The sequence below is a fragment of the Mesorhizobium sp. L103C131B0 genome, from assembly GCF_000502275.1.
GTDB lineage: Bacteria > Pseudomonadota > Alphaproteobacteria > Rhizobiales > Rhizobiaceae > Mesorhizobium.
Genome location: NZ_AYXC01000016.1, coordinates 110,361 through 167,081, shown reverse-complemented (window position 1 = coordinate 167,081; position 56,721 = coordinate 110,361). Strand labels below are relative to the sequence as shown.

57 protein-coding genes and 2 pseudogenes (2 of these 59 running past the window's edge) are annotated in these 56,721 nt (G+C 59.8%); 36 read left to right on the top strand and 23 right to left on the bottom strand.

All coding sequences use genetic code 11. The features are described from left to right. The 6 genes from X730_RS142085 to X730_RS142110 all read left to right on the top strand — a co-directional run. On the top strand, window positions 1-22 hold the 3' portion of the coding sequence (locus tag X730_RS142085) for a DUF4345 family protein (RefSeq protein ID WP_023712021.1). Its footprint begins 374 nt before the window's first position; 22 of the gene's 396 nt are visible here — the last part of the coding sequence; the start codon falls outside the window, past its left edge; the stop codon is at window positions 20-22. Between the two features lie 246 nt (window positions 23-268). Continuing rightward, window positions 269-829, top strand: coding sequence for a F0F1 ATP synthase subunit delta (locus X730_RS142090; RefSeq protein WP_023732973.1), 561 nt, complete (start codon window positions 269-271; stop codon window positions 827-829). Beyond that, window positions 829-2,358: a F0F1 ATP synthase subunit alpha gene (gene atpA, locus X730_RS142095; RefSeq protein WP_023684101.1), complete on the top strand. Its 1,530-nt coding sequence runs from the start codon at window positions 829-831 to the stop codon at window positions 2,356-2,358. Before X730_RS142090 ends, atpA begins: the two co-directional genes overlap by 1 nt. 34 nt (window positions 2,359-2,392) lie before the next feature. Continuing rightward, complete coding sequence (locus X730_RS142100) at window positions 2,393-3,277, top strand: F0F1 ATP synthase subunit gamma (RefSeq protein WP_023668672.1); 885 nt, start codon at window positions 2,393-2,395, stop codon at window positions 3,275-3,277. 70 nt (window positions 3,278-3,347) lie between these two features. Continuing rightward, window positions 3,348-4,919 (top strand): F0F1 ATP synthase subunit beta, encoded by a 1,572-nt coding sequence (atpD, locus tag X730_RS142105; RefSeq protein WP_023698224.1) that lies wholly within the window; start codon window positions 3,348-3,350, stop codon window positions 4,917-4,919. A 109-nt stretch (window positions 4,920-5,028) separates the two neighbouring features. Beyond that, complete coding sequence (locus X730_RS142110) at window positions 5,029-5,436, top strand: F0F1 ATP synthase subunit epsilon (protein ID WP_023668674.1); 408 nt, start codon at window positions 5,029-5,031, stop codon at window positions 5,434-5,436. A gap of 100 nt (window positions 5,437-5,536) precedes the next feature. Here X730_RS142110 and X730_RS142115 read toward each other — a convergent pair whose 3' ends face one another. Then, complete coding sequence (locus X730_RS142115; RefSeq protein WP_023827090.1) at window positions 5,537-7,039, bottom strand: mannitol dehydrogenase family protein; 1,503 nt, start codon at window positions 7,037-7,039, stop codon at window positions 5,537-5,539. Window positions 7,040-7,214: 175 nt separating this feature from the next. Between X730_RS142115 and uxaC the strand changes: the two genes are divergently transcribed. The 10 genes and pseudogenes from uxaC (at window position 7,215) to X730_RS1000000168750 (ending at window position 17,163) form a co-directional block, all read left to right on the top strand. After that, on the top strand, window positions 7,215-8,624 hold the full coding sequence (gene uxaC, locus X730_RS142120) for a glucuronate isomerase (protein ID WP_023698223.1): 1,410 nt from the start codon (window positions 7,215-7,217) through the stop codon (window positions 8,622-8,624). A gap of 38 nt (window positions 8,625-8,662) precedes the next feature. Then, window positions 8,663-9,640 carry a TRAP transporter substrate-binding protein gene (locus X730_RS142125; protein WP_023684104.1) on the top strand — a complete coding sequence of 326 codons (978 nt, stop codon included), beginning with the start codon at window positions 8,663-8,665 and terminating at the stop codon, window positions 9,638-9,640. A 166-nt stretch (window positions 9,641-9,806) separates the two neighbouring features. Continuing rightward, complete coding sequence (locus X730_RS142130; RefSeq protein ID WP_245260093.1) at window positions 9,807-10,274, top strand: TRAP transporter small permease; 468 nt, start codon at window positions 9,807-9,809, stop codon at window positions 10,272-10,274. Then, window positions 10,275-11,555 carry a TRAP transporter large permease gene (locus X730_RS142135; RefSeq protein WP_023684106.1) on the top strand — a complete coding sequence of 427 codons (1,281 nt, stop codon included), beginning with the start codon at window positions 10,275-10,277 and terminating at the stop codon, window positions 11,553-11,555. It begins immediately after the preceding gene. Window positions 11,556-11,593: 38 nt separating this feature from the next. Beyond that, a complete protein-coding gene (locus X730_RS142140; protein ID WP_023700229.1) occupies window positions 11,594-12,370 on the top strand; it encodes a FadR/GntR family transcriptional regulator in 777 nt (258 codons plus the stop codon). 23 nt (window positions 12,371-12,393) lie between these two features. Next, window positions 12,394-13,251: a 5-dehydro-4-deoxy-D-glucuronate isomerase gene (gene kduI, locus X730_RS142145; RefSeq protein WP_023827089.1), complete on the top strand. Its 858-nt coding sequence runs from the start codon at window positions 12,394-12,396 to the stop codon at window positions 13,249-13,251. Beyond that, a complete protein-coding gene (gene kduD / locus X730_RS142150; protein WP_023742216.1) occupies window positions 13,248-14,015 on the top strand; it encodes a 2-dehydro-3-deoxy-D-gluconate 5-dehydrogenase KduD in 768 nt (255 codons plus the stop codon). The genes kduI and kduD overlap by 4 nt, the downstream gene beginning before the upstream one ends. A gap of 10 nt (window positions 14,016-14,025) precedes the next feature. Continuing rightward, window positions 14,026-14,364, top strand: a complete 339-nt coding sequence (locus X730_RS142155) for a cupin domain-containing protein (RefSeq protein WP_023827088.1) — start codon at window positions 14,026-14,028, stop codon at window positions 14,362-14,364. 262 nt (window positions 14,365-14,626) lie between these two features. Beyond that, window positions 14,627-16,440: pseudogene (gene recQ / locus X730_RS01000000164710) on the top strand (DNA helicase RecQ). Window positions 16,441-16,836: 396 nt separating this feature from the next. Continuing rightward, window positions 16,837-17,163 carry a hypothetical protein gene (locus tag X730_RS1000000168750; RefSeq protein ID WP_023827087.1) on the top strand — a complete coding sequence of 109 codons (327 nt, stop codon included), beginning with the start codon at window positions 16,837-16,839 and terminating at the stop codon, window positions 17,161-17,163. 575 nt (window positions 17,164-17,738) lie between these two features. On the opposite strand, the gene X730_RS142160 is transcribed toward X730_RS1000000168750, so the two are convergent. After that, window positions 17,739-18,677, bottom strand: coding sequence for an AraC family transcriptional regulator (locus tag X730_RS142160; protein ID WP_023827086.1), 939 nt, complete (start codon window positions 18,675-18,677; stop codon window positions 17,739-17,741). A gap of 126 nt (window positions 18,678-18,803) precedes the next feature. Between X730_RS142160 and X730_RS142165 the strand changes: the two genes are divergently transcribed. Next, window positions 18,804-19,697 (top strand): SDR family oxidoreductase, encoded by an 894-nt coding sequence (locus X730_RS142165; RefSeq protein WP_023715923.1) that lies wholly within the window; start codon window positions 18,804-18,806, stop codon window positions 19,695-19,697. Window positions 19,698-19,973: 276 nt separating this feature from the next. Here X730_RS142165 and X730_RS142170 read toward each other — a convergent pair whose 3' ends face one another. Further along, a complete protein-coding gene (locus tag X730_RS142170; RefSeq protein ID WP_023827085.1) occupies window positions 19,974-21,020 on the bottom strand; it encodes a class I SAM-dependent methyltransferase in 1,047 nt (348 codons plus the stop codon). 267 nt (window positions 21,021-21,287) lie between these two features. On the opposite strand from X730_RS142170, the gene X730_RS142175 reads away from it, so the two are divergent. From X730_RS142175 to X730_RS142195, 7 genes are all read left to right on the top strand, one after another. Next, on the top strand, window positions 21,288-23,267 hold the full coding sequence (locus tag X730_RS142175) for an EAL domain-containing protein (RefSeq protein ID WP_023827084.1): 1,980 nt from the start codon (window positions 21,288-21,290) through the stop codon (window positions 23,265-23,267). Window positions 23,268-23,551: 284 nt separating this feature from the next. Beyond that, entirely contained in the window at window positions 23,552-24,727 is a 1,176-nt protein-coding gene (locus X730_RS142180; RefSeq protein WP_348633129.1) for an integrase arm-type DNA-binding domain-containing protein, read from the top strand. Next, window positions 24,727-25,185 (top strand): hypothetical protein, encoded by a 459-nt coding sequence (locus X730_RS142185; RefSeq protein WP_023827082.1) that lies wholly within the window; start codon window positions 24,727-24,729, stop codon window positions 25,183-25,185. The genes X730_RS142180 and X730_RS142185 overlap by 1 nt, the downstream gene beginning before the upstream one ends. A gap of 121 nt (window positions 25,186-25,306) precedes the next feature. Continuing rightward, window positions 25,307-25,483: a helix-turn-helix domain-containing protein gene (locus X730_RS1000000166560; RefSeq protein ID WP_023827081.1), complete on the top strand. Its 177-nt coding sequence runs from the start codon at window positions 25,307-25,309 to the stop codon at window positions 25,481-25,483. A 9-nt stretch (window positions 25,484-25,492) separates the two neighbouring features. Next, window positions 25,493-25,705, top strand: coding sequence for a hypothetical protein (locus X730_RS142190; protein WP_023827080.1), 213 nt, complete (start codon window positions 25,493-25,495; stop codon window positions 25,703-25,705). Beyond that, window positions 25,705-26,229, top strand: a complete 525-nt coding sequence (locus tag X730_RS06975; RefSeq protein ID WP_023827079.1) for an HNH endonuclease — start codon at window positions 25,705-25,707, stop codon at window positions 26,227-26,229. Before X730_RS142190 ends, X730_RS06975 begins: the two co-directional genes overlap by 1 nt. Next, window positions 26,226-26,690 carry a hypothetical protein gene (locus X730_RS142195; protein WP_023827078.1) on the top strand — a complete coding sequence of 155 codons (465 nt, stop codon included), beginning with the start codon at window positions 26,226-26,228 and terminating at the stop codon, window positions 26,688-26,690. Before X730_RS06975 ends, X730_RS142195 begins: the two co-directional genes overlap by 4 nt. Window positions 26,691-27,030: 340 nt before the next feature. Here the strand turns inward: X730_RS142195 and X730_RS142200 are convergent, their stop codons facing one another. Further along, a complete protein-coding gene (locus X730_RS142200) occupies window positions 27,031-28,152 on the bottom strand; it encodes a hypothetical protein (RefSeq protein ID WP_155922492.1) in 1,122 nt (373 codons plus the stop codon). A gap of 1,000 nt (window positions 28,153-29,152) precedes the next feature. Between X730_RS142200 and X730_RS142205 the strand changes: the two genes are divergently transcribed. Continuing rightward, window positions 29,153-30,373 carry a hypothetical protein gene (locus X730_RS142205; RefSeq protein ID WP_155922491.1) on the top strand — a complete coding sequence of 407 codons (1,221 nt, stop codon included), beginning with the start codon at window positions 29,153-29,155 and terminating at the stop codon, window positions 30,371-30,373. Between the two features lie 127 nt (window positions 30,374-30,500). After that, window positions 30,501-33,863: a hypothetical protein gene (locus X730_RS142210; RefSeq protein WP_023827074.1), complete on the top strand. Its 3,363-nt coding sequence runs from the start codon at window positions 30,501-30,503 to the stop codon at window positions 33,861-33,863. Here X730_RS142210 and X730_RS142215 read toward each other — a convergent pair. Next, a complete protein-coding gene (locus X730_RS142215; RefSeq protein WP_023827073.1) occupies window positions 33,860-34,252 on the bottom strand; it encodes a hypothetical protein in 393 nt (130 codons plus the stop codon). The genes X730_RS142210 and X730_RS142215 overlap by 4 nt on opposite strands. 90 nt (window positions 34,253-34,342) lie before the next feature. Here X730_RS142215 and X730_RS1000000165430 point away from each other — a divergent pair, with 90 nt between their 5' ends. From X730_RS1000000165430 to X730_RS142230, 4 genes are all read left to right on the top strand, one after another. Then, the gene (locus tag X730_RS1000000165430; RefSeq protein ID WP_155922490.1) at window positions 34,343-35,023 is read left to right on the top strand and encodes a hypothetical protein; all 681 of its coding nucleotides are present in this window, start codon (window positions 34,343-34,345) and stop codon (window positions 35,021-35,023) included. Window positions 35,024-35,364: 341 nt separating this feature from the next. Further along, window positions 35,365-36,444, top strand: coding sequence for a hypothetical protein (locus tag X730_RS142220; RefSeq protein ID WP_245261405.1), 1,080 nt, complete (start codon window positions 35,365-35,367; stop codon window positions 36,442-36,444). A 74-nt stretch (window positions 36,445-36,518) separates the two neighbouring features. Further along, the gene (locus tag X730_RS142225; RefSeq protein WP_245261404.1) at window positions 36,519-36,857 is read left to right on the top strand and encodes a hypothetical protein; all 339 of its coding nucleotides are present in this window, start codon (window positions 36,519-36,521) and stop codon (window positions 36,855-36,857) included. Further along, complete coding sequence (locus X730_RS142230; RefSeq protein WP_023827069.1) at window positions 36,854-37,480, top strand: hypothetical protein; 627 nt, start codon at window positions 36,854-36,856, stop codon at window positions 37,478-37,480. The genes X730_RS142225 and X730_RS142230 overlap by 4 nt, the downstream gene beginning before the upstream one ends. 399 nt (window positions 37,481-37,879) lie before the next feature. Here X730_RS142230 and X730_RS142235 read toward each other — a convergent pair whose 3' ends face one another. From X730_RS142235 to X730_RS142250, 6 genes are all read right to left on the bottom strand, one after another. Then, on the bottom strand, window positions 37,880-38,083 hold the full coding sequence (locus X730_RS142235; RefSeq protein ID WP_023827068.1) for a hypothetical protein: 204 nt from the start codon (window positions 38,081-38,083) through the stop codon (window positions 37,880-37,882). 176 nt (window positions 38,084-38,259) lie between these two features. Continuing rightward, window positions 38,260-38,517 carry a hypothetical protein gene (locus X730_RS142240; protein ID WP_023827067.1) on the bottom strand — a complete coding sequence of 86 codons (258 nt, stop codon included), beginning with the start codon at window positions 38,515-38,517 and terminating at the stop codon, window positions 38,260-38,262. Between the two features lie 98 nt (window positions 38,518-38,615). Then, window positions 38,616-39,110: a hypothetical protein gene (locus tag X730_RS0134285; RefSeq protein ID WP_031197175.1), complete on the bottom strand. Its 495-nt coding sequence runs from the start codon at window positions 39,108-39,110 to the stop codon at window positions 38,616-38,618. Between the two features lie 181 nt (window positions 39,111-39,291). Further along, on the bottom strand, window positions 39,292-40,014 hold the full coding sequence (locus X730_RS01000000164705) for a thermonuclease family protein (protein WP_245261403.1): 723 nt from the start codon (window positions 40,012-40,014) through the stop codon (window positions 39,292-39,294). Window positions 40,015-40,606: 592 nt separating this feature from the next. Continuing rightward, window positions 40,607-41,830: a PAN domain-containing protein gene (locus X730_RS142245; RefSeq protein ID WP_031197172.1), complete on the bottom strand. Its 1,224-nt coding sequence runs from the start codon at window positions 41,828-41,830 to the stop codon at window positions 40,607-40,609. Next, window positions 41,814-43,475, bottom strand: coding sequence for a hypothetical protein (locus tag X730_RS142250; RefSeq protein ID WP_155922489.1), 1,662 nt, complete (start codon window positions 43,473-43,475; stop codon window positions 41,814-41,816). Before X730_RS142250 ends, X730_RS142245 begins: the two co-directional genes overlap by 17 nt. Before the next feature lie 413 nt (window positions 43,476-43,888). On the opposite strand from X730_RS142250, the gene X730_RS142255 reads away from it, so the two are divergent. After that, entirely contained in the window at window positions 43,889-44,731 is an 843-nt protein-coding gene (locus X730_RS142255) for a hypothetical protein (RefSeq protein ID WP_023827062.1), read from the top strand. Here the strand turns inward: X730_RS142255 and X730_RS142260 are convergent. Then, a complete protein-coding gene (locus X730_RS142260; protein WP_023827061.1) occupies window positions 44,723-45,070 on the bottom strand; it encodes a hypothetical protein in 348 nt (115 codons plus the stop codon). The genes X730_RS142255 and X730_RS142260 overlap by 9 nt on opposite strands. A gap of 350 nt (window positions 45,071-45,420) precedes the next feature. Between X730_RS142260 and X730_RS142270 the strand changes: the two genes are divergently transcribed. Continuing rightward, window positions 45,421-46,371, top strand: coding sequence for a hypothetical protein (locus X730_RS142270; RefSeq protein WP_155922488.1), 951 nt, complete (start codon window positions 45,421-45,423; stop codon window positions 46,369-46,371). A gap of 793 nt (window positions 46,372-47,164) precedes the next feature. Here the strand turns inward: X730_RS142270 and X730_RS142275 are convergent. Continuing rightward, complete coding sequence (locus X730_RS142275; RefSeq protein ID WP_023827058.1) at window positions 47,165-47,707, bottom strand: phosphatase PAP2 family protein; 543 nt, start codon at window positions 47,705-47,707, stop codon at window positions 47,165-47,167. Between the two features lie 2 nt (window positions 47,708-47,709). Here X730_RS142275 and X730_RS142280 point away from each other — a divergent pair, with 2 nt between their 5' ends. Then, window positions 47,710-48,231 carry a DUF2127 domain-containing protein gene (locus X730_RS142280; RefSeq protein ID WP_023827057.1) on the top strand — a complete coding sequence of 174 codons (522 nt, stop codon included), beginning with the start codon at window positions 47,710-47,712 and terminating at the stop codon, window positions 48,229-48,231. Between the two features lie 8 nt (window positions 48,232-48,239). On the opposite strand, the gene X730_RS142285 is transcribed toward X730_RS142280, so the two are convergent. After that, on the bottom strand, window positions 48,240-48,887 hold the full coding sequence (locus X730_RS142285) for a phosphatase PAP2 family protein (RefSeq protein WP_245261407.1): 648 nt from the start codon (window positions 48,885-48,887) through the stop codon (window positions 48,240-48,242). Between the two features lie 310 nt (window positions 48,888-49,197). Continuing rightward, window positions 49,198-49,401: a hypothetical protein gene (locus X730_RS142290; RefSeq protein ID WP_023827055.1), complete on the bottom strand. Its 204-nt coding sequence runs from the start codon at window positions 49,399-49,401 to the stop codon at window positions 49,198-49,200. Window positions 49,402-51,284: 1,883 nt separating this feature from the next. On the opposite strand from X730_RS142290, the gene X730_RS07085 reads away from it, so the two are divergent. Next, window positions 51,285-51,482 carry a hypothetical protein gene (locus X730_RS07085; RefSeq protein WP_023716349.1) on the top strand — a complete coding sequence of 66 codons (198 nt, stop codon included), beginning with the start codon at window positions 51,285-51,287 and terminating at the stop codon, window positions 51,480-51,482. A gap of 35 nt (window positions 51,483-51,517) precedes the next feature. On the opposite strand, the gene X730_RS142300 is transcribed toward X730_RS07085, so the two are convergent. After that, the gene (locus tag X730_RS142300; RefSeq protein ID WP_245261402.1) at window positions 51,518-51,745 is read right to left on the bottom strand and encodes a hypothetical protein; all 228 of its coding nucleotides are present in this window, start codon (window positions 51,743-51,745) and stop codon (window positions 51,518-51,520) included. Between the two features lie 80 nt (window positions 51,746-51,825). Here X730_RS142300 and X730_RS142305 point away from each other — a divergent pair, with 80 nt between their 5' ends. Next, on the top strand, window positions 51,826-52,701 hold the full coding sequence (locus X730_RS142305) for an ATP-dependent DNA ligase (protein WP_023827050.1): 876 nt from the start codon (window positions 51,826-51,828) through the stop codon (window positions 52,699-52,701). A gap of 453 nt (window positions 52,702-53,154) precedes the next feature. On the opposite strand, the gene X730_RS1000000166540 is transcribed toward X730_RS142305, so the two are convergent. Then, window positions 53,155-53,448 (bottom strand): helix-turn-helix transcriptional regulator, encoded by a 294-nt coding sequence (locus X730_RS1000000166540; RefSeq protein ID WP_081731621.1) that lies wholly within the window; start codon window positions 53,446-53,448, stop codon window positions 53,155-53,157. Between the two features lie 396 nt (window positions 53,449-53,844). Then, the gene (locus X730_RS142310; protein ID WP_023673385.1) at window positions 53,845-54,048 is read right to left on the bottom strand and encodes a CsbD family protein; all 204 of its coding nucleotides are present in this window, start codon (window positions 54,046-54,048) and stop codon (window positions 53,845-53,847) included. Window positions 54,049-54,141: 93 nt separating this feature from the next. On the opposite strand from X730_RS142310, the gene X730_RS1000000167660 reads away from it, so the two are divergent. Continuing rightward, on the top strand, window positions 54,142-54,345 hold the full coding sequence (locus tag X730_RS1000000167660; protein ID WP_155922487.1) for a hypothetical protein: 204 nt from the start codon (window positions 54,142-54,144) through the stop codon (window positions 54,343-54,345). A gap of 662 nt (window positions 54,346-55,007) precedes the next feature. Here the strand turns inward: X730_RS1000000167660 and X730_RS01000000164695 are convergent. From X730_RS01000000164695 to X730_RS142325, 5 genes and pseudogenes are all read right to left on the bottom strand, one after another. Continuing rightward, window positions 55,008-55,328 (bottom strand): MucR family transcriptional regulator, encoded by a 321-nt coding sequence (locus X730_RS01000000164695; protein WP_280815946.1) that lies wholly within the window; start codon window positions 55,326-55,328, stop codon window positions 55,008-55,010. 46 nt (window positions 55,329-55,374) lie between these two features. Further along, a pseudogene (locus X730_RS1000000167655) lies at window positions 55,375-55,521 on the bottom strand (MucR family transcriptional regulator); the annotation flags it as partial. A 313-nt stretch (window positions 55,522-55,834) separates the two neighbouring features. After that, window positions 55,835-56,056, bottom strand: coding sequence for an SOS response-associated peptidase family protein (locus tag X730_RS1000000169125; protein WP_023827048.1), 222 nt, complete (start codon window positions 56,054-56,056; stop codon window positions 55,835-55,837). Then, complete coding sequence (locus X730_RS142320) at window positions 56,040-56,603, bottom strand: SOS response-associated peptidase (protein WP_023827047.1); 564 nt, start codon at window positions 56,601-56,603, stop codon at window positions 56,040-56,042. The genes X730_RS1000000169125 and X730_RS142320 overlap by 17 nt, the downstream gene beginning before the upstream one ends. Window positions 56,604-56,611: 8 nt before the next feature. Next, window positions 56,612-56,721 carry the final stretch of a hypothetical protein gene (locus X730_RS142325; RefSeq protein WP_023827046.1) on the bottom strand. It continues 142 nt past the right edge of the window, so the window shows 110 of its 252 coding nt (coding positions 143-252); its start codon lies beyond the right edge, outside the window — the gene reads right to left on this strand; the stop codon is at window positions 56,612-56,614.

Genomic DNA, 56,721 nt, shown 5'->3' with positions numbered 1-56,721 from the left:
CGTCTTCGGCTTTCTGCCCTGAATCGGCAGCCAATCCAAAGGCTTCGGTTGAACTCTACGGCCGGATGCGACAATAGTGCCCGAAAAGCATGCGGAACGACGCATTGCGGTCTTAAAATGCCTGTGCTAGACGGCAATCGACTTTCGGCCGGGGATAGCGGAAGCCGCGCCTCCGTGCTTGGAAAAACTTAGTAAGGTCAAAGATTTAGCCAGAGTTTTTGCTCGCGCCAACAATCTGCGGCCCCTCAGACAAGAGAAAAGACGGTCCGTGGCTCAATCGTCATCGCCAATCTCGGGTGTCGCAGAACGCTACGCGGGTTCGCTGTTCGAACTTGCGCGGCAGTCGAATTCGGTGGCCAAGGTCGAGGCCGACCTCAACAGTTTCGCCAAGATGCTGGATGACAGCGCCGACCTGACGCGCCTCATCAACAGCCCGGTGTTCTCCAGCGAGGACCAGGCCAAGGCAATCGCGTCGATCGCCGACAAAGCCGGCATCACTGGCCTGACCGGCAATTTCCTGCGCGTCGTCGCCCGCAACCGCCGGCTCTTCGCGGTGCCCGGCATGATCAAGGCATTTCGCCGGATCTCTGCCGAACAGCGCGGTGAGACATCAGCCGAGGTCACTTCGGCGCATGAACTGACGGCTGCCCAGCAGACGGAACTCAAGGCCGCGCTGAAAAGCGTCGCCGGCAAGGACGTGGCCATCACTGTTACCGTCGATCCGTCGCTGCTCGGCGGGCTGGTGGTCAAGATGGGCTCGCGCCAGATCGATACGTCGCTCAAAACCAAACTCAATTCGCTCAAGCTTGCACTGAAAGAGGTCGGCTGATGGACATCCGCGCCGCGGAAATTTCCGCAATTCTCAAAGACCAGATCAAGAATTTCGGCAAGGAGGCCGAGGTCTCCGAAGTCGGCCAGGTGCTGTCCGTGGGTGACGGTATCGCTCGCGTCTACGGCCTCGACAATGTCCAGGCCGGCGAAATGGTCGAGTTCCCCGGCGGCATCCGCGGCATGGCGCTCAACCTCGAAGCCGACAATGTCGGCGTCGTCATCTTCGGCGCCGACCGCGACATCAAGGAAGGCGACATCGTCAAGCGCACCGGCGCCATCGTCGATACGCCTGTCGGCATGGGCCTGCTCGGCCGCGTCGTCGACGCGCTCGGCAATCCGATCGACGGCAAGGGCCCGATCAAGGCGACCGAACGCAAGCGCGTCGACGTCAAGGCGCCAGGCATCATCCCGCGCAAGTCGGTCAACGAGCCGATGTCGACCGGCCTCAAGGCCATCGATGCGCTGATCCCCGTTGGCCGCGGCCAGCGCGAGCTGGTCATCGGCGATCGCCAGACCGGCAAGACCGCGATCATCCTCGACACGATGCTCAACCAGAAGGCCGTGCACGACAACGGGCCGGAAAAGGAAAAGCTCTACTGCGTCTACGTCGCCATCGGGCAGAAGCGCTCGACGGTCGCGCAGTTCGTGAAGGTTCTCGAAGAGCGCGGCGCCCTTGAATATTCGATCATCGTCGCCGCCACAGCTTCCGATCCGGCGCCGATGCAGTTCCTGGCGCCGTTCACCGGCGCCACCATGGGCGAATATTTCCGCGACAACGGCATGCATGCGCTGATCAGCTATGACGATCTGTCGAAGCAGGCCGTCGCCTATCGCCAGATGTCGCTCTTGCTGCGCCGCCCGCCGGGTCGCGAAGCCTATCCGGGCGACGTGTTCTACCTGCATTCGCGCCTGCTCGAGCGCGCCGCCAAGCTCAACGACGATCTGGGTGGCGGTTCGCTGACCGCGCTGCCGATCATCGAGACGCAGGCCAACGACGTGTCGGCCTACATCCCGACCAACGTGATCTCGATCACCGACGGCCAGATCTTCCTCGAAACCAACCTGTTCTTCCAAGGCATCCGTCCGGCGGTCAACGTCGGCCTGTCGGTGTCGCGCGTCGGTTCGTCGGCGCAGATCAAGGCGATGAAGCAGGTCGCCGGCTCGATCAAGGGAGAGCTGGCGCAGTACCGCGAAATGGCTGCGTTCGCGCAGTTCGGCTCCGATCTCGACGCCGCCACGCAGCGCCTGCTCAACCGCGGCTCGCGCCTGACCGAACTGTTGAAGCAGCCGCAGTTCTCGCCGCTCAAGGTCGAGGAGCAGGTCACGGTGATCTTCGCCGGCGTCAACGGCTATCTCGACAAGCTGGCGCTGAACCAGGTCGGCAAGTTCGAGCATGGTCTGCTCAGCCATATGCGCTCGGCCGGCAAGGACGTGCTGGACGGCATCCGCAAGGAAAAGGCGCTGTCGGACGATCTGCGCGCCAAGCTGAAGGCCGAGATCGACGCCTTCGCCAAGACCTTCGCTTGAGAAGAAGCCGGACGCTCGGGATCAGGTTTGAAGCATGCCTTCATTAAAAGACCTTCGTAACCGTATCGCCTCGGTCAAGGCGACGCAGAAGATCACCAAGGCGATGCAGATGGTCGCCGCGGCGAAGCTGCGCCGCGCGCAGGAAGCGGCGGAAGCGGCGCGTCCCTATTCCGAGCGGATGGGTGCGGTGCTGGCCAATATCACGCAGGCGATCGGCGGCGGCGGCGATGCCCCGGCACTGATGACCGGCACCGGCAAGGACGATGTGCATCTGCTCGTCGTCTGCACCGCCGAGCGCGGCCTTTGCGGCGGCTTCAACTCGCAGATTGCACGTCTGGCCCGCGACCATATCCGCCGGCTGCTGGCCGACGGCAAGCAGGTCAAGATCATCTGCGTCGGCAAGAAGGGTTTCGACATTCTGCGCCGAGACTATGCCTCGCTCATTATCGACCGCGTCGACCTGCGCGATGTCAAGAAGCTCGGCTTCGTCAATGCCGATGCGATCGCCCGTAAGATCATCCATCTGTTCGGCGAAGGCGGCTTCGATATCTGCACGCTGTTTTATTCGCAGTTCAAGTCGGTGATCAGCCAGATTCCGACCGCGCAGCAGATCATTCCTGCCGGCGTGGCTTCCGCTCCCGCCGAAGCGACCGCCGGTGGCAATGCCGTCTACGAATACGAGCCGGAGCCGGGCGAGATCCTCACCGACCTCATTCCGCGCAACATCTCGGTCCAGGTCTTCCGCGCGCTGCTCGAAAACGCAGCCGGCGAGATGGGCGCCAAAATGAGCGCCATGGACAATGCAACGCGCAATGCCGGCGACATGATCAACAAACTGTCGATCACCTATAACCGCCAGCGGCAGGCGCAGATCACCAAGGAACTGATCGAAATCATTTCGGGCGCCGAAGCGCTCTAGGCGCGACCGCCAGGAGGTCATCGACCTTCTGATGGAGCGTGAGAAACAAAGGACGAGAAGGGTAAAGACGATGGCGAAAGCAGCGACCCCCGCGAAGACGGCCCCCAAGGCGGCCGCAAAGGCTCCGGCAGCAGCGGCGAAGGCCGCTCCGGCCAAGAAGGCGGCCGCGCCCGCCAAGGCCGCGGCCCCGGCAGTGAAGACGACGAGCGTTGCCGTCAAGAAGACCGGCGCCATCGGCAAGGTTCGCCAGGTCATCGGCGCCGTCGTCGACGTGCAGTTCGGCGATCATCTGCCGGCCATTTTGAACGCCATCGAAACCTCCAATGTCGGCAACCGCCTGGTGCTCGAAGTTGCCCAGCATCTGGGCGAAAACACCGTGCGCTGTATCGCCATGGATTCCACCGAAGGCCTGGTTCGCGGCCAGGACGTCTATGACACCGGCGCGCCGATCACCGTTCCGGTCGGCCCGGGCATGCTCGGCCGCATCATCAACGTCATCGGCGAGCCGGTCGACGAAGAAGGCCCGGTCGACGGCATCGAGATGCGCGCCATCCACCAGCCGGCGCCTACCTATGTCGAACAGTCGACGGAAGCGCAGATCCTGATCACCGGCATCAAGGTGCTCGACCTTCTGGCGCCCTACGCCCGCGGAGGCAAGATCGGCCTGTTCGGCGGCGCCGGCGTCGGCAAGACGGTTCTGATCCAGGAGCTGATCAACAACGTCGCCAAGGCGCATGGCGGCTTCTCGGTCTTCGCCGGCGTCGGCGAGCGCACCCGCGAGGGCAACGATCTTTATCACGAGTTCATCGAGTCCGGCGTCAACAAGAAGGGCGGCGGCGAAGGCTCCAAGGCGGCACTGGTCTATGGCCAGATGAACGAGCCGCCGGGCGCGCGTGCCCGCGTCGGCCTGACCGGCCTGACGGTCGCCGAATATTTCCGCGACCAGGGCCAGGACGTGCTGTTCTTCGTCGACAACATCTTCCGCTTCACGCAGGCCGGTTCTGAAGTGTCGGCGCTGCTCGGCCGTATTCCTTCGGCCGTGGGTTACCAACCAACGCTGGCCACCGACATGGGTGCGCTGCAGGAACGCATCACCACAACGACCAAGGGTTCGATCACTTCGGTGCAGGCGATCTACGTGCCGGCCGACGATTTGACCGACCCGGCGCCTGCGACCTCGTTCGCCCACCTGGACGCGACGACCGTGCTCAACCGCGCGATCTCGGAAAAGGGCATCTACCCCGCCGTCGATCCGCTCGACTCGACCTCGCGCATGCTCGATCCGCTGGTCGTCGGCGAGGAGCACTATGCCGTCGCCCGCCAGGTGCAGTCGATCCTCCAGCGCTATAAGTCGCTGCAGGACATTATCGCCATCCTTGGCATGGATGAGCTGTCGGAAGAGGACAAGCAGACGGTGGCCCGCGCCCGCAAGATCGAGCGCTTCCTGTCGCAGCCGTTCTTCGTCGCCGAAGTGTTCACGGGTGCGCCGGGCAAGCTGGTCGACCTCGCCGACACAATCAAGGGCTTCAAGGGCCTCTGCAACGGCGACTACGATCACCTGCCGGAAGCCGCCTTCTACATGGTCGGCGGCATCGACGAAGCGGTCGAGAAGGCTCAGCGCCTGGCGGCTGAAGCAGCGTAATCAAGGCAATAGGGAGTAGTCAGTAGTCAGTAGTGAATAGCGGCCGGGTGATCAGGACAGCTGTCCTCTCCCTACTCCCTACTCACTATTCCCTACTCACTAAATTGACATGGCTGAAGCTTTCAAGTTCGAACTGGTCTCGCCGGAGCGCCTCCTGGTTTCCGAGCAGGTCGAGTCCGTCGTCATTCCAGGCGCCGAAGGTGAAATGACAGTCATGGCGCACCATGCGCCAGTCATGACCACGATCAAGCCGGGCGTCGTCACGCTGAAGACCGCCGGCGGCAAGGAAGAACGCTATGTGGTGTTCGGCGGCTTTGCCGACATCGTCCCTGCCGGCTGCACGCTGCTCGCCGAATCGGCGGTCGCCGTCGGCGATATCGACCGCGCCGATCTCGCCCGCCGCATCCAGGAAGCCAAGGAAGACGCCGCCGACGCCAAGGACGACCAGAGCCGCAGCAAGGCGGAGCAGTTCCTTAGCCAGCTTACCACGCTCGAAGGCGCGCTGCTGCCGGCGTAAGCCGCAGAATGATTGGACGTGATCCGAGGGGTCATGGTCGGGCAAAGGTATGAAACAGGCCGGGCTTAAGCCCGGCTTTTTGTATCCAGGCGACGTCAGGTCACCTGGTCTTTCCCGGTACACCCAGTGCCGCGAGCGCGAGCGCCACCCCGCCTTGCAGGATATGCTCGCGATGGGCGGCAACCAGTTCGATCAGCGTCTGGCGCTCGGGGCTGCCGCTGGCGAAGCCGGCGAGGTCAAACACCGTCACCACCCGTTCCAGCGTCGGCTGCGCTCCGAGCGCCGCCAACGCGGCGTCGAGCGGATCGGTAAAGTGGGCTTCCGGCAGGTCCTTGCCGCGCGCCTCGCAGGCGGCGATCCAGGCGGCGATCACCAGCGTCAGATGCTCCGGGACCAGGCCGGCCTGGATGCACTCGATGGCGGTAGCGACAATGCGCTGCGGCAATTTCTGGCTGCCGTCATTGGCGATCTGCGCGGTGCGGTGGGCCAGCGCGGTGTTGGAGAAACGTTCGGCAAGTTCGGCCGTATAGGCTGACGTGTCGAGACCGGCATCCGCAGGCAATGTCGGGATGGCCTCGGCCCAGAGCCGGTCGACGAACGCGCGGATCGCGGGATTCGCGAAGGCGCGGTCGACGGTGACGTGGCCGCTGAGCAGGCCGATATAGGCGATGCCCGAATGGGCGCCGTTGAGCAGCCGAAGCTTCATGTCCTCGAACGGCCGGACATCCTCGACCATGGTGACGCCGAATTTCTCCCAGGCCGGGCGGCCGGCTGGAAACCTGTTTTCGATCACCCATTGCCGGAACGGTTCGGTCATCACCGGCCAGGCGTCCTCGAGGCCGAGTTCGACCGCGATGCGCGCCCGGTCGGCATCGGTGGTTGCCGGCACGATGCGGTCGACCATGCTCGATGGGAATGCAACGTCATCGGCTATATGACCGGCGAGGGCAGCGTCGCCTGAAGCAGCAGCGCCGGCATCGCGCAGTTTTGCAAACCCGACCAGCAGCCGGTGCAGCGTGGCGCCATTGGCCGGCAGGTTGTCGCAGCAAAGCACGGTGAAGGGCGGCGTGCCGGCGGCCCGGCGTCGCACCAGCGCTTCCGCCAGGAATCCATGCGCTGTCCTGGGAGATCCGGGATTGCCCAGATCGTGGACGATATCGGGATGGTTTTCGTCGAGGCTGCCGTCGGCGGCCCTGAGATAGGCCTTTTCGGTGATGGTCAGGGTGACGATGCGGGTGCGCGGGTCGGTCAGCGCGGCCAGCACCGCGCCGGGGTCTTCCGGCGCGACCAGCATCGACTGGATCGAGCCGATAATGTGCAGCGCTTCGCCATCGCTGCCGCGCACCGCCAGCGTGTAGAGCCCGTCCTGTGGCGTCAGCGCATCGCGCGTGTCGGGGCTGCGCAGCGAGACGCCGACAATGCCCCAGCCGGTCTCGCCGGCCGCCAGGCAGTCATCGACATAGGCGGCCTGATGGGCACGGTGGAAGGCTCCAACGCCGAGATGGACGATGCCTGGGGCGACACTGGCGCGATCATAGGGGGGGACCGCGACCGAGGCCGGCAAGGATTGCACTGTTGCGTTGGAAAGGCGTCTGCTGGTCATGGCGCGGCTTGTCGCTGGATGGTGTGCGGGGCGGGATCTGCTAGCGGCGTAACATCCGCTCTTCCGCCGCACAATGACCTGACGCCGGTTAAAAGTCATCATACAACAATCCAGTTTTTGTATGTTGACATTATTTCTTTCCAATCCTACCGATATCGCCCCTGGGAGGAACGACGTGGCGGGACTGACCGATCCGGATCTGCTTTTTGCCGCCGAAGGGCGCGCGCTGTCGATCGCGCGCGATCTCCATGCCGGCATCAAGGACCTGCCGATCATCAGCCCGCACGGCCACACCGATCCGCGTTGGTATGCGCTCAACGAGCCATTCCCCGATCCCGCGCAATTGCTGGTGGTGCCCGACCACTACATTTTCCGTATGCTGTTCAGCCAGGGCGTGCGGCTGGAAGATCTCGGCGTCCCGACCCTCGACGGCTCGCCGGTCGAGACCGATCCCAGGGCGATCTGGCGGCGCTTCGCCGAGCACTATTACCTCTTCCGCGGCACGCCGACGCGGTTGTGGCTCGACCATGTGCTCGAGCATCTGTTCGGCATCGAAGAGCCGCTCAACGCCAGCACCGCTAGCCGCCATTACGACACCATCGCGGCGCTTTTGCAGCGCGACGATTATCGCCCACGCGCGCTGTTCGAGCGCTTCAACATCGAGGTCATCGCGACGACCGAGGGCGCACTCGACGATCTCCAATGGCACAAGACGATCCGCGACAGCGGCTGGCAGGGCCGCGTCATCACTGCCTACAGGCCGGATGCTGTCGTCGATCCCGACTTCGAAGGATTTTCGGCCAATCTCGATCGTCTGGGCGAGATCGCCGGCTGCGACACCGGCACATGGGCCGGCTATCTCGACGCCCATCGCCAGCGCCGCGCCTTCTTCAAAAGCTTCGGCGCAACCTCGTCGGACCACGGCCATCCGACGGCCGAGACCGCCAATCTTTCCGATGCGGCGGCGGAAGAGCTGTTCAACCGCATCCGCCGCGGCTCGGACGACGAGCGCGAGCGCAAACTGTTTCGCGCCCAGATGCTGACCGAAATGGCCAAGATGAGCCGCGACGACGGGCTGGTCATGCAGATCCATCCCGGCTCCTGGCGCAACCACTCGCCTGGTGTTTTCCAAAAATTCGGCCGCGACAAAGGCTTCGATATTCCGACCCGCACCGACTATGCCGCGGCGCTCAAACCCTTGCTCGACTGCGTCGGGCTGGAGCGCGACCTCTCCATCATCCTGTTCACGCTCGACGAGACCAGCTACGCGCGCGAACTGGCGCCGCTGGCCGGCGTCTATCCGGCGTTGAAGCTCGGGCCGGCCTGGTGGTTCCACGACAGTCCGGAAGGCATGCGCCGGTTCCGCGAGATGACCACCGAGACCGCCGGCTTCTACAACACCGTCGGCTTCAACGATGACACCCGTGCCTTTCCGTCGATTCCCGCCCGTCACGATGTGGCGCGCCGGGTTGACTGCGCCTTTCTCGCCCGTCTCGTCGCCGAGCACCGGCTGCGTGAGGACGAGGCGCATGAGCTGGCGCGGGAGCTTGCCTACACGCTTGCCAAGAAGGCGTACCGGCTGTGAGCCGGGCGCGTGGAATTTTAAAAGGGAGGAAGACAGTCATGTTGCATTTTTCAAAACTGATGGCAGCCACATTCGCCTTCGGCTCGCTGATGATCGGCGTTGCCGGCGCCCAGACCGTACTGCGCTCGGCTGACACCCATCCGGACGGGTATCCGACCGTCGAGGCGGTCAAATATCTCGGCGAGCTCATCAAGGAGCGCACTGCCGGCCGCTATTCGGTCGAGGTCTATCATTCGGCGCAGCTCGGCGAGGAAAAGGACACGATCGAGCAGACGCAGACCGGTGTCATCGATCTGAACCGCGTCTCGATGGGTCCGTTCAACGGCATCGTGCCGGAAACCGCGGTGCCGTCGCTGCCCTACATGTTCCGTTCGGTCGAGCACATGCGCCATGTCATGGACGGGCCGATCGGCGACGAGATCCTCAAGGCCTTCGAGACGCATGATCTGGTCGGCCTTGCCTTCTACGATTCCGGCGCCCGTTCCTTCTACAACACCAAGAAGGACATCACCTCGATCGCCGATCTGAAAGGCATGAAGTTCCGCGTCATCCAGTCCGACGTGTTCGTCGACATGGTCAACGCGCTTGGCGCAAATGCCACGCCGATGGCCTATGGCGAGGTCTATTCGGCGCTCGAAACCGGCGTCATCGACGGCGCCGAGAACAACTGGCCCAGCTTCGAATCCGCCAAGCACTACGAAGTCGCCAAGCACTATACCGTCGACCAGCACCAGATCGTGCCGGAAGTGCTGGTGATGTCGAAATCGAGCTGGGACAGACTGACGCCGGAAGACCAGGCGATCGTCAAGCAGGCGGCCAAGGATAGCGTCGTCAAGATGCGCGAATTGTGGGACGCGCAGGAGAAGAAGTCGCGAGAGATCGTCGAGAAGGCCGGCGTCAAGGTCAGCGAGATCGACAAGCAGCCGCTGATCGATGCGATGAAGCCGGTCTACGACAAGTATCTGAAGACGCCGGAGCTCAAGGACCTCGCGACGCGCATCCAGGCGACCAAGTGATTTTCTGGCGGGGCGGCATGGCGCCGCCCCGCCAATCGCTTTTAGGGGACGGAAAGACCGGGAGGATCGGATGACTGCGGGAACGGCCAGGAGCGGAGCGCCACCGCGCTTCAGCGCGGTGCTTTCGAAGATTTGCGACGGTGCGCTCTATCTCGCGGGCATCGGGATGGTCGCCATGACCGCGCTTGTTGCCTACCAGGTGTTTTCCCGCTTCGTGCTCAACGCGTCACCGAGCTGGACCGAAGTCACCGCCATCATGCTGATGAACTGGTTCATCTTCCTGGGCGCTGCCGTCGGCGTGCGCGAGAATTACCATATGGGCTTCGACGTGCTGCTCTATATCCTGCCCAAGGGCAGCAAATGGGCGCTGCGCACCCTGTCCGACCTGATCGCGTTTGGCTTCGGCTTCGGCATGGTCTGGTACGGCTGCAAGCTGGTCGGGCTGACCTGGCACACTGTCATCCCGGCGCTCGAACTTCCCGGCGGTTTCGACTATCTGCCGCTGGTTGCCGGCGGCTTTCTGATCTGCCTGTTCTCGGCCGAACGCATCGCGCTGCGCTGGTCCGGCGCCGACATCGACAAGGATATCAATCTCGAAGAAGTGCCGGAAATGCCGGCCGTGCAGGAGGCCTAGATGGAACTCTGGATCCTGTTTGGCGTCTTCACGCTTTTGATGTTTGCCGGCACGCCGATCGCCTTTTGCCTGGGTGCGGCGTCCTTCGCCACCGTGCTTTATCTCGGCCTGCCGCCCCTGGTGGTGTTCCAGCAATTGAAGTCGGGCATGTCGGCGTTCTCGCTGATGGCGATCCCGTTCTTCATCTTTGCCGGCGACCTGATGGTGCGCGGCGGCATCGCGCAGCGCATCGTTTCCTTTGCCGGCTCGCTGGTCGGTCATGTCCGCGGTGGGCTCGGTCAGGTCAACATCATCGCCGCGACGTTGTTCGGCGGCATTTCCGGCTCGGCTGTGGCGGAAGCCGCTGCCGTCGGCGGGCTGATGATCCCGCAGATGAAAGCGCGCGGCTACGGCGCCGACTATGCCGTCAACGTCACCTCGATGGCGGCGCTGATCGCGCTGCTTCTGCCGCCGTCGCAGAACATGATCATCTATTCGATCGCCGGCGGCGGCAAGATTTCGATCGCCGACCTGTTCACCGCCGGTATCCTGCCTGGTCTGCTGTTCGCCGCTTCGCTGATGGTCACCGCCTATTTCGTCGCCCGCAGCCGCGGCTACCCGGTCGAGGCTTTTCCCGGCTTCTCGCGTGTCGGCCAGCTGGCGGTCATCGCCATCCCCGGACTTCTGCTCATCGGGATCATCTTCGGCGGCGTTCGCTCGGGCATTTTCACGGCGACGGAAAGCTCCTGCATCGCCATCATCTACGCTTTGCTGGTCACCGTCTTCGTCTACCGGTCGATGGCCTGGGGCGATTTCGTCCATGCCACAAAGGGCGCGGTGCGCACGACCTCAATGGTGCTGCTGATCATCGGCACGGCGGCCTCGTTCAGCTGGCTGATGGCCTATCTCAAAGTGCCGGTGCTGCTGATCGCAGGCATGAACGCCATCTCCACCGATCCGCTGGTGGTGCTGCTTCTGCTCAACGTCCTGATGCTGCTGCTCGGCACCTTCATGGACATGGGGCCGATGATCATCATCTGCACGCCGATCTTCCTGCCGCTGGTCACCCATTACGGCGTCGACCCCGTGCATTTCGGCGTCATCACCATCCTCAATCTCGGCATTGGGCTCAACACGCCACCGGTCGGCACGGTGCAGTTCGTCGCCTGTGCCGTCGGCAAGATTACGGTCTGGGAAGCGATGCGCTCGATCTGGCCGTTCTATGGCGCGGGCATCGTGGTCCTGGGGCTGGTGACCTATATTCCGGCGATTTCGCTCTGGTTGCCGAGCGTGTTCAAATAGGGCGTCTTCAAATAGACGTCTTCAAACAGGGGTGCGATATGGCATCGGATAGCGCTGTTGATCTCAGGGTCGAGAGAAAACCCAAACTGTCGGAGACCGTCGTCGCAGCGATCCGCAAGCAGCTGCAGGCGGGCGAGATCCTGCCCGGCCACAAATTGCCGACCGAAGGACAACTGACCGAGACCTTCGGCGTCAGCCGCACCGTCATCCGCGAAGCGCTGGCCAAGCTCGCCGCCGACGGGCTGGTCGAGGCGCGCCAGGGCGCAGGCGTGTTCGTCACCGAGCACATCTCAACGATGTTCGGCGCGCTCGCCGCCGACATGGGCAGCAAGGATTCCATCGCGCTCAATGTGCTCGAAGTGCGCCTGGCCGTCGAAATCGAATCGGCCGGGCTCGCCGCCATTCGCCGCAACGCCGCGCAGGAAGCAGCGATCCAGGAAGCGTTCTTCGAATTCGAACGGCTGCTTCTCAACAGCGAGCCGACCGGCCCGGCCGATCTCGCCTTCCACCGGGCAATCGCCAGCGCCACCAACAACCCGTTCTATGTCGAGATGCTCGATGTGCTCGGACGCCGCGCCATTCCTTGCGACGTGACCTCGCCCTGGTCGACCGAACTGGTGCAATCCGACAGCTATCAGCGAGGGCTGCAACGCGAGCATCTGGTGATCCTGAATGCGATCACCTCAGGCGACGCCGAAGCCGCGCGCGAGGCGATGCGCGCTCATCTCACCGCCAGCCAAGAGCGCTACCGCGAGCGGCTGCACGCCCGCCAGGTCTACTACGCCGACTCGGTCAAGGCGTCGGCAACCAAATAGCCATTCATTCAGCTGGAGCAGCAATGACTCAAAGTCGCCCGCATACCGATTTCACCTCGCGTTTCGCCATCGACCCGGTCGCCGCTGCTTCCATGGGCACCGACGAACTGCGTCACAATTTCCATATTGACGACCTGTTCCAGCAGGGACGCATCAGCCTGACCTACACCCATTATGACCGCATGATCGTTGGCGGCGCCGTGCCGGAAGGGACAGCGCTGCCGCTGGAGGCGATCAAGCCGACGGGGACCAAGAATTTTCTCGACCGCCGCGAGCTGATCATCGTCAACATCGGCGGCGCCGGCTCGGTGACGGCAAATGGCGAGACCCACCAGTTGCAGGCACGTGACATGCTCTATCTCGGCATGGGCAGGACCGACGTGTCGTTCGCGTCGGCCGACGCGGGCGCACCGGCCAAATTCTATCTGCTCAGCGCGCCTGCGCATCATACGTATCCCAACCGGCTGATCCGCATCGGCGACGCCAAGCGCCTCGATCTCGGCAGCAAGGAAACCTGCAACGAACGCTCCATCTTCCAGTTCATCCATGCCGATGGCGTCAAGACCTGCCAACTGGTGGTCGGTATGACCCAACTGGCGCCGGGCTCGGTGTGGAACACCATGCCTTGCCATGTGCATGACCGGCGCATGGAGGCCTATCTCTATTTCGACCTGCCGGAGACGGCGCGCGTCTTCCATTTCATGGGCGAGCCGGACGAAACCCGCCACATCGTCATGGGCAATGAAGAGGCGGTGCTTTCGCCGGGCTGGTCGATCCATTCGGGCGCCGGCACCTCCAATTACGCTTTCATCTGGGCGATGGCCGGCGACAATGTCGACTACACCGATGTCGACCCGGTGCCGCTGGGTGAATTGCGTTGAGCGGCCCTTCCTCCTTCAGCCTGGCCGGCAAGCGTATCCTGGTCACCGGCGCGAACACCGGCATCGGCCAGGGCATCGCCGGCTCGATCGCGCGCGCCGGCGGCACCGTCATCGGTGTCGGCCGCTCGGCGATGGACGACACGGAAAGACAAGTCGCGGAAGCCGGTGGCCAGTTCGAGGCGGTGCGATGCGATCTTGCCGACCATGCGGCCGCCAAGGCGATGCTCGACCAGGTCTGGGAAAAGACCGGCCCGATCGACGGGCTGGTCAACAATGCCGGCATCATCCGCCGCGCCGATGCGGTCGATTTCTCCGAGGCCGACTGGGACGACGTCATCGACGTCAATCTGAAGACGCTGTTCTTTCTCAGCCAGGGTTTTGCCAGGCGCGTGCTGACCGACCCGAGGCGGCGCGGCAAGATCGTCAACATCGCCTCGGTGCTGAGTTTCCAGGGCGGCATCCGCGTCGCGTCCTACACCGCGTCGAAACATGGCGCGCTCGGCATAACCCGGCTGCTGGCCTGCGAATGGGCGGCAAAAGGCATCAACGTCAACGCGATTGCGCCCGGCTATATCGAAACCAACAACACCGAGGGGTTGCGCGCCGATCCCGACCGCAGTGCTGCCATCCTGGCGCGCATTCCGGCGGGACGTTGGGGCGGGCCGGAAGACATAGGCGATGCCGCCGTGTTCCTGCTGGCGCCAGCGTCCGACTATATGCATGGCGCGGTGGTTCCCGTGGACGGCGGCTGGCTGGCGCGATGAGGAGATGGTCATGATTGAAGCCAAGATTTTCGCACAGCCCGGCGAGAGCGCCTGGACGCCGACGCCGGACGGCAACAGACGCCGCGTTCTCGTCTCCACCGATGAGCTGATGATGGTCGAGTTCGGCTTCGACAAGGGCGGCGTCGGCGCACTGCATTCGCACCCGCATGTCCAGGCCAGCTATGTCGCCGAAGGTCGCTTCGAGGTGATTATCGACGGCCGCACCGCGACCATCGAGACCGGCGGCAGCTTCATCGTGCCGTCCAATCTGGTGCACGGCGTCAAGGCGCTGGAGGCCGGGCGCCTGGTCGACAGCTTTACCCCGCACCGCGCCGATTTTCTGGCCTGAACCTTTTTCGGCAATTCCAGAAACAGGAAACCCGCGCCTCCTGGGGAGGCGCGGGCTGTTGCCTGTGCGCTCGTGGCGCAGCGGTACTCGAAACATCGCCGCAGGGTTGGACGGTGCCGCAACATGGTGAAGATTGGTTTAACGATGCCAACCAGGTCGATCGCCGGTGGGGTGTTGCTGCTGCTTGTTGTGGTCACGCAGGGGCTGCGCTAATCGTTCTGTCCACGCCGCTGCTTCGGGCGGCCGATCGAAAACATCAGTGATGCAGATATCGACGACGAGCGTACCGACGCACGATCCCAAACGGCGCGTCCTCAAGGACGTGTTCGGTTTCGACGATTTCCGTCCCGGACAGGCCGCGGTGATGGAGGCACTGCTTGGCGGCCGCCACGTGCTGGCGGTCATGCCGACGGGTGCGGGCAAATCGCTGTGCTATCAGGTTCCGGCGCTGGTCAAGGGCGGGCTGACCATTGTCGTTTCGCCGCTGGTGGCGCTGATGCAGGATCAGGTCGCGGCACTGCGCCTCGCCGGCGTCGCCGCCGATACGATCAATTCCTCGATCGACCGTGATGCCAATGTCGCGGCATGGCGCCGCGTCGCGTCGGGCCAGACGCGGCTGCTCTACCTCGCGCCGGAACGGCTGATGACCGAGCGGATGCTGGATGCGCTTGCCAGGCTCGATGTCAGCCTGATCGCCATCGACGAGGCGCATTGCATTTCGCAGTGGGGGCCGGCGTTCCGGCGCGAATATGAAGACCTGTCGCAGCTGCGTGGCATCTTTCCCGACGTACCGATCATTGCGGTGACGGCGACGGCGGACGAGACGACGCGGGCAGACATCGAGAGACGGCTGTTTGGCGGGCGTGTCGAAACGCAGGTGCTTGGCTTCGACCGGCCCAACATCAAGCTTGCCATCGAGCCCAAGCAGGACAGCAAGCGGCAGTTGCTCAACTTCATCGAGCGCCATCAGGGGCGCAGCGGCATCGTCTACTGCCTGTCGCGCAAGAAGACCGAAGAGATGGCGGCATTCCTCGAAAAGAACGGCGTGACCGCGCTCGCCTATCACGCCGGGATGAGCAAGGAGGCGCGTGATGCCAACCAGAACTCATGGTGGCGACCATCGCCTTCGGCATGGGGATCGACAAGCCTGATGTCGCCTATGTCTTCCACACCGACCTGCCGGGCAGCCTCGAAGCCTATTACCAGGAGATCGGCCGCGCCGGTCGCGACGGCCGGGCGGCGGAGGCGCATATGCTTTACGGCCTTGGCGACATCCGCATGCGCCGCATGTTCATCGACGACGAGGACGCCGCTGTCGAACACAAGCGGCGCTCGCATGGCCGGCTCGATACGCTGATCGGCTATTGCGAGACGGCCGAGTGCCGCCGCCAGGTGCTGCTCGGTTATTTCGGTGAAGAGGCGGTCCCTTGCGGCAATTGCGACAATTGCCTGGAACAGGCGCCGCGCGCCGACGGCACCGCCGAGGCGCGCCTCATCCTGGCGGCGGTGGCGCAGAGCGGCGAGCGCTTCGGCGCCGGCCATGTCATCGACATCCTGATCGGCCACGAGACTGAAAAGATCGCGGCAAGGGGGCATCACAGGCTGGCAGCCTTCGGCAATGGCGCCGCGCACAAGAAGGATTTTTGGCAATCTATGATTCGCCAGCTGGTCGCGAACGGTTTCCTGATGCCGGGCCCGGCCGGCCATGGCGGGTTGGCCATCGCGGACAAGGGCCACGCACTCGGCCGGGGCGAGGTGCCGTTCCAGTATCGGGTCGAGATGCGCACGCGCGCCGCGCGCCGCGCGGCTCGTGCCGGGCAGAGCCCCCAGAGCGAAAATGTAGATGCGTCGCTGCTCGCGACGCTGAAGACGCTGCGGCTGCGTCTGGCCAAGGAACGCCAGGTGCCGGCCTATGTGGTGTTTTCGGATCGTACACTGATCGACATGGCCGAGCGTCGTCCGCAAGACCTCGACGATTTTGCCGGGGTCAACGGCGTAGGTGCGGCCAAGCTCAAGGAGTTCGGCGCGATTTTTGTCAGCGCCATTGCCGCGCACCTTTCCGAGACGCCAGGCTGAAAGGGGTTTTGCTGGACCAAAGCCCGATCCGGCATCAGTACGCCTTCAACTTGCCCGCCCGCTTATCCTTTCATTTTGGCGCTACCCTGCCGTAGGGGAATGGCCTTCCAAATTGTATGGAACCGTGACGACAACACACATTCCTGAATCTATGCGGTCGATTCTTCGGATGTAGCCGTGACTATGGAAACCCGCTGTTGCGCGCGGATGGCGGTTTTCTCGGCCTTGGAGACGCTACGTCGGCAGCCGCTATCCCTGACCCGAATGGTATGATTCAGACCATCTTTGTTGTTGAAAACCCGCTTTCGACGGGAGTATAAAACTCGAGGTTACCATTGCTTTTCGTATAGAGGCTGTGGTGGAAACGTGGGTCCAATCCGCAAAGCATTGCCTTGCGTGGAAGTGGTCGAAGCCGGCGGCGAATGGTCCGTTCCTGTGGCCAAGGAAGACCAGGAAATTACCCGATCATTCGTGATTGAACCGTTTGCGCTGTCCTATGCTGAGGGCCAGCGGATACGCCTGCTTCTCGACAAGTTCGTTCGTCTGAAAGACCGGTGGGAACCTGACCACCAGTTCATTGAAAGCGCCCGCCGTAGCCAGCTCCGAGCGGAGAGCCAACTGGACTCCCTGCAATCGACCATCGCCGAAACGCGACGCGTCCTAGAGGCTTCACGGAAGCTCTTGGAAAAGATTGCCGAGCGGGAACACCATACCCAGCCATAGGGAATGGCCGGTGCAGGTTGGGCATGCTTGTGGGGCTTCACGGCACCGGCCACTGCGGGAAGATATGAGGCCCCCCGCGCCGCCTAAGATATAGGCATATTAGCAATCGCGCAATTAACCGTATTGCGCTACCCAGCCGTAGAGGCAAGGAAATCGGAGAAGTTGGTGCCGGTTAACCGCCAGCACGCGAGCAAGTCATTCTGAAAGCATGAAAAACGCGATTTTGCTCGTGCCAATTGAGCGTCTGAAATCTAGTTCCTGCTGCCGATTATCCCCAAGTTAACTGAAATACTTATATTCCCGAAGGGTTGCGAATCAGTCGATTGTCAAGCGCATGCCATGGAGCAAGCAAGGGATCGATCTGAGCAGAAGGGCCGCAGCGGTCGAAGCGCGCTGGGAAATCCGAGCGGCTTCGGCAATTGTCCGCTCTGGCTCGCCCGCTACAACTCGACTCGCGCAGTGTGGACGGAATCACCGGCCATGTGGACGAGAACCATCTGGCGATGTCGTTCACCGAGTTTCGTTCGCGCTTCAGCCTTTAAGGGCAAGGTGATCAAGGCGATCGGATCGCCGCCTCAGGCGGCTTCGCGTTCGGCCTGCGCAGTCAGGTCCGGCTCCCGGCGGCTGTACTGCCGCGGCGAACAGCCCATGACGCGCTTGAATGCCGTGCTGAAGGCGCTTTCGGATTCGTAGCCGAGCGCCAGCGCGATGACGGAAACCGGATCGCCGGAATGCATCAGCCTGTCGCCGGCCAGCATCATGCGCCAGCGCGTCAGATAATCCAGGGGTGAGGCCCCGACCGTCTGCTTGAATCTGAGCGCAAAAGTCGATCGCGACATGCCCGCGCGCTCCGCCAGTTGCTGCAATGTCCAGCCATGCGCCGGGTCCTCGTGCATGGCGCCGATCGCCGCGCCGATCTGCCTGTCGGTAAGTGCGAACAGCCAGCCGACATTGCCTTGCGCGGTCATATGCAGGCGCAAGGCCTCGATCAGGATCATGTGGGCGAGGTGCTCGACGATGAGAAAGCCGCCGGGACGCCGCTGGCGCAATTCCTGCATCATCCGCTCCACCGGCCAGCGAAGCGCCGAATGGTCGCTCTCGCCGCGGATGTGGACGATGGGCGGCAGCATCCGCAAGAGGATGCCGGCATGGTCGCCGGACAGCGTGAAGCGACTGCTGACCAGGAGGAAATCGCCGCCGCCATTATGGACGGTGATGCCGCCGGTCCGCGCCCGTGAAAAGATCGTTCGCGCATCGACCGTCGGCAGGCCGAGATCGCTGGCAAGGCGGAAAGGCCGGCCGCGCGGCAACAGGAAGCAGTCGCCCACATCCAGCCGCACCGCGTCAGGGACGCCCTCGACCGACAGCCAGCATCGGCCGGACACCACGGCGCCGCATTTGATGGCGGCCTGCTGGTCAGGAAACTGGATCGCCCAGTCGCCACCGGTTTCCAGCCCAGCCGACAGGTAATTGCGCGGCTTCAGTAGCGACAGCACGTCTGACAGCGGATCCATGAGCGTTCTCGGACGATTGCGAAGATATCTCGGATTTTACAGTATAGATCGTATGATCTCAAACTTCTATCTCCTTCGCAACGGGCTGCCTGTACGGCCCTCGACAAAAACCAAGGAGAAATCATCATGCGTGTGTTCGTTACCGGGGCTACCGGTTTTGTCGGTTCGGCTGTTGTGCGGGAATTGCTCGGGGCGGGCCATCAGGTGCTTGGCCTCGCGCGGTCGGAAGCAGGTGCGGAGTCGATCGTGGCCGCGGGTGCCGAGGCGCATCGCGGCGATATCGAGGATTTCGACAGCCTGCGCAGCGGCGCTGCCCAATCGGATGGCGTCATCCACACGGCCTTCAACCACGACTTTTCGAGATTCGCCGCCAGTTGCGCAGTTGACCAGCGCGCCATCGAAACGCTCGGCGCGGCGCTCGAGGGTTCCGAGCGACCGCTGCTTGTCACCTCCGGCCTCGCCGGTTTTGCGCAGGGAAGGCCGGCAACCGAAGACGACAAACCCGCGCCTCCATCGGCCGCCATGCCGCGCGCTTCGGAAGCAACGGCCGTGGCGCTCGCAGCGCGCGGGGTGCGCGCATCGACGGTGCGGCTGGCGCCGACCGTCCATGGCGAGGGCGATCACGGTTTCGTGCCGATGCTGATTGCCATTGCGCGTGAAAAGGGCGTCTCGGCCTATGTCGGCGACGGCGCAAATTGCTGGGCGGCGGTGCACCGGTTCGACGCCGCCACCCTGTACAGGCTGGCGGTGGAGAAGGGGGCGGGCGGCGTCAGCTATCATGCGGTTGCCGAACAGGGCGTGGCGAGCAAAGAGATCGCCGAGATCATCGGCCGCCGGCTCGGCCTGCCGGTCGTTTCCATAGGCCCCGAGGACGCGGCTGCGCATTTCGGCTTTCTCGGGCATTTCATCGGCAGGGACTTGTCGGCGTCAAGTGAGCAGACCCGCACTGCGCTGGGATGGCAGCCGACCGGGCCGGGGCTCATCGCCGATCTCGATCGTGCCCGCTATTTCGAGGCCTGATCAGGCCGGCCAGTCGCGTTGCATTGCACCACCGACAGCCTGGCGATCAGCGGCAGTGCCAGCAACACGGCCAGACGCAGCCCGCCGAGCGGGCAGCACCGTCGTGCTGCTGGAACCGCCGCCACATCTGTATGGCGGCAAGCAGAACGAACACGGCGTAGGCCGCCCGCAGCCCGGACGACCTGCTCTCCCGTCGCCGGAAAGCCGGCGAAGGCATGGCCTCGTCATGGCAGACCTACCTTGTTACGGGGATGCGCGCGCGATTCCCGCGCCTAGTTAGAGATCGCCCTTCCTCACCTTGCCGTAAACGATATTCCGGTTCGAGCCATAGTAGACTTTCGCGTCGAAAGGACTCCCGCCGAGGGCGGCATTGATGATGTCCCACATATCGTCGGCCGAACGTAGGATGAGCGGCCAATCCATGAAAGTCTCCATGTAACCATCCGTCGTTATCTCGTCGCTGAAATTGGCAAACAGGAATTCGCCACCGGGCTTGACGAGTTCCATGGCTCTTTGAAGCAAGCGGACGCCGATGGCACGCGGTAGGTAATCGTAAAGCCCCGATGCGTAGACGAGATCGAATGTGCCAAGGGCGTAGGCGCGGCGCAGGATGCCGCGTACGGAACCCTGGACTGCCTCGACTGCCGTGCCGGCAAAGTCGTGGTTCACCGTGGCTACGCTGACGGGGTCCTGATCCAGGCCGATCCAACGTTGCAGTTTATGCCTGGCCAACGCGTCGGAGCGTTCGGCTTCCCTGAGGTGGCCGCAGGCAATCGCCAGCACCTCAGCCTTTTCCACACTGCTGGCCGTCTCGTCCACGGTCCTGGCCAGAATATCCCGCCGCTCGCGCCCCGCCACCGAACTGGCAGCTTCACTGGTGTACGCATAAATTTGCCGACCAAGTAAGGTCGACGAGGCCACGATCTCGTCGGCGATCGGATGCTTGTAGTAAATATCCAGCAGGCCTGCATCGCCTGAATACCCGCGCGGTTTTTCGACCGACCACCGCGTGAACGGGTCCTGGAGCAAATATTCCGCGACCCGATGCTGCTGAGCCAAAGGAACGAGTTTCTGCCAAACCGCGGTAGTAACCTGCCGGCGGAGCTTGTGGAGTCGCCCCGCCAAACGATGGACGACGGGGGCGGCCGGTTTGTTTCGCGCAAAGGCTTGATGAGCAAGGTCCAGTATCAGGGCGAGCTGGGCCGTGCTGTCCCTCAACTCGTCGGAGTCAGCCGCCTCTTCGGAGGTCGCAACATGTTTCTTCATCAGCCTGGTGGTGACCAGGCTGTATTGGTCGAGCTGCAGTTTTGGCTTGATAGGCATGCCGTTTACTCTCCGGTTTACCGCCCCGGTCCCCGGCCAGCAGCATAGGTGCGCCGCCAACCAATGCTAACAATTTTAATAAAATTTTAGTAAAATTTTAATCAACGGAACAGCCATCAATCCTGCAAACTGGCTAAATCCGAACCGCCCGTTTACCCTCGGTTAGCGACATCTGACTTTTCTTGCGGACAGGGACGTCTTCATTCCCCGACCGCAGGCGACGTCGGCTGTTGCATTCGCTACTGCAGATCGCGGAGGAGCGTTGCGATGCAACTGAGCGAGGACGTTGCCCAGAAGGTGGCGGCAGCGATTGGACGTCCGCGGTGGCATTCCGCCGATCCGGAACTCCTGACACTGTTCCTGCAGAAGGATGCCGATGAGAATCGCAGCCTTGTGCGATGGGGTATTGCGGCTGCTGTATTCAGCTATGTGGCCTATGGCCTTTTCGATTGGTTTCTCTTTCCGGATGTCGCCGGCCGGCTTGTTTTGACGCGCGTTACGCTAGGGGTCACTTCCTTGGCGCTTGTCGAATTTGTCGCCCGACGGGGCTTTGCCCTTGCCACCTTGCACCTTGTAGCAGCGCTGGCGATTGTCTCCGGTGCCCTTGGGTGGCTCGTCTACGCTGTTGGAACAGAGCATCAGGATGCCCTCTCCCATTTCATGGTTTTTGGCACAGTGTTCATCCTGGGTGCGAATCTGTTCTTCAACTTCCGTTTTTGGCTTTCAGCCCTTGCCTCCGCGACGGTCGCCGCAAGCTTTGTGTACGCCGCGATGTTCTCCCTTCAGGCCGACATCGCCGGCCGCATCGTGCTGTCGGCCTATTTCGTGAACTGCCTCGTCTTGTCGCTTTATCTTTCCTGGCGGCTGAGCCTGGAGCGGTACCAGACCTTCCTGCACGCGCTTCGGGCGCAGTTCCAGGAGCAGGCTGCTATCAAGAAGGGGCAGAAGCTAACCGAAATCGCCGACACCGATCCGCTCACGGGAATGAAGAACCGCAGGGCGATCATTCGAGAATTCTCGGAGCTGCGCGAAGACTGGGCCGCGGACGACGACGAGATAGGGCTCATTCTGATCGACGTCGACTACTTCAAAAGGTTCAATGACGGACTTGGTCATCAGGCCGGCGACGATTGCCTGATCAAACTCGCCCATGTCCTCTCCGAGATGGCGGCTGCCAACAACGCCATCGCGGCCCGCTATGGCGGAGAAGAATTCGTCATTCTCTGCAAGGTCACCGGGCGGGCTCACCTTCATGAGATAACGAAGAAATTCTGTCGCGCTGTAGAGGATTTGGATATCTACCACCCTGATCGGGGCGACAAGCTCAACATCGTAACGATCAGTGCCGGGGCGTCGTTGACGCGCGCCGATCAGAGCATAGAGCTTAGAATCCTGCTGCAGGAAGCTGACCGCGCGCTCTACGCGTCCAAGTTTGCCGGTCGGGCTACGTTCACGATTTACGACCCGCATGCCACCAGCCAGGATCGCTCCGGCGAAAATCTTTCAGAACTGCTGAAGGTGGCAGTTTCCAACCAGCTCGTTTCTGTCGCCTACCAGCCAATTCGCGAGCTGGCGTCGGGACGCGTGCTGGGCCACGAGAGTCTGATGCGGGTATGCGACTTCGACGGCACCATGATCAGTCCGTCCGTATTCATACCCGTTGCCGAGCAGACCGGAGCGATCGTGGAACTGGGTACGTGGCTGATCGATCGAGCCTGCGGTGACATGGCGGAATACGGATTGGGCTCGGTCGTGACGGTGAACGTCTCCGTTCTTCAGCTCAAGGCTCCTAACTTTTCACTCCGGATCACCGAGATTCTTGGCAGGCACGGCCTTGCGCCCCAGAAACTGGCCATCGAAATCACCGAAGGCAGTGACATCTTTCTGGAGGCGCAAGCGGTAAGAAACGTGGAGCGGTTGCGAAAACTCGGCGTTCAGATCTGGCTGGACGACTTCGGAACGGGATTTGCCGGCTTGACATGGCTCCGCCGCTTCAAATTCGACGTGGTCAAGATTGATCGCAGCTTCCTCCACGATTGCCAGACGTCTCGTGGCTTGAGCCTGTTGCGGGACATGGTCGGGCTGCTTCGCAATCTCGGCCATGTCGTGCTCGCCGAGGGCGTCGAAACGGAGGAGCAGTACATATTGCTGCAGCGCCTGGGGGTAAATTTGATGCAGGGCTTCCTCACCGGGCATCCCGTGCCGATCGAAGAGGTAAACCAGATCAGGCAAGGCCTCGTTGCCTAGCGGCAGCCTCTACGCTGAAGCTTCGGAGGGCATCCTGCTTCGTTCCGGTCCCCCTACGCTACTTCGTAGCTTCGGGCGACACTCCTACGCCCAGATTCGGTTCCGGGTGGCGGAGAGGGAGTCCGCCAAACTACCGTCTTCCGCCGTTCCCCTACGTCCCATCCCTGCCTTGAAACTCAAGGCTTACAGCACCTTTTCGTCTTTTATTGTTCCCCGTTGTTCTGTACTATCCCCACTTCGGAGTGGGGAAGAAAGTGGGGAACGTGGCGAGGACGCTGCAAAAATTGACCGACGTAAAGGTCAAGTCTGACAAGCTTAAGCCTGGTCGCCACAGCGACGGCGGAGGCCTGTATCTCAACGTGTCACCCACAGGCACCAAGTCGTGGCTCTTCATGTGGACGCCGGCCGGCGGCAAGCGGCGCGAAATGGGGTTGGGCGCCTATCCAGCCGTCACATTGGCCAAGGGCCGGTCCAAGGCTGCTGAGTGCCGGGTGGCGGTTGAAGAGGGGCGAGATCCAATCGCCGAGAAGGCCAAGGAGGAGGAGCCGACGTTCGGAGAATGCGGCGACAAGTTCTTGGCTTCGATGGAAGGGTCCTGGCGCAATGAGAAACATCGCGCGCAGTGGAAAATGACGCTTCTCGTATACTGCGCGCCCATCAGGCCGAAGAAGGTCTCTCTGGTAAGCACGGGCGAGGTTTTGGAGGTGTTGACCCCGATTTGGAACGAGAAGCCCGAAACCGCCTCCCGGCTTCGTGGGCGCATAGAGCGCGTACTAGACTTCGCCAAGACCAAAGGATGGCGATCAGGCGAGAACCCTGCATTGTGGCGCGGCCACCTCAAGAACGTTCTGCCCGCCAGGAAGAAGCTTTCGCGTGGGCACCATCCGGCCATGCCCTATGACCAAGTGCCTGCCTTCACCGGGCGCCTTCGAACGGCAGAAGCAATGGCCGCGCGAGCTTTGGAGTTCCTGATTTTGACCACGGCCAGGTCCGGCGAGGTCTACGGCGCGAAATGGCCTGAGATTGACTTCACCGCCGGCATCTGGACAGTCCCGGCCGCGCGTATGAAGGCCAGCAAGGAACATCGCGTTCCCTTGTCCAAGCGAGCGCTTGCGTTAGTCAAAGGGCTGCACGAGGCAAAAATCTCCGACTACGTTTTCCCCGGGCAAGGGAAAGAGAAATCTCTTTCGAGCTCAGCAATGGATATGCTTCTTCGCCGAATGAAGGCGGACGAGTTCACGGTGCACGGTTTCCGCTCTTCCTTCCGCGACTGGGTCGGTGACAAGACGCAGTTCCCTCGGGAGGTCGCAGAAGCTGCGCTTGCACACGAGGTGGGTAGTGCAGTCGAGCGTGCATATCGTAGAGCCGATGCAATTGAGAAGCGGCGGAAACTGATGCAGGCATGGGAAGATTATCTGACTGCCGCAAGGGCTGACAACGTTGTGAAGATGAGAGGATAATGGCTGAGGAGTTTCAATCTCACTTCGCTGAGTTGAAGCTGCGCATGGACCGCTTGGCCAAGCGTTTGGGGATATCCTCAGATCAGCGAACTGAGGCGATCTGGGAGCTTATCGGCAAGTCACTAGCCCAAAAAGAGCGGGAATTTGCAGGCTTCCCCGTCTTTTTGGACTTTCGAGCCCCGGAAATAGGTCGTCCTCTAGGCTTGGGCGACAATGAAATCGCACAGAAAGTGCAGGCCCACTTAGCCGCTCATCCAAACTTGCGGACGGTCCGCCAAGCAGTCGAAGCCATGCGGGAAAGTGGACTTCTTTCAAATGCTATTACCCGCGAATCGTATCAGAAAGCCGTGTCACGAGGGCGCAGGGCACTAGCCGAGGAAGACACAAGCAAGGCAGCCCAGGCCAAGGCAGATGAACAGCGCTTAAAGGAGGGAAGGCGGAAGCCCCGGCAGTTCTAATTACGGCAATCTGTTTGCAGAACTGACAGCGCTATTCCCATGCGTAGATTGGTGGACGACCTGATGCACACGTGCACAGGTGGCGTGTTGGCCGGTCAGCCAGCAAGGGGGATCCCCTTCCATGACCAAAATCTCAGTCACCATCAATGAAGCCGTAGAGATTTCCGGCATCAGCCGCAGCGGCCTCTACAAGATGTTCAAGGCCGGGAAAATCACACCCCGGAAAAACGGCAAGCGCACCCTTTTGCTCGTCGCCGATCTCGAACGCGTCATCGAAAACCTCCCGGCAGCGGCGTGAGGTGCGACAATGACCATACACAACAAAGCCGCCGGCCTGGCAGGGCTCGGCGGCTCGGTAGATAGGAATGCTGTCGATGCATCTTTCTACTCCAACCACTCCGAAACGGCAATTGAAATTGACGATGGATCGTATGCCATCGCGGTTGTCGCAGCGCGCTTTCGGGTGCCGCCAGCCACCGCATTTGAAGTCTGCCGCTTGGCAGGTTTGGGGGTGCGCTAATGGTCGCCCGCCCACATCTGCCTGCTCTCACCGCTGAGCGCGCCAGAGCGCTTCTGATCTACCACCCTGAAACTGGCGCGCTGAATTGGCGCGTCGCAAGGCCCGGGACTTTCAGTGGCGCCCTCGCAGGTACGCGAACCAGCGAGGGCTACACCCAGGTTGAAATCGACTATCGCCTGTACAAGGCGCACCGCGTCATCTGGCTGATGCAAACTGGGAAATGGCCGAAGCACCATGTCGACCACAAAAATGGCATGCGCCCAGATAACCGATGGAAGAATCTGCGCGAGGCGACACCCCTTCAGAACGCTCGCAATCGCCGCCCGGGCAAGAGCAACAGCAGCGGTCGCATCGGTGTTACGCGGACCGCCAGCGGCCGATGGCAGGCGTTCATTGGTGTCGATCTGCAGAACTTGGTGCTTGGGACATTTCCAACCTTTGACGAAGCTGCTGCTGTGCGGGCTGCCGCCGAACTCCTGCACTACGGCGAGTTCGCGGCCCAACCTCTTGAGGCCGCAGAATGAGCCGCGAGTTCTCAAAGATCAGCCCGAAAGTTTGGCGGTCGAAAAGGTTTCGGCACCTGCCTTCAGACGATGCTCGCTTTCTCCTGCTCTACATCCTGACCAGTGAGCATCAGACTAGCGCCGGCTGCTTCAGAATGCCGGATGCATATGCGGCGTCCGACTTGGCTTGGCCAACCGACAAAATGCGAACAGCGCGTGGTCACCTCGTCGAGGGCGGCCTAATCGCATTCGACGCCTCCACAGACGAGTATTTTGTTATCGGCTGGTTCGTGCACAACAAGCCGATGAACGCCAGCCATCAGAAGTCGATCGTACGCGTTGTCGCCGACATTGAAAGCGACGCCGTGCGAGAGGTGGCCGAAGCCGAACTTCAACCGGCATTGATCCCCAGCACGGTGGAAACGCTGAGTGGCTCAAGGCTTGGCACCTCAGTCTATATGAACAGGAGGGCGGCTTCATGAGCCCACACCGTGAAGACACTGTGTCGAGACGCTGTCGACATAAGGAGACTGAGACGGAGACAGTTACACGAGACGGAGAAGAGACTGGAACCGAGAATTTTAAAAAGACTTTTACTGAGACCACCGAAATCAGAAACGGCGGGTTCCCTCTTCGTTGCAAAGAGGCTTTGGAGAGAAGAGGGGCTCAACGAGGGAAACGTTGGCGCCCCTCACCCAGAGAACAAAGCCTCTCACGCTCCAAAAGGCCGCATGGATTTCTGTACCATCCGGGCTGCAGCGTGGATAAGCAAGGCAGTGCATCTCGCCGGCTCCAGACGCTTCGACGACTACCACGCGTTGCTTACTTTGGCCCGGGAATTGGTCGCTCGGTTGCGACCAGTTGATCCAGCTTCGGGCGGACCTGGTCAATCGGAGTCGAGGGTGGCACAAGAGCGTAGGCATACCGATCCGAGAAGTTGTCATTTTTCCCTTCGGGATCGACGACAAAAGGGATCTCGCACGGATACTCTGTGCTGTTATTCCCTTTTGCCCAACCAACAGCTTCGGCCAGGTCGCCTAGGCGAACAAAACCGTTACAGGAAACGTAGCGACCTTCATCTGGGTTTCCGCGCTCAATTAGGCAGTAAACGTATGTCCCCTCGTTCCCCTCTAAAATGGGGACCGCCGTTACCCATTTATCCTCGTATGACAGCCAAACGGTCGCGTCTTCCTCGTTCCAATGAGAAGAGTTCATGATCGCGATAGATTGGGAGAATGCATCCATGCTAGCCCAGTTTGGGTCTTTGGCAGCATTGTGAGTCCAATCCCAGCCATTGGCGCAAAAGCTGGCAGCCATTGTCTTTGTTAGGACCGAGGGCATCTTGACCTTACGCAGCGCAATTTTGTATCGGCCAAGCTCTCCAGCAGTATCCACATATTCGAGTTGTTCACGGACGGCACGCATAAGCTCGGTTATCACTACTGCGTCGAGCTTGAAAACGTCCGCATATTGCGCCACGTTGACAACAGTTTTGACTGCTCGGTCGTAAGCTCCCTCAACGAACTTTTTGGAATATTGTGCTTCTGGTGCGTTGATGTATGGGGCGTGGAACCCGAGACGCGAGCTCTCGCCAATTGAACGACCGGGTGAAATCTGTCCATCTTCGTCACCGGCGCTGGCTCCGCCAAGAAAGGCGATAGCGCAAGCGGAAAGACATTGCTCGCCATCGTCAACGACAGTCTCAAGCATATTGTTGCTAAAGTATTCTGCTAGTCCCAGCCCGACCTGGAAATCCCCGCCATTGCTATGAAGTGAAATTGTGGTTCCCATTGGAGGGTTCAAACGCTCTAATCTCTCAAGATCTCCCTCCTTGATAGGGCCGGAAATCTTTATTCTCCCGTCGTTGACATATCTAACCTCTGCACATTGTGCCGAGAATGCCGCTACAACAAACGAGGCTAATAGTAGGGCTTTAATAATCACGAATTTGCCTCCCGCAGGTTCACAAGAGTCGAAAGCCTTGCCTTCAGGGACCGATGGGTACCTGGTCACCGGTCACGATAGCGCGTCGCTTTGGGAAGCACCTTCGAGGATCATGGTGGGACGCTCTGCTCGGGGGAACCGCTCCGCGCCTAATTGCAGCCATATGGACCGCAAGATCCACCGAAGGCGTTCCCGTCAGAGTCCGTTCCAGAATAAAATGTGGAGTTCCCGACCCTCTGTTGCTGCATATTCCAGGTGTCTCCGTCAGCAGCAGTACCGTTTGTTATCGTGGTCCCTCCGAATGAGGTGCTGTTCTGGGACCACGTTGAGCCGGTGTTCGAATTGTAGCCGGTCACGTTGGTCGTATTCCCATAGTGCTGCACGTTGTACGAATTTCCGTTGCTATCGGTGCAGGTCTTGAATGCGTCACTGCCAAAGCAAGCAGCTTGCCCGACTGAAGGCACAGAGATCAGCAGAAGCACCACAAAGATTTTGCGCATGACAATAGCCCCTCCCAAGGCGCAGCTAATTTAGCACGGCATTTCTGAGGCGTCTCACCTATTGGTGTAACATCCGGCACGCGAGTACATTCCCCACTGCTCGGTTCGCCACCGAGTTGCGACAGATTAATGCGCCGACCAGCTAAGTTGCGCAATTTTGTTTCTTTCTTGATGCCGCCCTTCCAGAGGAAAAAAGACAGCCTGAAACGCCCCCGTACAGTGCTGGACTACGTGGGACACCGTTAAGCCGTTGATACTACAGTGAAAATTTGTAGACACAGGCCGCGCATCTGGTAGAATCCGCCGAGATTCAACACGGCGCGTCACCTATGAAAAATTCGAAGGCGAAGGACGGAATGATCCGCGTTCGAGTTGCGAACGAGGAGAAGCGGCGTCTTGTAGAATTCGCCCAGCAGCAAGGGCTTTCGCTCAGCGAATTCTTGCGACGGTCTGGAGTTGGAGTGATCAGGATAGGCCGAAAGAGCGGGGCCGTCTGAGCCATGTCACAGTTTTTAACTCCCCCGCTATTCCAAGCATTCGATGCCAGCGCAAATCCACGGGTAGGGGCCAAGGCTTATATTTACGGGACCGGCACCACAGCGCTGTTGTCCTTGTTCAGCAATGAACTGCTGACGACGCCACAGGCCAACCCGATGATTGCGGATGCTGCCGGCGTGTTCCCGAACTGCTTCATTGCTGAGACCAAGTTCAAGGTTGTCCTCAAGACCTCCGCCGATGTGATCGTCGCGACCCGTGATCCGGTTTACTCAACAGGGCAGGCCGACAACGTGTCAGCCTCAAACGTCAGCTTCGATGGCTCAGGCATCGGATTTTCCTCGACCAATGTCCAAGATGCCCTGGTGGAGATGTACGGGTCGGTTGCAAAACTCTCCGGCGCCGATTTCCTCGGGCCGGTCACCGTAAGCCAGAACTCGACTGGGGCGTTTTTCCAGGCTGTTTCGACCGACGATGGAGCCGCAGCAGCTCCAAGCTTCGAGGCCTACCGCAATTCAGCGTCTCCGGCCGCAGCAGACGTTCTCGGGGAAGTCCCCTTCTACGGCAAGGATAGCACCGACGCCAAGACGCTCTACGCTGCCATCCGGGCCGTTCTGATCGATCCTGTCAACGCGACGGAAGACGGCGAGCTTCTCATTCGCACGGTCCTTGCTGGCACGCTTGCCGATCGGCTGCACATTCGCGGCGGCGCCTACATGGAAGGTGCAAGTGGAGGCGATAAGGGAGCCGGGACGTTCAACGCGACTGGCGTCTTCGAAAACGGCGTTCGAATCGGCGCCGCCGATGCTGTTCTTGAAGACCAAAAGGCTTCCGGCACGGACGCGCAGCTTTTGGCTGCCGGGGCATTTCGAACGAGGGACTTAAACACAAAGGTCCGCGATGTCTTCTCGCTGATTACCCTGTCAACGAACCAGTTCACGCCAAGTGTCTCGGGCTGGGTCGAATGGTCTACCCCGGCAAAGGGATCGGAATTGTTCCAGTCGCGGCTTTTCAACGTCACCGACACAGCGGCGGTTGGATATAGTTCAAGCGGCTACTCAAACGCGGGCGGGGAAGAGCACACCACTAGCTGCTTCGGCGGGGCGCCGGTTGTTGCCGGCAAAACATACCGGATAGAGCAGCGCAATGGTGGCGGAAACGGCGGCATTGCGACCAGCTACGGCACCGAAGTTTACACCCGCGTCCAGTTCTGGAGGACCGCTTAGTGGCCGTTCATGTGAAGATCCCAAAAAGCTCGGCCGATGTTTCGTCCAAAGAGCAATATGACGCCCTACCGCCCGGAGCCATCTTCATGTCTGGCGGCAAGAGATTCCAAAAGCCGAGGGTGTTGCATTGAGCGACCAATTTCTCACGCAGACCGGGAATTTCGTCGCGCGCGGTGCCGAGCACGTAAACCCGGCGCTTGTCGACATCCTGGGTGAGGCTGCAAACCGCCTTGGCGTGAAGGTCGAGGCGTATTCCGGCTATCGTCCGGGCGATCCTCGCTTTCACGGCAAGGGCATGGCAACCGATATCCGCATCATCGGCCCCGATGGGAAGCCCGTTCCGAACTATCAGAGCGCGGAGGGTTTTTCTCAGTACGAAAAGCTGGCTCAGGAAGCCCGCAAAATCCAGCAGGAGAAGTACCCCAGCCTTGATAAGAATTTCCGTTGGGGCGGCTATTTCTCGGGCGGCAAGGGAAAGTATGGGGCAATGGACCTCATGCACTTCGATCTCGGCGGCTCGGATAAACTCGGCATGGCCGGCGGGTCTTGGGAGAAGGGACTCAGCGATCGTCAAGCCGCCCTTTTCGGCATGGACAACTACAAGGCGAAGGGCCTTGAGAGCCTTGCCGATCCTCCGCAAAACAGGTCGGTGGCGTCAACGTTCGACCCGACAGCCTGGGGCGCCGTATCTCTCGATGCTCCTGCCGCGCCATCTGTGGCTGCAGCAGCGCCTTCTCCGGCTCCGGATGCTACACAGGCCGCATTTGCCGGCGACGCGCATGTAGCCCCTGCCGTTGGCGCGCTGAACAACCTCGTCCAGCCTGTCGCAGCACAGCAACCCGGCTTCCAACCGACGCCGATCAGTGCGCCAATCCCATTTGAGCCGCCACAGGCAGCAGAACCGCCTCCGATTGCTGCCGGTGACGGCAATGGACCTGGCCCGACTGGCGACTTTCCGGGGCTGGTGACGCCGGGCAACATCGACTTGTCCAAGCGCCCTATCGTCAAGAATGCTGACGGCACGATTTCGACTGTCCGCTCGATGTCGTTCGCTGATCGCGAAGGCGGTCCGGAAATCCTCATCCCGACTGTCTCGCCAGATGGCAAAATCCTGTCGAACGGTGAGGCGATCGACCTTTACCACAAGACCGGCCAGCATCTAGGCATTTTCGACAACCCCGACAACGCCACGCGCTATGCGGAATCGCTGCACGAGAGCCAAGCCAAGTTCTATGGCGGCGGTCAAGGCGCGAAACCCGCATTCGATCCGGTTGCGGCTGGAGCGGTGCCGTTGGATCCGACGCAGTTCGGCGCGGTCCCGGTTGACGAGAGTGCGCCAGCCATCACGATGTCAGGTCGCCAATCGACCAACGTCGAGCAACTGAATCCTGACGGCTCCACATCTCCGACCAACATTCCAAAGCAGCCGGGGCAGCCCTTCGGTTCAATCGAGGGGACCACCCCATCGGTTATGGACCGCCTTTACATTGCAGGGAAGGCCTTGGGTCTTCCTGTCGATCAGATGACCCGCGACAATGCCTCTATCGATGCTGGTATGCGCGGCGTGGCGGACACGGCCTCCTTCGGGCTTGCCGATGAAATCGCAGCAAAGCTGGGCAGCGCCACTGGCGTTGGAGGGCGTGAAGGTAACTACGAGGGCAACCTAAACCTTCAGCGCACCCTGGACCGCGTGGACGAACAGCAGCACCCGGTAGCTCGCGGTGCTGGTCAACTCGCCGGCGGCGTTGCCGTAGGGATGCTCGCTCCAGCAGCCAAGGCCGCTAATGTGGTGGAAGGTGCGGTGGCTCGGGCGCCAAACGCTCTCGCCAGGATAGGCCAAGGAGCCAAGCTGGGCGCGACATATGGTGGCCTGTACGGCTTTGGTTCGGGAGAAGGCTTCGAGGATAGGGCAAAAAACACCCTTTCCGGTGCCCTGACAGGCGGCACGGTCGGCGCGGCAATTCCCGCTGGAACAGCCGTAGCCGGGAAGGTGTATAACACTCTGGCCGATGTCATGATGCGGCCGGCAGCAAATGCCATTCGCAGCGTTGTAGCACCCGAAGCTAACGCCTTGCGCCTGGCACAGCGCGCACTAGCGCGCGATAGTCTGACACCTGATCAGGCCGGAGCCAAAATGTCAGACGCCCTGGCGGCAGGCGATGACACAACCATGCTCATCGATGTCGGCGGCGAGAATACCCGGCGCCTTGGCAGAGCCGCAACCAATATCCCCGGAGAGGGCGCAGACAAGATCAAGACCGCCGTTTATGACCGGCAGCTTGCCCAGCCCGAGCGCGTGGCTGAAGCAGTCAGGAAGGGCCTGGACGACCCGGCAACCTACTTCTCAACCATTGACGACATCATTGCTCAGCGGCAGACAGCGGCCAAGCCGCTCTACGATCAGGCGTACAAGACTCCCGTCCCATTCACGGCAAAGCTTGAAAGCCTTCTCGGTCGCGGCAAAGTCATGAAGGATGCGCTGCGCAGAGCAAGGGATATGGGTGAGGCCGAGGGCATTCCGTCCCAGCAGTTCTTTGCGAAGATCGCCGATGACGGAAGCTACACAATCCAGAGTGTACCGGACGCCCGGCAATGGGATCTGATGAAGCGCTCACTCGATGACATCGTTCAATCCGAAACCGAAACGATGCCGAATGGCAGCGAAAAGCTCTCCAATCTAGGGCGCATTGTTTCGGGCATTCGCCGCGAGATGCTCACTGAAGTCGACCAGGCAAACCCCGCCTATGCGAAGGCTCGGCAAGTGTACTCGACGGCGTCAGAATCGCTCGATGCGGTGACCAAAGGCGGTAAGCTGCTCGATGCCGATCCAGAGCTGGCACGACGCACTCTGGCTGACATGAGCGCAGGCGACAAACAGCTTGCGCGCCTTGGTATCTCTAAAGCCCTTGTAGACCGCGTACAGAGGGCCAGGGACGGTGCCAACGTCGTCAGGGGCATCTTTGCCTCGCCAAGGAACCGCGCCGTTCTCAAAGAGGCCTTCCCGACTGAAGCGTCCTTCAAGGATTTTCAAGCGGCTATGGAACGTGAAGGACAGAAGACCCGCACCAACATGGCGATTGGCGGCAACTCGACCACCGCAGCCCAGGCGGCGGACCTTGCAAGCAATTTCGACGCAGGCGTGGCTGGACACATCATTTCCGGTCGTCCACTCGCGGCTGCTGGTGCACTTGTCCAGAAGGCCCTGGCTCGCGCGACGGTGGTGAACGAAGCCACCGCCAGGGAACTGGCCAAGATTTTGACGACAACCGACCCCGCCGTGGGCCGACAAATCATGACCCAAATGCAGCACATGGCGATGAGGGACGCACGCGTGGCCAAGAACCTTTTGCGGGTTCGGACCCTGCTACGCAATTCCGCGATCGTCGGGGGAACGAGAGCGGGGACGGACGTTCTCCACCCGCCTGTCGTCCAGCCCCCGATGAAGTCGCCGATCAGCTTGGCAGCGCCTTCGTCAGATGGTGGGCTCTAATGCAACAGATAGAGCGTCCCCAACACCGGAACGAACGCAAGCACGAGCATCCAGAGATCGCGAAGGGAGCCGCGATAGGTCTCAGTGCCCGCCGCCTCGTGACGAGAATAGCGGATTATCCCGAATATGGCTCTTGATGCCAACAATGCCCCAATGACCCCGGCTGCTCCGAAAGTCAGCAGATCCGTCCGGCCGTCCCCGCCGTCGGGGAAGAACACGAAGTACAGGGAGGCGAATACCCAAACTGCGATAAGGGCTGGCCCCAGAAGCTTTCGCCAGTCCCGAGTTTTTGACCAGGCCACAACCTGCGCAATGACTGCCGCAGCGACGAGGCTCCCGGCGACAGTCGCGCCCATAACAGCGACAAACAGAGTCAGCTCGCGTGTCAATTCAAATCCTCAAAGCAGTTCCGCAGCTTATCATCAAGCATGCAGGGCGAGGAAGTCCAACTTTTCGGAACGAGCCAGGAGATCAGGGCGATGACCGCAGCACTGCATAAGGAAGGCGGGGCGGTGGTGGTGCCGATAAAGAAGCCGGTTGTGGCCCCCGATTCACCCGATGCTTTGACAGACGCCGAGAGACGGGCTGTTGCGTCATTCGATGCACGGGAGAAGAAGCGCACGCCTCTGCCTTCGTTCAAGGTAAAGATGGGAGCAAGCGTTGAGGGTGTGCCTCACGCGCAAGTTTCTATCGATCATGCCGATGTGATGGCTGGCTACATCCTGCAATCTGAAGCCATCAAGTCGGAGAGCTTCGCCTTCTATGACGGCATCACTCAGGCGCTTGCCACGCTTGCAACAAAAGGCGGGGTAACCCAGCCCAAGGCTCTGAACTTCGGCATGGCTATCGTGGCCGGGATCAATCCGCGCGACCAACTTGAGACCATGCTGGCCACCCAAATGGCGGCAGTCCACATGGCGACACTGACGTTCGCGCGCAGGCTGCAGGGCTCAGAGACCATCGAGCAGCAAGACAGCAACGGACGCACGTTCAACAAGCTGGCGCGCACCTTCGCGAGCCAGGTTGAGGCGTTGAAACGCTACCGCAGCAAAGGCGAGCAGCGGGTCATTGTTGAGCGCGTCACCGTCGAAAGGGGCGGCCAGGCTATTGTTGGCAATGTCGCTCATGGGGGTGGGGAGGTTCAAGAAAATGGCCGATAACCCCATAGACAAGGCGCACGCGGCGCCCCGTTGCACAGCCCGCAGCAAGCGCACCGGGGCCGGATGCAAGGCGCCGGCCAAGCGTGGCTGGCGTGTTTGCCGGTTCCACGGAGCTGGCGGTGGAGCCCCAAGAGGTACGGCGCATGGCCAGTTCAAGCATGGGCGTTTCACGTGTGAGGCCATCGCCCTTCGAAGAGCAGTCGCAGAATTGACGGCGTCGGCTCAAAAACTGGCATCTTCGATCTAAAATGACAGCAATAGCTATTCCTCTTTTGCTCCAGGACTCGCGTTTTCTGCCAAACCTGCTTTCATGCGCCAAACAGGCTCTGGGAGGGGTATTGGTGTCAATCGCCAGAATTGCGCAGAGTATGCGCTCACGCATGCCATGGCCTGTTGGTCGCAGGATTCTTCTAGAGAACGAAGTTTCGCGCGGCAGAGGTTGGGACCAGACCCTAGGGAAATTGATCCATAATGCTGGTAGGCTCGAAACCAAGATCGAGCCGCTCGTTGATGCTTTGCGCGAACACATCCTTTGTGGCGAGAAGATTAGCACGTTCTATGAAGTTGCACCCGACGCCATGGAGGCCAGTCGAAACGCCTTGCTGAGCGCCACGATACCGACGAGCCCATTCTCGGAAGCCTATCCATATTTGCTTTCTGAGGATGAGCTTTTAAATGCGCCGGCTGGTATTTTCCTTGCTGCGGTCGAGACGAACGAGGATGGGGTTGCTGCGGTGTTTTCGTCAGTCCGCGTGGTCACGGTCCGTGAGCCAATTCTCCCTACCGATGTGCCTGAAGCGGCGGCGGAAATATTTGACGACTACGAGGAAATTGTGGGCTTAAAAACTATCCGTCTTCATGCGTGCGACACGGTCTGGCTGCCGCATGACGGAAAGCACATAGATGTTCGCATCGATTATCCCGTTGGCACCTTGCATGAGGTCGCGGTCGCAGCACAGGCACGTGTAGCAGATGCCTTTCATGAGATTGTAGGTGTTCGCCTCCTCGCCACCCCTGTGAACCTTTTCCCTTTGATAGACCGCATTTACAAAGATCCAAAGGAAGGCACTGTCGTCGAATTAGGGTTCGGCACGACTACATCTTCCTTAAAGCATGAGAAGATGCGCAGGAAGATGCTCGATCTTCGGGAAGAGCAATATCACAAGGGCGGAAAAGCGGCTCTCCAAACGCCAATCGAGCCCTTCAGGCTCAGCATCGTGTGGAAACGCCTGGCGGGGAATGGAGTGATATCGAACCCGGAAATGAGCATCAATAGCAGCGCTCGTTCCGCCGGTGCTCAACTGCCTTGCATAGAAACTGTCGTCATCAGAAAATGCATGGGACAGGCCGATTATGAGTTTGTTCGTTCGCGCATCGAGCACCACTTGGCGGCCAAGCCCGAGACCAAAGGAGAGGGCTAACTCACGTGAGCCTTGATCGCCTGCGAAAGGAGCTATTGGAACGGTGGGACAACGTTCCTGCGGCCGAATTGTGCATGAAGATTTTGGACTTCGTTGAGAACACGCCAGCAAATGAGCTGCATTTCTTGACCTTCAAGACGCTTTGTCGAGCCGCTGGACGTGAGACGGTTGATGTTGACCTCATGGCGGCTATAAACATTTTAGCTGGCTCAAGGCTGGGGTTGCTTGATGCTCACGCTCTCTTGGTTGATGACGATCAGACTGAACACGAGCTGACCGCTGCCGAATTTGCTGAGGCGAGGGCCACAGGAGAGTTGACCCATCCAGAAACTGGGGAGCCTGTGCCCGACTATGAGGAGCACCTAATCCCATTCTTTTCACCTAGCGAGCGTTTGATGGCAGAATTGGAATGACTGGCTCTGGCGTGGGGGACTCATATGCGAAGCTAAAGGCGCACCTTCTGCAAACGACGCCCGGCCGCGTGCTGTTTCAAATGGCCATGGCAGCTAATCATCAAGACCGCTTAAATGCTGTGGAAGACGCAATCGATTGGATTGCGCAGGAACATACTAAAACGCGCCAGCACCGGCAGGAACGTAGTGAGGACGCTCTCACCATAGATATTATCAGCGATCTAAAATCGATGGGATTCCAAGCCAGCCACGATACGCAATATGGCGGGCACTGCGACATTGTCATTGAAGCAAGAGACAATTTTCTATGGATAGCAGAGGCCAAGATCCACAGTTCATATGATTGGCTTGTAAAAGGTTTTGCGCAGCTTGATGAGCGGTATTCCACGGGTCTTCCCGGTCAGGATGCCGGCGAGATGCTTATCTATTGCTACGGCGAGCGCGCCGACCGTGTCATGAAAGAGTGGGGTATCCGCCTTCGTGAAAGCCGTCCCGACGTAGAAGTCACTGCCCCGGACGACGACCCATTGGTTCTGCGGTCAACTCATGTCCACAAGGGAACCGGAGCGACATTTCGAGTCCGCCACAAAGGGGTTTCGCTATATTTCAAACCCACGGTCTGAGGTTCTCGTCCGGCTGCCGCGATTCCAAGTGATCGTCTTTGGCTGACTGTTTGCATTTTGGTTGTCTTAGGCGCGGAGCGCTCTTGGCGCAGTTTCGTGGGCGTTGACCCCTGTGCGCACGGCAGAAGGTTCAAGAATGTGGGGGTGCTTTTGGGCGTCTGACGGGCGCCAGGCCTGCGATCAGGGTTGCCCAGCCGTCTCCGTGCACGCTTCAAAGTGAACGTGTCCTATCCGTAAGTCGCGCACCGAAGCCTGTTCTCATAGGCTTGTCGGGAGCAACGACACATTCAGCCCATCGCTGCTCGTGGGTTCCATACCCGCCAGCCCGCTGCTCCCCCAAAAGCCCCTGCAGCGGGCTGGTTCCCACTACTTGCCCGGAGAGTTGCCCGCTCGTAAGGCTTACTCGGCAGAGCCATTGTCGGTGAACGGCGAGGCGCTCGGGACGCATTGCACCGACCAGCCCGCCGGTGTTGGCTGCTTCTGATATTCGGTGACGGCTGCGGCGCATTGTTCCCGCTTGTCGAAAGTGCTCGGCAACACGACCATGCCGCCTTGGGGCCCGGCGATTACGAGATACCAGATTAGCACTGCGGTCGAAGCCATCGGATTTCCTTATAGAGCGCGTGCATGCGCTGAGATCTGAACAAACGTTGAGCGGGTAGCCAAAGAAAGGCCCGCGTTCGCCTTTCAGCGCGTCGGGAATGTGGAAGCGAGCGGCGAACGGCAGAAGCCAACTGCCAAACTACTGATGTCCCGAGAAACATTGTGCCTTCTAAATTTCAGCAGCAAGAGTTCCCCCGAACTATTTTCGTGATTGAGAAGCGCTGGCCGATTTTTAGCATGGCCTCAACTTCGCGAATGTGGTGGCGATCTGCGGCCAACGTGATCTGCAACAACGAAACAATCTCTGCCTTCATGTCCTTGCCGTCACGTTCCATGCGAATGGCTGGGGTCCCCAACTCGGACAGGCTGCTCTCAAGGTCACCTATGCGGTCCTTTAGAATCTCGCGGTATTGCTCTAGATGCTTCTTCTGCAAAATCCCCTCCTAGCACGGCAGCGCCGTTACATAATCGCGCGCGAACATTGAACCGGCAACAGCTAGCGCACGAATTCAGAACAACAATGCAATCGCGACTATTCGGTATCTTTCTCGTCATCAGCAGGTGGGGAGTCTGCCGATATTGCGAATACGTATTTCACGCGAAACGCGTTGTAGTCGTCAGGAGCGCCATTAAATCGAATACGGTCGCCGCCGGTATAGGTGTCCACGACATCGTTTCCATCTACGGCGAAGACGTGAGTGTCGGTGTTCTGCTCGTTGGCGCCTACAGCCAGATGCAGGCCAGTGCCCCGTTGAGAAGCCATGAATTCGTCAATCGTCGGCCGCTGTGCATAATCCAAGGGGCTGTTATCGGTGACCTTTGTCGGTACGCCACCCAAGAATCTGACTGCTTCAAGCCAGTGGTTCATGTCATACGCATCGGCAAGGCCAAGATGGTTAGGCGCGCCAGCCAACCCGAGTACCATCAGGATATCATTGGCGGGCATTCCGCTAATGGCACAAAGGGCAGTCGGTACACATTTGATGCCGTCCCGCCAGCCTTCGACGGAAACCAGTTCCATCTTCATCCCGAAACCCCGCGCTCTATTGGTCTTGGCAGTATGGCGGAGATGCCGTCCGCCCGACAGCGAGGCCAAGTACTTGAAACAATGCCATTTCTCGCGAAAACGATTGTGAGTCCCCACTTTCTTCCCCATCTCGTGAGATGACAGCAGGCCACGAACTGCACCTCACGCCGCGCGATATGGCTCAACACAACGTCTCACAAGGAATCCCATCCTTGTCTCGATCCAGCTTTCCGCCCCAAGGACAGTTCTGCAAATACCAGTTGGCTTCGTCGCACGATCCAACCTGGGAACAGGTCCGCCGTGGCTGACAGGAATAGCCGCTCTGCGCAACCAATGGACGGTTAGCGATACCGATCGGATGGCTCAACGGTGCCCGGTCCGCATCGTGGGCAGCCCGCCACTCCCAAGGGGCCAGAAACGTTCCAGCCCACAAACCGACCTTCGCCGCTTTCGCGGTCGCCTGCTGCCCTGCATAGGCGCCGCGGCTATAGCGCGGCCAATCTAGGGCTTGACCCTGCTCGACCATCCAGGCGGCCACGCTGGCGCCGTCAGCACGCCGGCAGTCGCCCACGAAGCGATCGTAACGGTCCCACGTCACGAATGTGCATTGTACTGGCCTTGATGCCGCTAAGAAGGCGTCCAGCGCTTTAGCCGCCCTGCGGCCGCAGGGGTATTCGAAGCCCTTTGCGTCGTCGCAATATTGCTTGCTCTCCGGCGCGTCGATCCCGTTGAAGCGGATCCGCTGGCCATGGACCTCGATCGTATCGCCATCGATGATGGAGGCGACACCCGCGATCGGTTCTGGCTTCGGTCTAAGCAAGTTTGACACATTGACCTCTCGCAAACTGTCGCTGTGACGCCATGCAGTCTGCGCCGCCAAAGCGCCGGATGCGGCTACCGTCACGAAGATCAGGCGCCTTGTCACCGCGCTGAGTGGTCGCCGGTGACGCCATCGCATTCTATGCAGCATCGCTAGTCCGCCTCATGTCCGGTGCGGCCGCCCGGCTTCGCTTCGGCGGCACGTTCACCGCAAGGCCGGCCTAGGCTGTCAACCTGAGTGCGCAGATCGCATGGATGATTGCCAGAGTTCCCGCTTCCATCTTGGCGCGCAACTTGGCTTGGCGGTGCCAGCGGGATTCCGCGAAAGGCTTGGACCACCCCAGCAGTTCGCTGGCCGTCGCCCTCGATATGCGTGTTCTGACTGTCCGGGTTGAACGGGTCGACAGTTTGCAGCAACAGATTTGCCCGCCCCGCGTCGCCAGCGGCGAGTGTCAAGGAATCGTAGCGGTTTAAGTAGTCGGCTGCGCAGCCGGATACTACGAGCACAGTCCCCAGGCACAACAGCCTCTGCCAATACATTTCCCCACTCCCCAATAAGGAGAGTTGCACAGGATCCGACTGTTCACAACTGCCGTAGCTCGCAGAGTAGCCAATGACGCACGAGACTGCACTTGCATCGCGACGGCGAGGGCTTTCACCTTCGGGTGGGCACCGATTCAGTTGCGGGTGGCTTTTACGCCCGATAACACGCCCTTGTAGGAGGACGATGATGTCACAGTGTCCAGCATGGCGCACATCTTGTTCGGACCGTCGAAATTGAAGCCCAGACACCTCTGATCAGCGCTGCAGGCCAATACGCAGTCGGCGTATCCGCTCCGCACATTCGCGTAAGCTCCCCCGATGACCACTGTGTCTTTAGCAAATACGAGGCTGGAGTATTGAAGGTTCGCCTTGATGGCTCCCTTCGCCGCCGCCACTGCATCAGGACTCCTAACCAGAATCGACGCATTGTTTTTCATGAAACACGCGGCGTGTTTCTTATCGTATGTGAGTGCTAAACAGCGGCGATCCGCTTTGCATTGAGCCTGACACTGTTCGAGCGAGACATCCCAAGCCGGCATACCCGGCAGATCGTTTCCGATTGCATCCCATCCCTCCTGAACAGACAGTTCCCCGGCCGCCACTGCTGCTTCTTTCCGCTCATGGCCCATGTCGAAATCGCTCGGCGCAAACTTGGCGTCGTCGAGCCAGAGGCAACGGCTGGCCAGCTCAAGCGCCGAGTTGTCGTCAAGTCCTACCGATGCGAGTGTTTCGCTCGAAGACACCGGTGCCTGCGGAGCCGATTTAGGCGAGGTTCTGTTGACAAGGCTCACCTGAACTTCAACTCCGGTATTTGCCAGTTTCCGCGTGTAGCACCAGGCGGTGTCCCACGTTGGAGCCTTCTCACTGTCAAAATGATGACCGGATTCAAGTTGCCAGGTGCTGCCAGCGTATGTCACTTGGCGATTCGCGAACTTTACGAAATCAATCGTATCTGGATTGGCTGGGTCTTGGGGGGGCGGTATCGGCTGCTCGATTGGCGCCGAGTTCGGCTTCTCAGTCCTACCCTCTTCGGCGATAGTCTCTTCGCCGGGAATTCTATCTTCTGTTTTCTTCGTCTCTTCTGGCTGGAACTCGTTCGGTTTCGATGGGCTGTTTTGGGCGACCGGCGGCTCCGGTTGGTTCGCCGCTGGGCCGCGATCAAAGATCAGCCATACACCCACACCGATCCCCATAGCAGCAATGGCGATGGCAACGCCGCTAGCCAAACGGCGAAAAGCATTGGCGCGTGCGATCTTGTCGTGCGCAGCTGCTTCGGCCTGAAGAGTTGGAATGGCGGACCGCTTAATCTGCAGATCGATGGCTTGTTCGAGCAGCTTGGTGTTATGTCGTACGAGCACGTCGGACGTCCCGCTTCGCCCCAGTTGCGGGCTCTTTAAAATTTAGTTGCAGTTCACCCTCGAGGGCCTTCTCCATCTCGTTCTGCGCGTACTGACCTTTTGCAGAAACCTTTACGAGATCGACCACTTCCGGCGGCAATTCCCGATCCAGTGCCCGGCGCAACGCCTCCGGGTCGTCAGTGAGGATGGGCACATAGAGGATCTCTTTGACGACCTTCTCGACTTCGACAGGTACCTCGACGCGCCTTTCGACTTCTCTGTCCACCGGCACCTGTACGGGTACCCTCCGGACACGGCGCCATCGCCAGCGTAGCAGCATCCGACGCAACAAACGCGAGAGCTTGCTGTCGCGCTGAAGTTCGGGCTGTGCGCCGATGCGTTGCAATGCCAGTGCGACCATCGCCGTAATCGGCCCCGCTAACGCGGCGATGAATGCAAGTGAGGCGAACCAGATCGTCGATACGGTGCCGGCCTGTGCTTCCGAAACGTCTTCTGGCTTCAACCCATACCAGCGAGCTGCCAGCCTACGGATCTGATCGTTGCGAGCAACTGGGAGGCGCTCTGTTTCCAGGCGGCTGAGTTCCGTCGCGATCGCCTCTTGCCGCTGCTGGTTCTTGGCGAGCGTCTCCGACTTGCGAGTTGCGGCTTCCTGAGCGGCGGCTAGCGCAGTACGTGCCTCGTCAAGCTTACGATCCCAATCGGCAGCGGTGGCGTCGTAGAGCTTCTCCAGATCGTTGCGCCTAGCCTCAAGGCGCTGTTTGTCCTGCAGGGTCATCGGAGGACTATCTTTCCGCAGCCTCTCATATTCGGCGCGGGCCATGGCGACGGCGGGCTCCAACTCTGCCAATTTCGGCGCGAATTCGGCCTCTTTCTTCAGCCGCGGATTGGCTAACTTGTTCAGCCCTTCTTCGTTGCGCTGCACTGATGCAAGATCGCCTGTTTCTCGCGCGCTCTTTATACGATCAACGTAGCTATCCCGCTGTCCCTCGAACTGCCCCACGGCGTCCTTGATCTCTCGATCGCGCCGTTCCACCAGCGCGCTTAGCGCTGCTTGCTTCTCCTCAAGAAACTCTTTTGCTCGCGCTGCCGCTGGCGATAGGGTGGTTGCGGCCAGCAGCTCTTCGTCGACCTCTGTTATCCGCGCACGCAATTTGTCGCGCTCGGTGTCAGCCAAACCACCGAGCTGCTCCAGGTCACTTCGGGCCTTTGCCTCGTCGTCAGAGTTTCGCAAACTTTCGGTCGCCGCCTTGAGATTATCGAGCTCTTGCTGGAGTGCTTTTGTTTGATTGGCGAAATTGGCGTACTGCACCTCACGCATTGTGCTGGCACGCTCCAGTCCCAGAAGGACTGTCTCAAAAGTGATGCCGGCCAAGACGAGCAGAAATGCCAGGATGACAGGCTTCCAAATCCACGAGGCGCCGAACAGAAGAGTCGCGATTGGGATCTTTGTCAGCTCGGCAATTGCGATCATAAAGAATGGGGCACTTGCAAGCACAAGATCCATCGAGTTCGCCGCCTCATTGGCAACGAAGCCGCGGTAACTCAGAGCGACGCCGGTTGTTAGGCCGATGATCGCTGCAACGATTTCGAGTGCCCACGCACCGCGATACGTCCACTGGCCATAGCTCGCCAGCTTCTGGCTCATTGCCGTGTGCATATGCAATCCCCACCCGTTTCCCAGCCCATCTTGACATGCAACGCTGGCGATTGCAGCAAAATTTGCCAGCGGATACGACGTAACTTGGAACAGGGTGAATAACCGGCCCGGTGACAAAGACTTTGTTGTGTCTGCTAGACTGATTTGTTTCGGATGGCGCCTTGTGTCGGCAGGCGCTTTGTTGTGCACGTTGGAACGTATCGATCACGTGGCGAGCAAGCCGATCTGCTGCCCGGTTGCGCTCGCGTGCGGTCCTGTATCTCTGCCCGTCAACAAGAGGTCCATGGGCCGCCCTTGTCTAAGTCTTGGGACACATGCGACTCTGGTGACTGGACTTCCAAAGGGGGCGCCGTTTCATGTCACGGTACTATCTCTTCCCAGAAGATGGCGAGCCGCTTCGCATGTCTTTACGCCTGGTGCAGGGGCTGGTCTTCGAGAAGGATTTTCTGCCGCAGTTCGCGAATACCAGACAGCGTGTGCTCTGGGTGTGGTTGGACCACAAAGAAGGAAAGCCCACCAGAATCGGCCGCACAGAAGGTTCGATCTGGGTATTCGACCGGGAAGGCGGCATCAAAGGAGGCCTTCAGGAGGCAATGGCCCTTGTGATGGAATCCATAGCCGACCCGCCTAGCGGTGGCACAGTTGTCGAGCTGCGCCCCTATGCCGGCAAACAGAAGCTGCAGAAGGAATTCCGCTGGGAACCTTCCAAAGCCGATGTCGAGAGGGTGGTGGCTGATATTTGGCCCAAAAAAAGAACCGACCGTTTGAAGGCATTGGGGGGCGTTGCAAAGCGCCGGCCGCCATTGACCTTCGACGCACGGCACGCTCTCGATGAAATCTCGGGAACATTTTGGAAGATCTCCAGCTCGATCGAAGGCCTAAAGGGGCCTAGCCAGAAAGCCTTTGCTTTTGCAGCACGCGAGCGGGCGAGCACGGAAGCTGAGTATTCGCACCTCTATAGAGCGATTGCCGAGATGTCGGATTGGCATCTGGAGGTGGAAAAGCGCCATCGATCCGGCAAAGGTATCTGGTACGCCGTAGTGGAAATTTTGCGGTGGGAAGACCACACAGGCGACCCTGTTGGGCGACACTATGAACGTTGCGACAATCGCGACAAGGCGGTGTCGGCAGCACGTCGCTTGTTGGCCCAGCACGCGAACCAGTTCAGTGCCGATACCACGGTCGAGGCTGAGACCATCACGGATCTTGAATGGGTGGCTCGCGCTTATCCGGACCTAAATTAGCGGCTCGCTAGGTTCTTCATTTCTGGTGAACCTGAGGCTGACAAACTGGGCGCGATAGCCAGTCAGCGTCTCGAACAGTTTTTCCTCATCCGTTATGAATGCCAGAAAGCGATGTGGCAGCTCGTCAGATCGCGCCCAGACCATCGTTACTGGCAATAGGCAGATTGTTTCGGCAGCACTTTTAGCGCGCAAAACATAGTCATCGGCGAACTCGCCCGCCGCTTCATCGAGGGAGGCAACGGACGAAATCAGATTTGCGAAGATTGGGGTATTGTCGGTCCCCGGGATTATGAGAACACCGTCCGTAACCACCGAAAAATTGGGGAAGTTAAAGACCATTTCCGACCCGCGTGCAGATATAGCCCGGCGAGCCATTTACTTTTTTTTCAACCTTACGCCAGGCCCTCCGCCATTTTCGGCTATAAACTCGACGCCAGCTCCCTCAAGAGCGGATCTCATCTTGTCGACGCTGCTGACTCTGGCGTCTTGGCCAGCCTCAAAGCGGTTGACGGTGTTGCCTCCGACGCCCGCCGCTTTGGCGAGGTCCAGGGTGCTCCAATTGAGCGCAGCGCGCCCCATACGACATTGAACTGGCTTCATATGGTGTTTTTATCACCAAAAGCTGTTGACATCAAATAGGTTACAGCGTTACCATTAATGGTGTAAATATAACCATTAGGGAGATAGCCATGTCGCACGTCGCAGTTCGGGCGCCCGCCGAAGATTTGCCCTGTTATCCCCGCAATCCACAACGTTTCGGCTTCGTACGTGAACTGCTGATGCGCTGGAGTTCGCGTGCGGACAGGCCGTCGTCCGATCAACCTTTTGTACAGGAGAGTTTCATGAACCAACACGTCAACCGCCGCCATCTTGTCACCACCACAGCCGCCCTAGCGGCGTCTGCGGCGTCAATTGGAGGTGGTTCGGTAGCGGTTGCCGCCCCGATGGTGGAAGGCCTAAGCGTCCCGGAGCAGCTCCATCAGTTGGCCGTCCAATTCAAAGACGCGGCCACTGCTGTCGATTCCACTGTCTCGGGCGCTTGGTTCGGGAAGACGGTGGCGGTCTATGACGGGGACCAAAATGTTCTGAACGCCGTCTATCTGGAAAGAAGCCACGACGTATTCGCCAAGGCGCCGCCACCGGTCCCGTCAGAGGTGGCGACTTTTGAGGCGACGTTCCATGCCGAATGGAGGAAGCTTCAAGAGATGGAGCCGGTGCTCAGCGCGGCTGAGCGGCGTTACAATGAACAATCCGCCAAGCTTGAAAGGCCGGTAATGCCCGAAAAGACGGAAGCGGAAATCGCAGCATTTCGCCAAATGACTTTAGCCGAAATATCTGCGATGCCTCTCGACAGCACAGCGCACCGTGAACACGAGAAGGCGATGGCAGCATACAAAAAGGCCGATGCGTCCATCAGCCGGAAGAGTGGCTTCAGAAAGATCGAGCGGGCCTATCTCCATCAGTTGGACCTTACCTGCGATGCCGCTACCCGCCTTTTGCGTTGCCCGGCCCAAACCTTTGGCGACCTGGCCGCTAAGGCGCGGGTCCATCAAGTTTGGGGATACGCAAACAGCGAAGATATTGAATACGTCATGGCCGACATCTCGCGGATTGCTGGGAAGGCCCTTAACCGAGTGTAACGCTTGGCCATTCCTGCAGAGCCCGCTGGCGTCGCTGGCGGGCCTTTTTGCGCGGACGGGAACATCCCCGCTCCGAGGGTGTTCTGCCACACCCGGCTCGTTCTTCATCGGTCGTGCTGTTGACCAAGACGTCGCCTCACTCATCATGGTCGGCCGCAGCCTCGGATGCAGGCGCGGGCCATCCCATCAGAAGCCCGCTTGCCTCACGGCCCGGGGGCATTCCCTGCTCGGATCCGGTGCGTCCCAGGCGGGAGTTAACACTCTCACTCCGTACGGAGGCGAGTTCCTCCCGGAGATGATGCATGTACGCCCGCTCTTCCGCTAGACATGAGCGGAGCGACCGTGCCATTTCGATACAAACGGATGATTCCAAAGCGTAATTGCTGTTCATCGTCACGCCAAACTCGCTCTGAGTCTGATTGTTCCATGGCAGCTGAGGCTTGCGGTGACCGTCTCTGTAGGCTGCCGGCGCCGCTAGGGCAGCGGGCGCCTTTTGAATTGACAAGAGGCGGGCTGATTGACAACCTTTTGGATGTAATGCGCTTTGCCCAAATTCACACTAGAGAGGACTGCTGTGAAAAAAGAATACACGAAGCCAGTACTGACCAAACGGGGGCGTCTCAGCGCGGTGACGGCGGGAGGGTCGCCTAGTGTTGTTGTCTTGCCTGAGCCGCTCTAACACAACGAGCGCCCTGCACCAGAAGCCTGCTGGCTCCGGTCGGCGGGCCGCCGTGCCTAACCGCCGCCCTCTTCCGTCAATCCTGGTTCGTGTGGATGTCGGAGGGGTATCGGCCTACAGGATTTTGGTCACCATATTATTCAACCGGGAGTTCTCGCGGTAGGCCAAGCGCACCACAACGGCACCTATGACGCCGGTGATGCCACCGCCAACGACGTCGGTAAGGTAGTGGGTGCCAATGTAAACTCTCGACCAGCAAACCAGAAATGCCAGAACGGCAAATGCTGCAGTTCGGCGTGGCAGAGCTTGCATCGCGAAGGCCGCAACGATCGCTATGGTCGCGGTTGCGTGGTCGGACGGGAACGACCAATCGGCGCTAGGCGCAATCAACAGGTGCGTCACGCCGGCGTCGTAGGGCCGTACCCGGTGCACGAACAGAAGAATGAACTGGTTGATCGCCAGACCGAGCAAGAACGCCAGACCGGCCGACAGGGCCGCGTGACGGACGTGGTAGCGGTCGACTTTCACCCACCATTGCACAATCACAGCCAGCACCATGAGCGGAACGCCGATCTGTGAGACGCCGATCATTGCCCTATCAAGAACTGGGTGAAGCCCGGCTGCCGCGTTGATCCAGTGGGTGAGAGTTGCATCCATTCTTGCTTGCTTCCGTTGTTGTCGATCGCGAGGTGGAATTTGTGAAAGCAGTCGACGAACGCCGCATCCATCAGGTTTTTGAAGTCAGCGTCTGGCTCAAGGGTGCGCACGCCCTGATCGAATGCTTTGGCGGGGTCCTGCTTTATCTCGTCACCACAGACACAATTGCCTCTTGGGTCAATGCCTTCACCCAAGAGGAATTGACCGAAGATCCGAAGGATTTCATAGCTGGCTATCTGTCGCAGATGGCAAGCCATTTCTCCGTTGCCAGCAAGGAGTTCTACGCCTTCTACCTGCTCTCCCACGGCCTGATAAAGCTGCTCCTGGTCGTCGGCCTTTTGCGAGGCAGGTTGTGGTCATATCCGGCCTCCCTCGTCGCGCTGGGCGCATTCATGGCGTACCAAGTCTACCGCTATTCCTATACCCACTCTCCGGGCCTGCTCGTTCTGACCGTCTTCGATGCGGTCGTCATGGTTCTGATCTGGCACGAATGGAGCGTAATGCGGCAGCACAAGCCCGCATAGCGACCGAATTACCCGCCTCGGCTCCGTTCAATTCGCTGGACCGCAGACCAGCACAGAATGGCCCAGGCGGAACCGACGCACCAACCTGCAAGAATGTCGGTGGGGTAGTGGACGCCGAGATAGACCCGGCTCAACCCGACTACGACCGTCAGAAACACCGCGAGCGAGACGAAATACGCTTTGACGCGGGGATCGGGGTTCGCCTTGGCCAGCAATGCTCCAAGGGTCAGGAAAGTGACGGCGGAAAGCATGGCGTGTCCGCTTGGAAAGCTTGCTGTAAAGACCCTTGTGGCGTGTATGAGGTCGGGCCTTGGGCGATCGAAGGCGATCTTCAGGAGGGTGCTGATGGCCTCTCCCCCAGCCACGGCGGCCGCAACAAGCACGGCGTAACTCCGCTTTCCCGTAATCAGTAGATAGCCCACTGCGGCGACCGACACGAAGCCCAGGAAAGCGAAGCTGCCAAGGGATGTAACGTCGCGCCCCATTTCCTCCAGCCAAGGTGGGCCGATCGGGTTTGTGGGGTCACCGGCGCTGCGGAACGCCATGAGCACCGCCCGATCGAAACCCGTTGTGTCGCCCTCTAAGACTTCCTCCGCAAGGGCGCCAAAGCCGAAGACAAGGCCCCCGGCCACAAGCAGCGCGAGGATGGGCCACATACCATCCCTGCGAAAGCCTTGGAGAACGCCGCCGGAGTTGGAAGGTACCTTGGTTTCCATTGTGGCCTCGTCGCTTGTAATGGGGCGCCGCAGTAGGCGCGGACCTCGCCGGCTTCGATGATGATTTGTGTTCGGCAGCCGTCTAGCTTGACCTCATGGATCCAGCCATCACCGAGCGGCGGACTATTGACTAAGCTTTGGTTCATCGGCGAGATGGACGCTAAACGCATGAACTGACTCACGGGACCGCGATTCAATCAGCACTGGCTAAAATGGTTCCGAAACTGCTATCGCGTCGGCTGAGGGAAACTCATCCGGTGGATCTTTTTCGCTTCAGGAGAACTATCAGCAGCACGGTGCGCATTGCCTCATGCTGGCGGCTGTCAATTTCCACCGTCCAGTCGTCAGGGGGATTGTGCCACGGGAAGTCTGAATCGCGCAAAGCCTCGCGAAACGTCTCCGGGTCAATCCCCACAGCGTTCGCCATTTCTGCGGCGGTAATTATTCCGGCCATGCCACTCCCGATGCTTTGCGACAAGGCAGATAGGTCGATTGTTAGCAGGCTTCAAATACAACCCCCTGACCACTGGCTGGTACATGGTATCATTCCGGACCGTCTTTTCTTCTTGGAACCCCTTTCGACGGGCGCATAGGACTCGACGTTACCATTGCTTTTCGTAGGGAGGCTGTGATGGGTAACGTGGTACCAATCCGCAAAGCATTGCCTTGCGTGGTCGAAGCCTGCGGCGAATGGTCCGTGTGTGGCCGAGGAAGACCAGGAAATTACCCGATCATTCGTGCTTGAATCGTCTGCGCTGTCCTTTGCAGAAGGCCAGCGGATACGCCTGCATCTCGACAAGTTCGTTCGCCTATAAGAGAGGCTAAGCCCGATGAAAGACCGGTGGGAACCTGACCACCAGTTCGTTGAAAGCGCTCGCCGTAATCGGCTCCGAGCGGAGGGCCAACTGGACTCCCTGCCATCCACCATGGCCGAAACGCGCCGCGTCATAGAGGCGTCGCGGAAGCTCTTGAAAAAGATTGCCGAGCGCGAACACCCTACCCAGCCGTAGGGAATGGCCGGTGCAGTTGGGCTTGCTTGTGGGGGCTTAACCGCACCGGCCACTGCGGGAAGATATGAGGCCCCCCGCGCTGCTTAAGATACAGGCATATTAGCAACCGAGCAAATTATCTCGTAATGCCATCTTGAAGGCGCGGCCGCGAAGCCAACTTAGTTCCGGGAGAATGGGCGGAATCGGTGAACGCGATGTCGAACCCCGGTAGCAGGGAGCATCTTTGGGCTTTGGACCTTGCCGACCTGCGCAAGGAGTTTGGAAAGTTCGTTCAAGAGCGCGGGACAGCGCCTCTTGAGTGGAACGAGCACACCAAGCTGTTCCTTGAAGAACGAAGGAACGCTGCCAGGAACCGGACCCTGAGGCAGTAGGGGAAGCACTCAGACCGTCAACAACGAGATAGAAGCCGAGGTCGACGAAGCTGCCGTCGAGGGCCCCGACAAATGGCCATTTTGCCGTATGAATCCGTACGGTCGATTTTGATTGGAGAAAGGGTTCGGCGGGCCTATAAAGATGGCGTTTACCATTGCCTTATTGGGAGGATGCGATGGTTGCAACGCCCAAAGATATCGCTCAAGCGGCCACTGCGACTGCGGCCACCTTGCTGAAGTGGCAGAAGTCCATGGAGGAACGCGCCACTTTTCGCCAGAACATGGATCAGTCGCGCCGGGCCATCCGAGCCTCTCGCGAACTGCTGGAGCGCCTTCGTCAACGTCATCGCAACGACATGGCGCAAAGTTGGGAAGATGCCAATCCGGCTACCGTNAAAACGATAGATAAATCGACATGATGATCATGGCCGGATCACCAAGGTGACGAGGTGCAACCATGTTCTCGGTTTCGGGCATCTCAACGATCGGCCAGAAGCATCTAGGCTCGAACGTGTTATCATTATCTGGAGCCACCTGGCGCCGGCGCGGTTCTGCGATATCGGTGGCAAGCAGAGGATGGTCCACTAGGCTTGCCTCCGCCCATTTTGCGACCCTCGGTATTCCATTTTTCACGGTGGGATCCTCAGCAACGGCCGCCCTAACTTTGAACGCCACATTAGGTTCCGCTAAATATTGAAAACTTCGCCTTCGCGCTGTTCGAGCGGGCATTCACGTAGCGGATCGCCGGAGCAGATTGGCGCTAGGTTCAAAGCCTTGGCGGTACGGAACTTCCAAGCAGAAGTTCCGAGCTACGTGGTTTGGTAGCCGTTTTAGCACCAAGAACGCGCCGGGCCTGGCCGGCTGGGAAATAGGCACATGCGGCCGACTACCAAGTTATATACGCTCATGCTAATATGAAGGCACCACACCTTAATGAACTTAAGCAAAGGTGGAGCATGGTCGACGAGCCGGTGAGAACCTACGTTGTGAGCGTCGTTGAAGCGGAGCACTGGCGCACTGTGCTGACCACGAAAGACAAGGCCAAGGCCCTGGCTTGGGCGAGAGAGATCGGCGACAAGGTGAGGGTCGACGAGATCACCCCGCAGGTTGATGGCCTTTCTGGAAAAGGTCTGGGGCCGGCGCCCTCCATTTAAAACTGAACAAACCAGAAGGGCACCGAGTGGCGGCCCTATTTACTAGGGGACGGCGGTTTCATCATCGCGCGCAATTGCATCTTGTCGATCGTTGCGACGATGGCAGCCGCCAGTGCTTCCGCCTCGTGGATCAACTCCGGACCATAGAGCCCGTTCACCATCTCCTCGCTGGGCAGCACGCCGGGCGGGCAGTGTTCCTCGATTGTGCGCCGGATGAGCGTCAGCGCTGCCCGGCATTCGTCGGCTTCGATCTTCATAGCCATTGAAACATGCATTTGAGCTAAAATGTTCCGGAACCGATTTCGGGCCCGCGGCTTGAATCGCCGGGTGTGGGTCAGTGTGCATGCGTTTGAAGTTCATCGAGCCTTTGATGCCGACCCTTGTGGACAAGCCTCCCGAGGGCGATGGATGGACCCACGAAGTCAAATTCGACGGCTACCGATCGCAGATGATCATCGACGAGGACGGGACGCGGATCTACACCCGTCGCGGGCTCGATTGGACAACCAAATACCGCGACATCGTGGCGGCAAGCGCAGAGATCGGCGCCGAGAGCGCAATCATAGACGGCGAGATCGTCGTGTTGAACGATGCCGGCCTGTCGGACTTCGGCGAACTGCGCAAGGCGATCACGCGGCGGCAGCACGACCTCTATTTCGTTGCCTTTGATCTCCTTCACCTAAACGGCCACGATCTGCGCGACATGGCCCTGGAGGAACGGCGTGAGATCCTTGAAAGCATGATCCCTGCCGACATCCGCATCCAATTCAGCCAGGCGCTGCCCGGTGATGCAAAAGCCATATTCCACCTGATCGATGAAGCCGGCCTTGAGGGCATGGTATCGAAGCGCCGTGACAGCAAATACCGCAGCGGCCGGTCGACAGCCTGGCTGAAGATCAAGAGCTACATGGTGGAGGAATACGAACTGCTCGGCGTCGAGCGGGAACCCGGCAAGGCAGCCTTTGCGCTGATGGCAGATCGGAAAACGGGGCAGTATGTCGGCTCAGCGTTCATCAACTCCAGCCGGGCAATCCGCGAACGGCTATGGAAGCGCGTCCAGGAGCACGCTGGGCCGGCGCCGAAGGGCATGAAGCGGCCGGCGACACAGTGGGTTAAGCCCGGCATCATCGGCCGCGTGAAGCACTTGCGTGGTGAGGAAGATTTGCGGCATGCTTCTCTGCAGGACTTTCGAGAGGACGACACAGATGGCCGTGCCTAAGACCATTTGGACTTAGGTCTGATTCCTTCGCGTAAATGGCCAAGCCGCGAAACATTTCTCCTTCTACTTTGTTGCAGTGGCCGTGCCGCTGAGGAGAACATGCACAGTGCCTCTATCAAATGAACTGCGCGACGTACCNTTGTTGCAGTGGCCGTGCCGCTGAGGAGAACATGCACAGTGCCTCTATCAAATGAACTGCGCGACGTACCTTTAGAATTCCAATGCCCCTCCTGTTCACGCCGTATGGTGAGAAGGGGATCCTGGCTGAAAACGATTGCCGGTTTCAAATGCGATAGTTGCAGGTCCAGAGTGCGGATCGGCTACGAAGAGAAGCTGGCCATATTCGAGCGGCACCTTAGAAAGGTGAGCGCCAGCACAAAGTCAGTGAACAACCGCCCTTGTTAGCGGCCGCTTTAGAGATCGGGTGCAGAGGGTACACGGGCTTTTCCCCCTTTATCCTTTTTTCTCCCGGCCGCGCCACCGTCTATTATCGGCGGCTAGGCCGCTATCACCTTCTGAGCGGGTTAGCGATGGAGTGCCTTGGACGGTGAAAACGATTCCGGCATCCTCAAACGCTTTGCGGATGGCGGCGAGGTTGTGGGGACGCGGTTTCCTGAATTCGTTCTCAAGATCGCTGATCACCATCTCGCTAAGATTGGCCTTGGCGGCAAGTCGCACACGCGACCAGTTCAGTAGGGCTCGTGCTGCTTTAGATTGATCTGCGGAGGGTACGGTTCGGCTGGCCATACCAGTCGAACATTAAGTATCGCTAAAATGTTCCTCTAGACCTCCTGCGATTTCTCTAACGACGTGATGCCGGCCTCTCGGGTAATGCGGAGGGGTTTTCCAATAACTTTGCGGAACGCTGATCTGCACGCCGCAACGTCTTCTTATTCGGCTTGGTCTTCTCAACCAGATCTGGCCTTTTCGCTATCAAGTAGTCAGCTCTGTTCGTTCGATAGTCTTCTTTGTGGATGGACATTGCTACGACCTCCATTGTGGAGATCAACGCGGCTGGAAGCCGACACGTTCCCAAAAATCGCTTGTTCAAGGCCGAGCCGAACTGTGCACGGATGCCAAAAACGCGAAAAGGGCGCGGTTCATGACGGCGCCCTTTATTTGAAAAGGTTCAACTGTGGTATCCTACGAGTCTTGCCGACCATACCAGTCGTCGACGTCTCGCCGCACGCGGTCCTTCTCAATGCCGTAGCGTTCCTGGATCGTACCTTCGAGCTGATCGCGATTGCCGGCTATGCGGTCGAGATCATCATCGGTGAGCTTGCCCCATTGCTCTTTGACCTTACCCTTGAATTGCTTCCAATTTCCTTCGACGCGGTTCCAGTCCATGATGGCGGATCTCCTTTCGTTGTCCCCTCGAATAACGGTCGTAGTGGCCGTCAGGTTCCGCTGCAGGTAAGCGCGCCTGCTGGTGATTTAGCAATGGAACCTGATGCCCATCGACCGCTTGTGTGCGCCGGCCTTTTCCGTTTTGGGAACACAGCGGGCCTTTCGCCGTTGGGTGCAATGGAACAGCTTCGCAAGGAAATGCAGGTGCTCGCCGATCCGGGCATCTGGGTCGCGTTGGCGGCATTGCTGATCCCTTATGCGATCGGTGTCGCACTGCTTCTGCGGGTAGCCGGTTGACCGACCTGCCAGCTCTCGCGTCAAGATGAGCGGATTCCAATAGAAGTCGCCTTAACCTGGCGGCTGGGGGTCTTCGCGTTCGGCCATCTGTTCCAAGAGCTTCCTTGACGCAGCCAGGACGCGGCGTGTCTCGTCGATGGTCGTACGTAGGGAGTTGAGTTCGCCGACCGCCCGGCCTTGGTTCCGGCGAGCGCTATCGAGGTATGAATCGTCAGGCTTCCAACGGTCTGTCATCGGAATGTGCAGCCCGCGTCACCTCACACGTGACTTTCACCTCAAACAGCGAAATGCTGGTGCCGTCATGAACTTGGAAGGCGACTTGGCGGAATGTGCCGCCCGGCACCTGGTCTTTCACGATTCAAACAGTGCCCTTGCCGCCTCATCTTCAGCCGCGTCCAGACTTGCAAGCTCGGTGCCTTCGATGCCGTTGTCGGTTAGATCGAAGAAGAAGCGGGCCATGGTGCCCTAACAGCGAAGCTTTGAAAAGGTTTCCTCGATCCCGAATCACAGCGGCCAGGTGACGGCCACGGCGCCCAAGGGCATGAAGCGGCCGGCGCCGCAATGGGAGCATTGCCTGATCAGCGCCGGCCGGGCGGAAAAATCAGGTCCGCCGCAACTCAATCGATAGCTGATTCTTGACGTTGCGTCAGGTGGGGTTCGGACTACGCCTTCTTCGCCCGTTTCACCGGCGCCTTAACCTCAGCCTTCCGACCTAGACCAGACGCCTTCGCAAGGGCCGATCGCTTCGCGGCGTAGTTCGGCGCGACCATGGGGTAATCGCGAGACAAGCCCCACTTCTCACGGTATTCGTCGGGTGTCATGCCAAGTAGGCCAAGGTGGCGTTTCATAGACTGGAATTTCCGGCCGTCTTCCAGACTGATGATGTAATCCGGGAACACAGACTTTTTTGGATTTGCTGCAGGCACAAGCTCTTTCGCAGCCGGTGCGATCTGGCTGCTCAAACCTGACAATGAAGCGTGCACAGATGCAATCNGCAGGCACAAGCTCTTTCGCAGCCGGTGCGATCTGGCTGCTCAAACCTGACAATGAAGCGTGCACAGATGCAATCAGGTCGGGCAAGTTGGCAACCGGTAGTGGGTTATTGGCTACGTATGCGGAAACGACGTCCGCTGTAAGTTCCGCCAGTTCGACAGCATGGTTGTCTTCGTCAGTCATGTGTTGGCCCCTTGTCTTTGAGACCTCTCTAATCAACGCACTCTACGTGCGCAAGCTCACATGTGCCTGCGGTGAAGTTGCCACATGTCAACGGTTAGTCACCCTACGACATGCCAATATTCACCTGCCTACAGGTATCGCTCGCCCTCGTCGCGGTGCTTCAGGCAGAACCAGTGCGATAGCTGCCTCGGTCGGGCAAGGCCGAAGCCTCCATCCTCACCGCAGCCGGGGTGCTCGCACGCATGATTGTCGACCCGCCGTCGATCGCGCGGGGGCGCTGTCATGCCTTCGGCAAGCCGTGTTGGTTCGTCGCTCATAACGGGTTGATCGGCCCGACCAGGCCGGGATGGTCGTTGGGCAACTTGTTGACGGCGCTCGTGTTCACCTCACGTCCAACGCGATTGAACTGCAGCTGACCATCGATGTCGTGGCTTAGAATGTCCTTGAGGCTGTCCTTGGGCGTCGCCGGGTCCAGCCAGGCGTCATAGTATGCCTGGTCGAGAATGAGAGGCTGCCGATCATGCAACTGCTTCATCGGGTCTNGGGTCCAGCCAGGCGTCATAGTATGCCTGGTCGAGAATGAGAGGCTGCCGATCATGCAACTGCTTCATCGGGTCTGCGGCAGGCTCTGTGATGATGGTGCAGCTGGTTATGTCGAGATTGGAATTGTAAGCCCAAAGGCCGGCGAACGACAAAGGCGCGTGGCCTGGCTGGTAGATGTGCCAAGGGTCCTTCTTGCCGTCGGCCGGCGATATCGTCCACTCGTAGAAGCCATCGGCAGGAATCAGGCAGCGCTTTGACTTGAAGGCGTCGCGGAAGGCAGGGGCTGTATCGATACCCTCAATTCTCGCATTGAACATCGCCGCCTTGGGCATCTCCTTCGCCCAGAAAGGAACCAGCCACCAGCGCCCTTCGCGGAGCTTATGATTGCCATCCTCACCGGCAGTCACGAACGGCACATCCTGCGTAGGCGCAATGTTATAGCGCGGCTCGTCGTTGCGGCCCGTCTCCGCCGGCGCCGTCAGTCTGTAGAGGCGGTGGATTTCCGACCACGACAGATATTTGGTGTAGCGTCCGCACATGAAGCCTCTCAGTCTACCAGTTCAAGAAAGAGGAAGTTCTCCGGTATGGCGTCCACCGGCCAATTGGTGCAGCACGCTGCGATTGCCGCTTTATTCGCATCCATCCAGACGCTCGCCG

Excerpts from the sequence above, each read along its gene's own strand:
- X730_RS142305 (WP_023827050.1), top strand. The coding sequence starts at position 51,826 with ATGCGTTTGAAGTTCATCGAGCCTTTGATGCCGACCCTTGTGGACAAG.
- X730_RS1000000166540 (WP_081731621.1), bottom strand. The coding sequence starts at position 53,448 with ATGGCCAGCCGAACCGTACCCTCCGCAGATCAATCTAAAGCAGCACGA.
- X730_RS142100 (WP_023668672.1), top strand. The coding sequence starts at position 2,393 with ATGCCTTCATTAAAAGACCTTCGTAACCGTATCGCCTCGGTCAAGGCG.
- X730_RS1000000165430 (WP_155922490.1), top strand. The coding sequence starts at position 34,343 with ATGACCGCAGCACTGCATAAGGAAGGCGGGGCGGTGGTGGTGCCGATA.
- X730_RS142155 (WP_023827088.1), top strand. The coding sequence starts at position 14,026 with ATGATTGAAGCCAAGATTTTCGCACAGCCCGGCGAGAGCGCCTGGACG.
- X730_RS07085 (WP_023716349.1), top strand. The coding sequence starts at position 51,285 with ATGGTCGACGAGCCGGTGAGAACCTACGTTGTGAGCGTCGTTGAAGCG.
- kduI (WP_023827089.1), top strand. The coding sequence starts at position 12,394 with ATGACTCAAAGTCGCCCGCATACCGATTTCACCTCGCGTTTCGCCATC.
- X730_RS142175 (WP_023827084.1), top strand. The coding sequence starts at position 21,288 with ATGCAACTGAGCGAGGACGTTGCCCAGAAGGTGGCGGCAGCGATTGGA.
- X730_RS142135 (WP_023684106.1), top strand. The coding sequence starts at position 10,275 with ATGGAACTCTGGATCCTGTTTGGCGTCTTCACGCTTTTGATGTTTGCC.
- X730_RS142115 (WP_023827090.1), bottom strand. The coding sequence starts at position 7,039 with ATGACCAGCAGACGCCTTTCCAACGCAACAGTGCAATCCTTGCCGGCC.
- X730_RS142225 (WP_245261404.1), top strand. The coding sequence starts at position 36,519 with ATGAAGATTTTGGACTTCGTTGAGAACACGCCAGCAAATGAGCTGCAT.
- X730_RS142310 (WP_023673385.1), bottom strand. The coding sequence starts at position 54,048 with ATGGACTGGAACCGCGTCGAAGGAAATTGGAAGCAATTCAAGGGTAAG.
- X730_RS142290 (WP_023827055.1), bottom strand. The coding sequence starts at position 49,401 with ATGGCCGGAATAATTACCGCCGCAGAAATGGCGAACGCTGTGGGGATT.
- X730_RS142185 (WP_023827082.1), top strand. The coding sequence starts at position 24,727 with ATGGCTGAGGAGTTTCAATCTCACTTCGCTGAGTTGAAGCTGCGCATG.
- X730_RS142275 (WP_023827058.1), bottom strand. The coding sequence starts at position 47,707 with ATGGATGCAACTCTCACCCACTGGATCAACGCGGCAGCCGGGCTTCAC.
- X730_RS142235 (WP_023827068.1), bottom strand. The coding sequence starts at position 38,083 with ATGGCTTCGACCGCAGTGCTAATCTGGTATCTCGTAATCGCCGGGCCC.
- X730_RS142160 (WP_023827086.1), bottom strand. The coding sequence starts at position 18,677 with ATGGATCCGCTGTCAGACGTGCTGTCGCTACTGAAGCCGCGCAATTAC.
- X730_RS142255 (WP_023827062.1), top strand. The coding sequence starts at position 43,889 with ATGTCTTTACGCCTGGTGCAGGGGCTGGTCTTCGAGAAGGATTTTCTG.
- X730_RS142205 (WP_155922491.1), top strand. The coding sequence starts at position 29,153 with ATGTCACAGTTTTTAACTCCCCCGCTATTCCAAGCATTCGATGCCAGC.
- X730_RS142270 (WP_155922488.1), top strand. The coding sequence starts at position 45,421 with ATGTCGCACGTCGCAGTTCGGGCGCCCGCCGAAGATTTGCCCTGTTAT.
- atpD (WP_023698224.1), top strand. The coding sequence starts at position 3,348 with ATGGCGAAAGCAGCGACCCCCGCGAAGACGGCCCCCAAGGCGGCCGCA.
- X730_RS1000000166560 (WP_023827081.1), top strand. The coding sequence starts at position 25,307 with ATGACCAAAATCTCAGTCACCATCAATGAAGCCGTAGAGATTTCCGGC.
- X730_RS142125 (WP_023684104.1), top strand. The coding sequence starts at position 8,663 with ATGTTGCATTTTTCAAAACTGATGGCAGCCACATTCGCCTTCGGCTCG.
- X730_RS142195 (WP_023827078.1), top strand. The coding sequence starts at position 26,226 with ATGAGCCGCGAGTTCTCAAAGATCAGCCCGAAAGTTTGGCGGTCGAAA.
- X730_RS0134285 (WP_031197175.1), bottom strand. The coding sequence starts at position 39,110 with ATGAAGATGGAACTGGTTTCCGTCGAAGGCTGGCGGGACGGCATCAAA.
- X730_RS142190 (WP_023827080.1), top strand. The coding sequence starts at position 25,493 with ATGACCATACACAACAAAGCCGCCGGCCTGGCAGGGCTCGGCGGCTCG.
- X730_RS142130 (WP_245260093.1), top strand. The coding sequence starts at position 9,807 with ATGGTCGCCATGACCGCGCTTGTTGCCTACCAGGTGTTTTCCCGCTTC.
- X730_RS142230 (WP_023827069.1), top strand. The coding sequence starts at position 36,854 with ATGACTGGCTCTGGCGTGGGGGACTCATATGCGAAGCTAAAGGCGCAC.
- X730_RS1000000167660 (WP_155922487.1), top strand. The coding sequence starts at position 54,142 with ATGGAACCTGATGCCCATCGACCGCTTGTGTGCGCCGGCCTTTTCCGT.
- X730_RS06975 (WP_023827079.1), top strand. The coding sequence starts at position 25,705 with ATGGTCGCCCGCCCACATCTGCCTGCTCTCACCGCTGAGCGCGCCAGA.
- X730_RS142110 (WP_023668674.1), top strand. The coding sequence starts at position 5,029 with ATGGCTGAAGCTTTCAAGTTCGAACTGGTCTCGCCGGAGCGCCTCCTG.
- X730_RS142300 (WP_245261402.1), bottom strand. The coding sequence starts at position 51,745 with ATGGCTATGAAGATCGAAGCCGACGAATGCCGGGCAGCGCTGACGCTC.
- X730_RS142250 (WP_155922489.1), bottom strand. The coding sequence starts at position 43,475 with ATGAGCCAGAAGCTGGCGAGCTATGGCCAGTGGACGTATCGCGGTGCG.
- X730_RS142140 (WP_023700229.1), top strand. The coding sequence starts at position 11,594 with ATGGCATCGGATAGCGCTGTTGATCTCAGGGTCGAGAGAAAACCCAAA.
- X730_RS142285 (WP_245261407.1), bottom strand. The coding sequence starts at position 48,887 with ATGTGGCCCATCCTCGCGCTGCTTGTGGCCGGGGGCCTTGTCTTCGGC.
- X730_RS142165 (WP_023715923.1), top strand. The coding sequence starts at position 18,804 with ATGCGTGTGTTCGTTACCGGGGCTACCGGTTTTGTCGGTTCGGCTGTT.
- X730_RS142170 (WP_023827085.1), bottom strand. The coding sequence starts at position 21,020 with ATGCCTATCAAGCCAAAACTGCAGCTCGACCAATACAGCCTGGTCACC.
- atpA (WP_023684101.1), top strand. The coding sequence starts at position 829 with ATGGACATCCGCGCCGCGGAAATTTCCGCAATTCTCAAAGACCAGATC.
- X730_RS142260 (WP_023827061.1), bottom strand. The coding sequence starts at position 45,070 with ATGGTCTTTAACTTCCCCAATTTTTCGGTGGTTACGGACGGTGTTCTC.
- X730_RS1000000169125 (WP_023827048.1), bottom strand. The coding sequence starts at position 56,056 with ATGAAGCAGTTGCATGATCGGCAGCCTCTCATTCTCGACCAGGCATAC.